46 protein-coding genes, 1 tRNA gene and 2 riboswitches are annotated in these 57,671 nt (G+C 38.5%); of the genes, 25 read left to right on the top strand and 22 right to left on the bottom strand.

Annotated features, from left to right (window positions below; all coding sequences use genetic code 11):
• Window positions 1-54: 54 nt before the first annotated feature.
• Window positions 55-2,055, bottom strand: coding sequence for a fibronectin type III domain-containing protein (locus SAY88_RS00230; protein ID WP_332628450.1), 2,001 nt, complete (start codon window positions 2,053-2,055; stop codon window positions 55-57).
• Between the two features lie 396 nt (window positions 2,056-2,451).
• On the opposite strand from SAY88_RS00230, the gene SAY88_RS00225 reads away from it, so the two are divergent.
• From SAY88_RS00225 to SAY88_RS00200, 6 genes are all read left to right on the top strand, one after another.
• Window positions 2,452-5,274 carry an NlpC/P60 family protein gene (locus tag SAY88_RS00225; RefSeq protein WP_332628449.1) on the top strand — a complete coding sequence of 941 codons (2,823 nt, stop codon included), beginning with the start codon at window positions 2,452-2,454 and terminating at the stop codon, window positions 5,272-5,274.
• 297 nt (window positions 5,275-5,571) lie between these two features.
• Window positions 5,572-7,308, top strand: a complete 1,737-nt coding sequence (locus SAY88_RS00220) for a tetratricopeptide repeat protein (RefSeq protein WP_332628448.1) — start codon at window positions 5,572-5,574, stop codon at window positions 7,306-7,308.
• A gap of 275 nt (window positions 7,309-7,583) precedes the next feature.
• Window positions 7,584-8,396, top strand: a complete 813-nt coding sequence (locus SAY88_RS00215; protein ID WP_332628447.1) for a TIM barrel protein — start codon at window positions 7,584-7,586, stop codon at window positions 8,394-8,396.
• Between the two features lie 415 nt (window positions 8,397-8,811).
• Window positions 8,812-10,071, top strand: coding sequence for a PucR family transcriptional regulator (locus SAY88_RS00210; RefSeq protein WP_332628446.1), 1,260 nt, complete (start codon window positions 8,812-8,814; stop codon window positions 10,069-10,071).
• A gap of 457 nt (window positions 10,072-10,528) precedes the next feature.
• Window positions 10,529-12,049: a sodium/proline symporter gene (locus tag SAY88_RS00205; protein WP_332628445.1), complete on the top strand. Its 1,521-nt coding sequence runs from the start codon at window positions 10,529-10,531 to the stop codon at window positions 12,047-12,049.
• A gap of 392 nt (window positions 12,050-12,441) precedes the next feature.
• Window positions 12,442-13,533 carry an acyltransferase family protein gene (locus SAY88_RS00200; protein WP_332628444.1) on the top strand — a complete coding sequence of 364 codons (1,092 nt, stop codon included), beginning with the start codon at window positions 12,442-12,444 and terminating at the stop codon, window positions 13,531-13,533.
• 260 nt (window positions 13,534-13,793) lie between these two features.
• On the opposite strand, the gene SAY88_RS00195 is transcribed toward SAY88_RS00200, so the two are convergent.
• Together SAY88_RS00195 and SAY88_RS25890 are read right to left on the bottom strand one after the other, a co-directional pair.
• Entirely contained in the window at window positions 13,794-13,928 is a 135-nt protein-coding gene (locus tag SAY88_RS00195; protein ID WP_332628443.1) for a hypothetical protein, read from the bottom strand.
• A gap of 37 nt (window positions 13,929-13,965) precedes the next feature.
• A riboswitch (cyclic di-GMP riboswitch) is annotated at window positions 13,966-14,053 on the bottom strand.
• Window positions 14,054-14,131: 78 nt separating this feature from the next.
• Window positions 14,132-14,401 carry a competence protein ComK gene (locus SAY88_RS25890; protein WP_431308823.1) on the bottom strand — a complete coding sequence of 90 codons (270 nt, stop codon included), beginning with the start codon at window positions 14,399-14,401 and terminating at the stop codon, window positions 14,132-14,134.
• Window positions 14,402-14,629: 228 nt separating this feature from the next.
• Here SAY88_RS25890 and SAY88_RS00190 point away from each other — a divergent pair, with 228 nt between their 5' ends.
• Together SAY88_RS00190 and SAY88_RS00185 are read left to right on the top strand one after the other, a co-directional pair.
• The gene (locus SAY88_RS00190) at window positions 14,630-14,782 is read left to right on the top strand and encodes a YwzD family small protein (RefSeq protein ID WP_332628442.1); all 153 of its coding nucleotides are present in this window, start codon (window positions 14,630-14,632) and stop codon (window positions 14,780-14,782) included.
• A gap of 223 nt (window positions 14,783-15,005) precedes the next feature.
• On the top strand, window positions 15,006-16,544 hold the full coding sequence (locus SAY88_RS00185) for a flotillin family protein (protein WP_332628648.1): 1,539 nt from the start codon (window positions 15,006-15,008) through the stop codon (window positions 16,542-16,544).
• Between the two features lie 257 nt (window positions 16,545-16,801).
• On the opposite strand, the gene SAY88_RS00180 is transcribed toward SAY88_RS00185, so the two are convergent.
• The 5 genes from SAY88_RS00180 to SAY88_RS00160 all read right to left on the bottom strand — a co-directional run bounded on the left by SAY88_RS00180 (window position 16,802) and on the right by SAY88_RS00160 (window position 22,646).
• Window positions 16,802-17,731, bottom strand: coding sequence for an LCP family glycopolymer transferase (locus SAY88_RS00180; RefSeq protein ID WP_332628441.1), 930 nt, complete (start codon window positions 17,729-17,731; stop codon window positions 16,802-16,804).
• 8 nt (window positions 17,732-17,739) lie between these two features.
• Window positions 17,740-19,119, bottom strand: a complete 1,380-nt coding sequence (locus SAY88_RS00175; RefSeq protein ID WP_332628440.1) for a glycosyltransferase family 2 protein — start codon at window positions 19,117-19,119, stop codon at window positions 17,740-17,742.
• Between the two features lie 273 nt (window positions 19,120-19,392).
• Window positions 19,393-20,526: a S1C family serine protease gene (locus SAY88_RS00170; protein WP_332628439.1), complete on the bottom strand. Its 1,134-nt coding sequence runs from the start codon at window positions 20,524-20,526 to the stop codon at window positions 19,393-19,395.
• 12 nt (window positions 20,527-20,538) lie between these two features.
• Window positions 20,539-21,819: an FxLYD domain-containing protein gene (locus SAY88_RS00165; RefSeq protein ID WP_332628438.1), complete on the bottom strand. Its 1,281-nt coding sequence runs from the start codon at window positions 21,817-21,819 to the stop codon at window positions 20,539-20,541.
• 281 nt (window positions 21,820-22,100) lie between these two features.
• Window positions 22,101-22,646 carry a CBO0543 family protein gene (locus SAY88_RS00160; protein WP_332628437.1) on the bottom strand — a complete coding sequence of 182 codons (546 nt, stop codon included), beginning with the start codon at window positions 22,644-22,646 and terminating at the stop codon, window positions 22,101-22,103.
• A 176-nt stretch (window positions 22,647-22,822) separates the two neighbouring features.
• Here SAY88_RS00160 and SAY88_RS00155 point away from each other — a divergent pair, with 176 nt between their 5' ends.
• Window positions 22,823-22,987 carry a YwzD family small protein gene (locus SAY88_RS00155; protein WP_332628436.1) on the top strand — a complete coding sequence of 55 codons (165 nt, stop codon included), beginning with the start codon at window positions 22,823-22,825 and terminating at the stop codon, window positions 22,985-22,987.
• Window positions 22,988-23,089: 102 nt separating this feature from the next.
• Entirely contained in the window at window positions 23,090-24,034 is a 945-nt protein-coding gene (locus SAY88_RS00150; protein ID WP_332628435.1) for a polysaccharide deacetylase family protein, read from the top strand.
• Window positions 24,035-24,093: 59 nt separating this feature from the next.
• On the opposite strand, the gene SAY88_RS00145 is transcribed toward SAY88_RS00150, so the two are convergent.
• Entirely contained in the window at window positions 24,094-25,479 is a 1,386-nt protein-coding gene (locus SAY88_RS00145; protein WP_332628434.1) for an APC family permease, read from the bottom strand.
• Between the two features lie 314 nt (window positions 25,480-25,793).
• A riboswitch (guanidine-I (ykkC/yxkD leader) is annotated at window positions 25,794-25,901 on the top strand.
• Window positions 25,902-25,958: 57 nt separating this feature from the next.
• On the opposite strand from SAY88_RS00145, the gene SAY88_RS00140 reads away from it, so the two are divergent.
• From SAY88_RS00140 to SAY88_RS00120, 5 genes are all read left to right on the top strand, one after another.
• Window positions 25,959-26,681 carry an urea amidolyase associated protein UAAP1 gene (locus tag SAY88_RS00140; protein ID WP_332628433.1) on the top strand — a complete coding sequence of 241 codons (723 nt, stop codon included), beginning with the start codon at window positions 25,959-25,961 and terminating at the stop codon, window positions 26,679-26,681.
• 28 nt (window positions 26,682-26,709) lie between these two features.
• Window positions 26,710-27,360 (top strand): urea amidolyase associated protein UAAP2, encoded by a 651-nt coding sequence (locus tag SAY88_RS00135; protein ID WP_332628432.1) that lies wholly within the window; start codon window positions 26,710-26,712, stop codon window positions 27,358-27,360.
• Between the two features lie 63 nt (window positions 27,361-27,423).
• Window positions 27,424-31,059: an urea carboxylase gene (gene uca, locus SAY88_RS00130; protein WP_332628431.1), complete on the top strand. Its 3,636-nt coding sequence runs from the start codon at window positions 27,424-27,426 to the stop codon at window positions 31,057-31,059.
• Window positions 31,059-32,825, top strand: a complete 1,767-nt coding sequence (gene atzF, locus SAY88_RS00125) for an allophanate hydrolase (protein WP_332628430.1) — start codon at window positions 31,059-31,061, stop codon at window positions 32,823-32,825. The genes uca and atzF overlap by 1 nt, the downstream gene beginning before the upstream one ends.
• 314 nt (window positions 32,826-33,139) lie before the next feature.
• Complete coding sequence (locus tag SAY88_RS00120) at window positions 33,140-33,250, top strand: putative holin-like toxin (RefSeq protein ID WP_332628429.1); 111 nt, start codon at window positions 33,140-33,142, stop codon at window positions 33,248-33,250.
• Window positions 33,251-33,725: 475 nt separating this feature from the next.
• Here the strand turns inward: SAY88_RS00120 and SAY88_RS00115 are convergent, their stop codons facing one another.
• From SAY88_RS00115 to SAY88_RS00075, 9 genes are all read right to left on the bottom strand, one after another.
• Window positions 33,726-34,919, bottom strand: coding sequence for an ABC transporter permease (locus SAY88_RS00115; RefSeq protein ID WP_332628428.1), 1,194 nt, complete (start codon window positions 34,917-34,919; stop codon window positions 33,726-33,728).
• Window positions 34,916-35,596, bottom strand: a complete 681-nt coding sequence (locus tag SAY88_RS00110) for an ABC transporter ATP-binding protein (protein ID WP_332628427.1) — start codon at window positions 35,594-35,596, stop codon at window positions 34,916-34,918. The genes SAY88_RS00115 and SAY88_RS00110 overlap by 4 nt, the downstream gene beginning before the upstream one ends.
• Complete coding sequence (locus SAY88_RS00105; protein WP_332628426.1) at window positions 35,589-36,677, bottom strand: efflux RND transporter periplasmic adaptor subunit; 1,089 nt, start codon at window positions 36,675-36,677, stop codon at window positions 35,589-35,591. Before SAY88_RS00105 ends, SAY88_RS00110 begins: the two co-directional genes overlap by 8 nt.
• Window positions 36,678-36,686: 9 nt before the next feature.
• Window positions 36,687-36,902 carry a hypothetical protein gene (locus tag SAY88_RS00100; protein WP_332628425.1) on the bottom strand — a complete coding sequence of 72 codons (216 nt, stop codon included), beginning with the start codon at window positions 36,900-36,902 and terminating at the stop codon, window positions 36,687-36,689.
• A gap of 521 nt (window positions 36,903-37,423) precedes the next feature.
• Complete coding sequence (locus tag SAY88_RS00095; RefSeq protein ID WP_332628424.1) at window positions 37,424-37,993, bottom strand: hypothetical protein; 570 nt, start codon at window positions 37,991-37,993, stop codon at window positions 37,424-37,426.
• Window positions 37,965-38,462: a stage II sporulation protein M gene (locus SAY88_RS00090; protein ID WP_332628423.1), complete on the bottom strand. Its 498-nt coding sequence runs from the start codon at window positions 38,460-38,462 to the stop codon at window positions 37,965-37,967. Before SAY88_RS00090 ends, SAY88_RS00095 begins: the two co-directional genes overlap by 29 nt.
• On the bottom strand, window positions 38,428-39,084 hold the full coding sequence (locus SAY88_RS00085) for an ABC transporter ATP-binding protein (RefSeq protein WP_332628422.1): 657 nt from the start codon (window positions 39,082-39,084) through the stop codon (window positions 38,428-38,430). Before SAY88_RS00085 ends, SAY88_RS00090 begins: the two co-directional genes overlap by 35 nt.
• Before the next feature lies 1 nt (window position 39,085).
• Window positions 39,086-40,477, bottom strand: coding sequence for a hypothetical protein (locus tag SAY88_RS00080; RefSeq protein ID WP_332628421.1), 1,392 nt, complete (start codon window positions 40,475-40,477; stop codon window positions 39,086-39,088).
• Between the two features lie 66 nt (window positions 40,478-40,543).
• The gene (locus tag SAY88_RS00075) at window positions 40,544-40,813 is read right to left on the bottom strand and encodes a hypothetical protein (protein ID WP_332628420.1); all 270 of its coding nucleotides are present in this window, start codon (window positions 40,811-40,813) and stop codon (window positions 40,544-40,546) included.
• Between the two features lie 273 nt (window positions 40,814-41,086).
• On the opposite strand from SAY88_RS00075, the gene SAY88_RS00070 reads away from it, so the two are divergent.
• The 8 genes from SAY88_RS00070 to SAY88_RS00035 all read left to right on the top strand — a co-directional run bounded on the left by SAY88_RS00070 (window position 41,087) and on the right by SAY88_RS00035 (window position 51,335).
• Window positions 41,087-41,698: a DUF6933 domain-containing protein gene (locus SAY88_RS00070; RefSeq protein ID WP_431308822.1), complete on the top strand. Its 612-nt coding sequence runs from the start codon at window positions 41,087-41,089 to the stop codon at window positions 41,696-41,698.
• 406 nt (window positions 41,699-42,104) lie between these two features.
• On the top strand, window positions 42,105-44,081 hold the full coding sequence (locus SAY88_RS00065; protein ID WP_332628418.1) for a transporter substrate-binding domain-containing protein: 1,977 nt from the start codon (window positions 42,105-42,107) through the stop codon (window positions 44,079-44,081).
• A gap of 4 nt (window positions 44,082-44,085) precedes the next feature.
• Window positions 44,086-45,438, top strand: coding sequence for a sigma-54-dependent transcriptional regulator (locus tag SAY88_RS00060; RefSeq protein ID WP_332628417.1), 1,353 nt, complete (start codon window positions 44,086-44,088; stop codon window positions 45,436-45,438).
• Between the two features lie 157 nt (window positions 45,439-45,595).
• Window positions 45,596-46,612 carry a TAXI family TRAP transporter solute-binding subunit gene (locus tag SAY88_RS00055; protein WP_332628416.1) on the top strand — a complete coding sequence of 339 codons (1,017 nt, stop codon included), beginning with the start codon at window positions 45,596-45,598 and terminating at the stop codon, window positions 46,610-46,612.
• Between the two features lie 77 nt (window positions 46,613-46,689).
• Window positions 46,690-47,139 carry a DUF1850 domain-containing protein gene (locus SAY88_RS00050; RefSeq protein WP_332628415.1) on the top strand — a complete coding sequence of 150 codons (450 nt, stop codon included), beginning with the start codon at window positions 46,690-46,692 and terminating at the stop codon, window positions 47,137-47,139.
• Window positions 47,140-47,145: 6 nt separating this feature from the next.
• Window positions 47,146-49,119, top strand: a complete 1,974-nt coding sequence (locus tag SAY88_RS00045; protein WP_332628414.1) for a TRAP transporter permease — start codon at window positions 47,146-47,148, stop codon at window positions 49,117-49,119.
• A 13-nt stretch (window positions 49,120-49,132) separates the two neighbouring features.
• Window positions 49,133-49,921, top strand: coding sequence for an SDR family oxidoreductase (locus SAY88_RS00040; protein ID WP_332628413.1), 789 nt, complete (start codon window positions 49,133-49,135; stop codon window positions 49,919-49,921).
• A gap of 391 nt (window positions 49,922-50,312) precedes the next feature.
• The gene (locus SAY88_RS00035) at window positions 50,313-51,335 is read left to right on the top strand and encodes a hypothetical protein (protein ID WP_332628412.1); all 1,023 of its coding nucleotides are present in this window, start codon (window positions 50,313-50,315) and stop codon (window positions 51,333-51,335) included.
• A 111-nt stretch (window positions 51,336-51,446) separates the two neighbouring features.
• Here the strand turns inward: SAY88_RS00035 and SAY88_RS00030 are convergent, their stop codons facing one another.
• The gene (locus SAY88_RS00030) at window positions 51,447-53,276 is read right to left on the bottom strand and encodes a GDSL-type esterase/lipase family protein (RefSeq protein WP_332628411.1); all 1,830 of its coding nucleotides are present in this window, start codon (window positions 53,274-53,276) and stop codon (window positions 51,447-51,449) included.
• Between the two features lie 597 nt (window positions 53,277-53,873).
• Between SAY88_RS00030 and SAY88_RS00025 the strand changes: the two genes are divergently transcribed.
• Window positions 53,874-54,023, top strand: a complete 150-nt coding sequence (locus tag SAY88_RS00025; RefSeq protein WP_332628410.1) for a hypothetical protein — start codon at window positions 53,874-53,876, stop codon at window positions 54,021-54,023.
• A 28-nt stretch (window positions 54,024-54,051) separates the two neighbouring features.
• Here SAY88_RS00025 and SAY88_RS00020 read toward each other — a convergent pair whose 3' ends face one another.
• The 3 genes from SAY88_RS00020 to SAY88_RS00010 form a co-directional block, all read right to left on the bottom strand.
• The gene (locus SAY88_RS00020) at window positions 54,052-54,408 is read right to left on the bottom strand and encodes a MerR family transcriptional regulator (RefSeq protein WP_332628409.1); all 357 of its coding nucleotides are present in this window, start codon (window positions 54,406-54,408) and stop codon (window positions 54,052-54,054) included.
• Window positions 54,409-54,473: 65 nt separating this feature from the next.
• On the bottom strand, window positions 54,474-55,529 hold the full coding sequence (locus SAY88_RS00015; protein ID WP_332628408.1) for a hypothetical protein: 1,056 nt from the start codon (window positions 55,527-55,529) through the stop codon (window positions 54,474-54,476).
• Between the two features lie 993 nt (window positions 55,530-56,522).
• The gene (locus SAY88_RS00010; protein WP_332628407.1) at window positions 56,523-57,173 is read right to left on the bottom strand and encodes a GGDEF domain-containing protein; all 651 of its coding nucleotides are present in this window, start codon (window positions 57,171-57,173) and stop codon (window positions 56,523-56,525) included.
• A 341-nt stretch (window positions 57,174-57,514) separates the two neighbouring features.
• Between SAY88_RS00010 and SAY88_RS00005 the strand changes: the two genes are divergently transcribed.
• Window positions 57,515-57,590 (top strand) — tRNA-Ala (locus SAY88_RS00005).
• Window positions 57,591-57,671 lie beyond the last annotated feature (81 nt).

The raw sequence follows: 57,671 nt of genomic DNA, 5'->3' as shown, positions 1-57,671 counted from the left end.
AATCGCAGACAAGGTTCCTGCCATTAACTATAAGTAATGACTTTTGGTAATAACTCAGAGTGTTTTAACAGAGATTCTAGGTACGTTTTTCGACCAATTCCCTGCTTTGTCCCCAGCTTCAATTCTGAATTGATAAGTTTGGGATGGCAAGAGGTCTCTAATGGCAAGAGAGGTTTTACTCCCAGAAACGGTAGTAAGTAAAGTATCACCTTGATAAATTCGGTAATGAGAAACAGCCGCATTATCCGTAGCCGGAGTCCAAGAAAGAGTCATGCTAGTTTGCTTTATGTTAGAAGCAGTGAGTTGACTGTCCTCAGGCCACTTAGGGCTAGAAGTATCTGTTGTATTAACAGAAAATCTTAGGCTCGTTGAAGACCAATTTCCTGCTTTATCTCCAGCTTCGACTCGGAAGCGGTAAGATTGAAAAGGAGCCAGGTCTTTGACTGTAAATGAATGTTTATTTCCTGAAACGGTAGTGAGTAATTCATCTCCCAAGTAAATCCGATAATGAGAAACAGCCGCATTATCCGTAGCAGGAGTCCAGTTTAGGGTCAAGCTTGTTTGTTTAATGTTAGGAGCTGTAAGCTGACTGCCTTCAGGCCACTTAGGTTTAGTAGTATCTGTAGTTTTAACAGAAAGTCTTAGGCTCGTTGAAGACCAATTTCCTGCTTTATCCCCAGCTTCGACTCGGAAGCGGTAAGATTGAAAAGGAGCCAGGTCTTTGACTGTAAATGAATGTTTACTTCCAGAAACGGTGGTGAGTAATTCGTCTCCTAGATAAATTCGATAATGGGATACAGCCGCATTATCAGTAGCTGGAGTCCAGTTCAGGGTCAAGCTTGTTTGTTTAATGTTAGAAGCTGTAAGCTGACTGCCTTCAGGCCACCTAGGTCTAGTAGTATCAGTAGTTTTGGCAGAAAGTCTTAGGCTCTTTGAAGACCAATTATCTGCATTATCTCCTGCTTCAATCCGAAAGCGGTACGTTTGGTAAGGAGATAAATTTTTTACTTGAAATCTATTTTGCTGGCCAGACACTATAGCAAGTAAGGTGTCATCTTTGTATAGTCGATAATGAGTAACAGCTACATTGTCGGTAGCTGGTGCCCATTCTAGAGTAAGACTCGTTTGCCCGATATTTGTGGCAGTAAGGTGACTCTCTTTTGGCCAATTTGGTGGCTTTAGATCAACGAAAGGAGTCAATTCATGTGGTTTACTTAATATAGGACTGTAATTAATATAATCAGCAGATGCTAGATCAGTTCTTTTGTCATAGATCATAGATTCGATGACCTTTGGATCTTTTGTATTCCAATAATTATTGGCAGCGGTCATCTTACTGTCGCTATAACCACTTGGTAGCCTAAGAGCAATCCGGTCAGTAGATAGAAAGCTATTGTACTCTACGATCGTTTCTGAATTGGAATAACTAGCCCAGTTCGTTACGGCGTATTGTTCGTAAGGTGAATTTTGTTGATAGAATACATTATTTCTAATAAACACTTTTACATCATTACTTGTACCTACACTAATTCCACCGGCATTCATAAAGATATTACGTTCTATGAATACATCTCTGATTGGGTACCATAAATAAAGGTATGATGTGTTTGTAAGTTTATTGTCTCTTAGAGTTAAAGATCCGTAGACTGCATGTCCAGTAGGAGGATAAATACTACCGCCAGAAACTTCAGAGAACTCTATATGAATAAGATAAGGAGTATCCTCTGTATTACTTCCTGGTACCACATTCACATCGTTTAAGGTAATCATTGATGAACTTGTGCCAATTGCCTCTAACGTTCCAAATGTTCGAATAGAATGGTTATTCCCTTCCACTACAACACCGGGTTCTATCACTAACGTACTTCCGTAACTAATTTGGACATCCTTTGTAAGTCGGTACGGTGATTGATCTTTCGTCCATACGGCATCGGAATGAATAATGCCCCCTACTTCTGTGTGTTGTTTTTCTGCATAAGTGGTATTTAATGAAATGACTTGAAGCAAAAGAATGGATAAAAAGATAAAGCCAATTCTCCCAAACACTTGTCTCATAAGTATTCCTCCAGCTATTCAATTTTTGAAAAACATGTTTTTATTTGAAGTTTATACCAGTCTATTTACCTTTGTCATTAACTATTTGGCATTGTCGAACGAAACTTTGTTAACGGTCTAAAAGTCACAATTGGACAAAGGAATAACTGATAAAAAGCCCTAAGCAACCAGTTCTGACTTTTTACTTAGGTCTTTTCTTATAATCTTTATTAAGATATTTTAAGAAGGGTGTACTCAAAAATTTGAAAAGAATCTAGCAAAAGTTAAGAGTTTTCATAGGAAATGGTATATAATTGGCAGTGGTAAACGTTGTCAGATAATGAAAAGGTTAGTCTTATAGATGGTCAACTAGGACTTTTTTTATACAGAAAATAAGTAATGCTAGGAGTTGGAGTTGTGGGACAGGTAAGGAAACTATCGGTTACGTTGTTAGTGTTGAGCGCCATATGGCTGTTCATTGGAAATGGAGCGGCGGCAAGTCAGAGTCATTCGATTGCTTTTGATGAAAAGAAAGAGATCGTTCTGAACGAAGATCTGGAAGTGAAGGTATCGAATTCACAGGAAACGTCGACCGTTACGATTGAAAATCAAACGGAGACACTATATGAAAATAGCATTGAGTTTGGCTTTATTGAGAGAGTTACAGAATTTACATATGAGGATAACGATTATCTAGTACTAGAGTATCGTTATCACGGTTCAGGACAGTATTTAGAGTTTCAAATAATAACGCTTGAGGCGGATGTAGACAAATTAGAGGTTGTTTATGATTCAGATAGTTATCAACAAGGGAAACTTATGGTCGAAGGAGAGGAGCTTCTCTTAACATATCCATTATATAAAGAAGGAGAAAGCTTAGATACCCCATCTGCTTTTCAAGAAAAAAGCTATTCTATGAAGGAAAACGGAGTAGTTGTGGAAGAGCGTGAAATCAAAGCGGAAGAGATTAGTAGAATCCGCGCTTCCACTCAAGGGCAATATGAAAATCCTCCTTATCATGAAATCGGTCAGCTCTTAACGGAAAAAGCACTTGAGAATGGGATTCCGCCAGAAATCCTTAAGGCGATTGCGTTAATGGAGTCTGGCTGGGTTCACTTTAAAGATGGCGGGCCTAATGTGAGCTTCGATAATGGAATCGGGCTAATGCAAGTAACAGATTTGCGATTTGATCAAGAAAAGCTTAAATATGATATTGAGTACAATATTGAAGCTGCCATTGATATTTTGCTTGAAAAATGGGACTGGGCAGGAACAATTATTCCAACCATAGGCGATCAAGATATGGACGTACTTGAAAGCTGGTACTTTGCTATTCTAGCTTATAATGGAATGGTTCAAGTAAATAGTCCGATTAAAATGGCTGATGGGTCAAGAAATGCGGCGGCCTATCAAGAAAAGGTTTATCAGCTCATCAGTGAATCAAATAATTATTTAAATATATCGAAGTTGCCTTTTACTACATCTGATTTTGAGTATCAGGAAGGTACGAGCAGATTACTTTTTACCAAAATGCATTATGATCTAAATGAACCTACTATTACTAGACATAAGTTTCAAGTAAATGAAAAAGTAGCTGTAAGTGAAAATGCAAGGGTCCGTTCAACCCCAACAACGGAAATACAGAATATGGTGGAAATTGTAAAAAGGAACCAAGTTGCTACGATTCTTGAGGGATATGTGTATGATGAATCTCATAAACATACGACGAACTCTTATTCTTTAAGGCAGAAGCATTACGTATGGTATAAGGTCGAGCTTGAAAATGGAACGACGGGGTATATCGCATCTGGTCTCCTTTCTCCTATTGAGGTAGAGGATCTAGGAAGTCCTGTTGCCAAGCTTGCTTTGGAAATGGAAGGAGAAAATACGAACAACTTTATTACATCCGAATTTGTTCAGCATGTGTTTAAAGAAGCAGAAGGAATTGAGCTTCCGAGATTAGCAACTGAACAATATGAGCTTGGAGATGATGTAGCTAAGAACGACTTACAAGCAGGAGATGTCGTGTTCTTTCAGGGGACGCGTTTAGTTTCAGGTATTTATCTTGAAGATGGGAACTTCCTGATTGTGTTAAGCACGGGAATTGAAATGCGTAATATAGAGTCAGAGTATTATTCAACCCGCTTTGTTGGTGCAAAGCGTTATACGAAAGAGAACACAACGGTGCCTGAAGAAGATACAAGAAGACCAGTAGTACAATTAGCAGCAGGAATGCTAGGGCAAAGTACGAACTTTATCACATCAGAGTTTGTTCAGCATGTGTTTAAAGAAGCAGAGGAAATCGAGCTTCCGAGATTAGCGGTGGATCAGTATGCCTTAGGACAAGAGGTAGCGAAAAGTGATTTGCGGGCGGGAGATGTTGTCTTTTTCCAAGGAACACGTTTATCGTCAGGAATCTACCTTGGGGATGGAGATTTTCTCATTAATTTAAGTAGTGGTGTCGAGGTACGTGATCTTAACGCAGAGTATTATGCGACTCGTTATGAGGGTGCGAAGCGTTATACGAAAGAGAACACAACGGAGCCTAAAGAAGATACAAGAAGACCGGCAGTAAAATTAGCTGAAGGAATGGTTGGGAACAGTACGAACTTTATCACATCGGAGTTTGTGCAGCACGTTTATAAAGAAGCAGAGGGAATAGAGCTTCCGAGGTTAGCAGTGGATCAATATGCATTAGGACAAGAGGTAGCAAAAGGTGATTTGCAAGCTGGAGATGTTGTGTTTTTCCAAGGGACGCGCTTATCATCAGGAATCTACCTAGGAGATGGGGATTTTCTCATTAATTTAAGTAGTGGTGTCGAGGTACGTAATCTTAACTCAGAGTATTATGCTACGCGCTACGAAGGTGCAAAGCGTTATACGAAAGAGAATACAGCGGAGCCAGAGGAAGATGAAGGAAGACCAGCAGTAGTGTTAGCTGCAGGAATGATAGGGAAAAGTACGAACTTTATCACATCAGAATTTGTGCAATACGTGTATAAAGAAGCAGAGGGAATCGAGCTTCCGAGATTAGCAGGAGACCAATATGTGCTAGGCCAAGAAGTAGCAAAGAGCCAGTTACAAGCCGGAGATGTCGTGTTTTTCCAAGGGACGCGCTTGTCGTCAGGTATCTATCTAGGAGATGGGGAATTCCTTATTAATTTAAGTGCTGGTGTAGAGATACGTAATCTTAATGCAGAGTATTATGCAAGTCGATATGAAGGGGCAAAGCGATATTAAGTGCTTAACCCTACCTGAAGATCGACGAATTCCTTAGAGTTTATAAAGAGCTAGAGCCTATTGGCTTTAGCTCTTTTACTTTCTGTGGGATAAGAATGTGAAAGTAAGGCACCTCGACCACTAACTATGAGTTTTCATACTATTTCATAATTAACATAGCAATATACCAAATTCTTTCATTTTCTTACTTCTCTCTTAATGAGGGGGGTGTGATATAATAATGCCTTGTTGATATACTTTTTAAAATTTCTCTATATCTAGGCTTTACAACTTAATAAAGAGGCGGTGTTTCCTGTTGTGTTAAAAGATGTTCTAATTGATAAAACTACAATTACGACTTATATAAAAGAACAACAGTGGGATAAAGTAATAGATAATTTAAAACCTGGGATTGAATCTCATAACGAACCTTTGGATATAGATCCATACGTTTGGCTTGGGCTTGCTTATCGTAAGAAAGATGAATTGGATCAAGCACAGGCTGTATTGGAAAATGGAAGAGAGAAATTCCCAGAAGATAGCAGAATTTATTTTCAGTTGGCTGAACTAGCCATGTCGAAAAAGGATTGGAGTAAGGCAGTTTTCATGTGGGAAGAGGCAATGAATCTCACAAAAAATAAATCTGCCCGTTTGTATATCAGGTTAGGGGCTGCGTATCAATATTTGGGCCAGTTCAGCGAAAGTGAAAAGATTTTGGAAGAAGGGCTTTTGCTATACCCAGATAATAGAGATTTATTAATAAGTCTTGCTAAGGTATCAGAGGCGAAATTTGACTGGTTACAGGCGAAAGAGAGATGGGATAACGTATATCAAGGACAGGTTGGGGAGACCGACTTTGAAGTAGAGCTAGCCCTCTCTATCGTAAATCAGATTATTGGTGATTCTAAACAATCACAAAAGCATTTGCAAACTTGCCTAGAAAATCATTCTAAGGAGCTTGCAAAGAACTACAAGAGCGGGTATAAAAAAGTGGTCTTGTTCAACAATAACGAAACTCGTATAGAGTTTTATAAAAAGTTAAGCATTTGTGAAGATGTAGTAATCACGTTTGATTCTAGGCATATGCATTGGGCAGAACAGCCATTTGGCTATAGATTCTTAACTAAATATGATGTAGATATTATAGCCGTTAGAAAGAGAAATGCTAATTTAGTCCATCAGGATTTAACGATTGAAGAATTTGAGAATGTGGTTAAGGTGATTGTTGGTAACTATAAAAAAAGAATTGCATATGGATTCAGTTTAGGGGCGTATTCGGTATTGTATTATTGCTTAAATCTGCAATGCGAAATGCTTTCATTATCCCCTAGAAATAGGTTTCATCCAATTTTCGGAACAGATAATAAAAAGGGAACTATTGAGTTTCATCATAATCTTTTTTACTCTTATAATGAGAAATTATCGCCGATAATTGTGTACGACCCAAAAAACAATTACGATAAAAGGTATATAGAAACGGAACTTAAGGTGAAGTTTCCGAATGCGAGGCTGTTGAAAACTCCTTATTCTGGCCACGAAACAGCAAATTATTTACTTGAAGTTGGTGCACTAAAAGATTTGGTTACAAAAGTGTTAACTGGTCAAGAAGTATCGCTCAATTATGATAGGGATAAACGAAAGTTTTCTTTTCATTATTTAATGACTATTACGGAAATTTGTTTGGAACGTAACAAAAATAAATGGGCCTTAAAAATTAGTCAAGAAGCTGAAGGCATAGCTCCAAAAGCAACTAAAGGAGACAAGTTATCTCCAAAAGCTGCTAAGGTTAGAAGAATGAGGATTCAAGCACTTTGGAGATTAGGTGAGACTCAACAAGCGCATACACTAGCAGAGGATACATTGAAAAATGTTCCCAAGAAGAAACAAATTGAGGTTTATTTATTACTAATTGATCTTCATATGATGGACAAGAATCTACTCGAAGCTAATGAAATTGTTAAGAGTATTTCGCATTTGTACGAGGACTCCAATCGATTTTTGGATAAGAAAAAACAGATTGCAGATCTGTTACTAATGTCATCATATGCAGACTAAACTTATTACTCAAAGTTAGATTTTTTATGAGCTTTGCCCGTGTGTTTCAACAACACGCGGGCTTGTTGGTGTTTCACTTCTTTTTACTAATGACTAAGGATCACTGAATTTAGTCATATAAACTAGAAGTTGTCTTTACTGTAATGTATCATTAATTAAAAGCATAAACTTAAAAATGATCGGGTATAGTTCGACGACAAGCTGCTTTCCAACTTTATTTAACCTTATAAATAGAGATTTTTAAGTACTCATAATGATAAAAAGGGTGGGATACAATGAAATATCTATTAGGGATCACGAATAAATTTATTGATTTTGATCAAGAGCCAAAAGAGTGGATTAATAGTTGGAAAGAAGTTAATAGAGATAACTTAATTGATGGATTCGAAATATATATGAATATGAAAGATGAGAAAGAAAACGAGTATTATCTTGCGTTAGTAGAAGAACTAATAAAAGAAGATTGGATTGTTCAAGTACATGCACCTGATATTGATAAATGTTTAAATGATAGAATGATTACCTATCTAGTAAAACTAGCAAGTAGTTTAAACAACCCTTTAAAAGTGAATGTACATCCAGTCTCCTCAACTATTTCAATGGAACACAACAAAAAGTTGACCATTGAAGCAGCCAATCAACTAGAGGCTGCTATTAAGGGCAAAAATATATGTTTTGTTGTCGAAAATCTAAACAAAGTCCAAAATCCATTTCGGTTGTATAAAGATGACTTTCAGGAAATATTTCATAAGAATACTAAAATAGGATTTTGCTGGGATGTTGGACATGAGGTAGATGATGAAATATGTACATACTCCTTACCTGAGATTTTCGAGGAAAACCTTCAAAGCATTCATCTTCACGATGTTAACGAACTTTCTGACCACCAACCATTCTATTATGATAATACAAATTTAGGTAAGCTTACGGATTACTTAGAAAGTATAAACTATAAACGAGAAATCGTTTTTGAAATAGCATATGATTACCTAGAAGGAAATTCTTTGAGGAAAAAACAAATTGAATATCTGAGACAAGTTGAGAAGTTTCAGGGACATAGGGGACAGGTTCCTCGACCCACTTACTGATTATGGATTAGTGTAAAAATTAACTTTCAACAAACATTTTAAAAGGTGGATAACCCTCTATCTATACAGAGGGTTATCCACCTTTTCGGAATATACAAATAGAGTAAGACTATGTGTAGCGGTTCAACTGAACAGCAAGTAAATAATTTCAATAAAACATGAAAAATTTTCAGTGTGGCAGTCTTGTAAAGAGAGGAATACTTGGATTCTCTATAAGTTTAAGAAGCACAAGAGCTGTCCCGTTGATCGCCCCTCCTCCTTACTCCCCTCCCTTAAATGGATCATTTTGAAGGGATTTCTCAAAAAGTTGACGAATACTAATAATTACCTCTCTTCTATTTATATTCATATAATATTATGTCTCCATTCTGTTACATTCCTTACTTACTACTTACTAATAAAGGAGGGGAGATTGATGGGCTCGCTAGATACTAGTTTTATGCAAGAAGATATTCACGAAATCGCTGAATATATCAGCACTGTACTTAAAAAATCCGTAATTATCGAGAATGAAAAGTTCGAACTGATTGCATATGGTTCTCCAGCTGATTTTCATTTTGATTCGACACAGCAAACAACTATTCTATCAAAGAAATGTCCTCTGTTTATAATAGAACACTTGAAGAAGGAAGGAATTATTCAGCAGTTGGAATGGAAAAGGGAACCAATCCGAGTTGCCCAAATGGAAGAGATAGGATTGGATCAGCGTATTGTCATTAGCGTAAAACATAATGAACGAACAGTTGGCTACATATGGGTTCTTGAAGCGACTGCTCAGCTTACAGAATGGGAGCTTCAATTTTTAAAGGATATTTCATTGCGTGTCGGCAAACTGATGTATCAGCATAATGTGAAGAGTCATAAAAGTAAGAAGGATCATCGTCTGATTTGGAAGTTAATGAATAATGAGTATGTGAACGAACAACAGGTTTATCGTGAAGCAAGGCTTGCTTCCCTTTGGCTACCTGAGCGTTTTGTCGTAATGGTCGTTTCGTCAGTGGATTCTACTCATCTAACATTATTAGAAGAAACAGTAAGAAATCTAGAAAAGGTGAAAGCAGCTTCTTACATTGATGGCACGAAACTAGTTGTTGCCATTGGCGGTGTTCGTGAACAAGAAGATACTGCTTTAGTACAAGCAAGAAGCGTAACCGAAGAGCTAAAGAGCAAAAATAAAGCATGTTTTATTGGAATAGGAAATGAATATTGTAAACTCGGCAATATAAGAAAAAGCTATTTACAAGCACTTGAAGTAATAGAAATAGGTACTTTTGTAGGTCAAAACGCAAAGGTTCCTTTTGAATATGCAAAGTTAGGCATGTACCGATACTTGCCCTTGCTATTTGAAAAAAATACCTCTGAACAATTTATTAACTATGATCTTTTGGCCCTCCTTCAAAAGGATGAAGAGACCAAAAGCCGACTGCTCGAAACACTTGAAGTATTTTTAGAGAATCATTGCAAAGTAAAGAAGACGGCCTCCCAACTTTTTATTCATCCTAATACACTAAACTACCGCATCAAACAGATTCAGGAACTGACTCAAATTAATTTTGAGGATTTTAATATGAATAGCCATCTCTACTCGGAGCTCTTATTACTAAATCATATTGCTGCTTATTATCAAAGGTATCAAGAAGCCCTCCTGGAGGATACCGTGACAAAAAGCTCATAGCTCGTTCTAAACTGTTTTTGCAGTCGAGGTTGTTGTTCGTGAACAACAAAAACGTTGAGGGATTATTGTTTGCTCTATACATTGTAAGCATTTTAATTGGTAGTTATAATTTTCATAATAGATAAAAAATTTAGGTAAATAGGCTGTGTAGGAGAGTGGCAGAGAAAAAAATAGGAAAAAGAAAGGAGGAATAATAAGCTTACTCTCAAATAGGTTAAAACCAAGATTATACCATTACGAATCGGAAGTGAGTGATAACTGTGAATTTCGATATCTTTTTTGCCTTAATAGGGTTACCTGCTTTCATCCTTATAACGGCCGTTGCTTGCTATATCCATACAGGGATAAAAGAGCAAATTTCCTCTATCAAGAATGAGCTGGAAGACCTTTCAGATTTAAGAAACGAATTGAAAAAAAATAGAAAGTCATCTTAATATAGAAAAGAGGAACTTTTCAAATGACCGTTGAACCTATCTCGTTTTCGATTTTAATTCTTTATTTAATTGGCCTTCTTTTCATTGGATTAATCAGTCAAAGAAAAAGCTCTGGCGGAGTAACAGATTTCTTTCTTGCTGGCAGGAATTTAAACAAATGGACTGTTGCATTGTCAGCTGTCAGCTCAGGACGGAGCGCATGGTTAGTCCTCGGGGTAACTGGGACAGCCTACGCAACTGGTTTGAACGCCGTCTGGTCTGTGGCAGGATATATTACAGTAGAAGTGTTTATGTTTTTCTATGTCGCAAAGCGCTTCAGAACGTATAGTGAAAAAACAGGAAGTATTACAATACCCGATATTTTAGAATCTCGTTTTAACGATAAAAAGCATGTATTACGAATCGTGAGTGCTGCCATTATTATTTTCTTTATGATCGCCTATGTTGGCAGTCAGCTTGTCGCAGGGGGCGGGGCTTTTGCTACGAGTATGGGGGTACAACCCTCAACAGGCATGTGGTTAACAGCTATCATTTTATTAGCGTATACGATGTTGGGTGGGTTTCACGCAGTTAGTAAAACGGATGTCATCCAAGCAGGATTTATGTTTGCTTCACTCGTGCTTCTGCCTACGGTTGCTGTGATTGGGCTAGGTGGATTTGGACCGATCTTAGAAGCGATGCATACAGAAGGCGGCGGCTTCATTAGTCCGTTTGCATTTGCCTTTGGTGCTGTGATCGGTTTATTAGGTATTGGATTTGGAAGCCCTGGTAATCCTCATATTCTCGTAAGGTACATGTCTCTGAAGAATGTTAAAGAAATGAGGCAAGCGGCTCTCATTAGTTCAATATGGAATGTCCTTATGGGCTGGGGAGCTATTATGATTGGGCTAGCAGGTCGGGCTTATTTCCCGGATATCAGTATGCTGCCAAACGAAAACCGCGAGCAGGTTTTCCTTACTCTAGGTTCTGAAATTTTACACCCTGTATTCTTTGGTTTCTTATTGGTGGCCGTCCTTGCTGCGATTATGTCTAGTGCTGACAGTCAATTGCTAGTTGGTTCAAGTGCATTTATACGTGATATCTTCCAAAAAATTATTGGAAAAGATAAAGAAATTCCGCAAAAGCAACTGGTCTTCTTTAGTCGAATTACAACCGTTGTGTTCATGGGACTTTCCTTGCTCCTTGCCTTTACGGCCCAAGAATTTGTCTTCTGGATGGTATTATTTGCATTTGGTGGATTAGGAGCTTGTTTCGGTCCTGCGCTTCTTCTCTCCTTTTACTGGAAAGGTGTGAGCAAACAAGGAGTTCTATGGGGAATGATTACAGGATTAATCACTGTTATCCTTGTCAAACAGCAGCCTCAATGGACATATGCCTTTTTGCCTGACGTCAAAGAATTATTGAACACGTATTTCTTTGGCATTACGTATGAAGCCGTTCCGGGATTTATTGTTGCTACACTGGTGACTGTTGGAATAAGCCTCGTGACTAAGAAGCCGGAAAATGCAGCGGAGGTAGTTAAGAATTTGGATGAGAGTGCTTAGCGAAGCAGGAACATGGGGACAGGTACGTTGTCTCTTTGGGTGGATAACTTCCTCTTATATAAAGGGTTATCCACCTTTTTTGTGTTATACACAACGGTCTGCGGAATTTATCGATTTTTAAGATAGATATCCATAGTAAAGTCTTTGTGGGACGAGGAACCTGATCCTCTGACCCGTGCCCCTCTGTCCTAGTCTCTAAAATTAACAAAAACTCTCCTACAATAGTGGGGCTGAACCTTTTAAATTATATAAAATGCTAAAAGATTGTTTGAACAGCTTGTTCTGAAGCGATTAAATAGGTACTATGATTCAAATTACATCTATCATGATTAATCAGGGAGGGTTTGGACCAATCTTTTCATAAATGGTTAAATGAGAGGGGGGAGGTCCAATTGGGAGATAAATCAATCATAAAGGAAGCGTATTGGCTTAGATCAATCTCTTGCTTAGCAGTTGTTTTGACACATGCTGTTAACACGACATTAGCCAATTATGATCATTCGATTTCTCAATTTGATGAATATGTCTTAATTTTTATAAGGTTTATGGCGTTTTTTGGAACACCGACTTTTGTCTTTCTTTCTGAAATGCTACTTGCTCATGCCTATCCAAATGGAGTTCCTGAAAACTTTTTTCGGAAACGTGTGAAATATTTATTAGTACCATTTGCTTTTATGGCCGTGGTATTTGCAGCAATTGAAAGTAAGTCCCACTCCGAATTTCTCAAGCAAGTTGTCTTAAATGTATTTTTAGGAGGGTACACGGGCTACTTTATCTTAATTATCTTTCAATTTTACTTGTTACACGTACTCTTTCATAAATACTTAAAACAGTGGTCTCCTGCTAGAGTATTAAGCATAGCTTTTATCATAAATGCTAGCTATCTAATCTTCTTTAATTTTACAGAACCAGTTCAAACACCTGTAGGGGAGTATGTGTGGCAAAGAGGGTATTGGCTATTTTGTGTTGGATGGCTTTTTTACTTTGTTTTAGGCTATTATTGTGGGAAAAATTATGAGGCTTTTAAGAGAAAACTTCAAGAACATAAAACGGTGTTAACGATCACTCCTTTACTAGCACTCTGTTTAATTGTTTTCTTGGTAAGAAGCGACATATTACCAGAGGTTTCATCGAAAAGAGTAGACTATATTTTTTATACGGTGAGTGTTATATTGTTCATCATTACCTGGACTTCCAAACTAAAGAAGACACCAAAGACGATCTTGCTAATAAGTAAATATTCTTTTACGATTTACTTAATTCATAAAGTATTTCTTTATTATTTACCAACCATTGCTTTTCTTAGTCCACTAGGCTATTTTTTATTTTCTGCTGTTTTTTGTACGATTGGATCAATAGCAGTATCAAAAATGTTTTCCTATGTTCCGGTTAGTAAGTATTTGATAGGAAATCTCCTGACGATCCCAAAAGAGGGGAGGGTCAAGGGGACAGGTCCCTCGACCCACTACCAAAAAGGTGGATAACCCTTTATTTATACAGAGGGTTATCCACCTTTTTTGGGATATACACAGGGTTAAAGATGAGATTCTTGGTATTAATGTGAAATATCCACAGGACGAGGGATTTGTTCCTCAGTCCCGCTTTTTGTATTTTATATGTAAAAGCTTCTGTTGATGATGATATGCCTTCTTAAATAGCTTTCCTCTCTTAACTTGATTTTTTTCACTATAAGAGTTATACAAGAAAAGGTATATCTTTATCAAGATTTCATGCCAAATCGCCTTCATGCTTTGCTCTCTTGTATATTTCTTTGTTTTTCTCTTTGCTGTTCATACCACTTAACAATTTTCCGCTCTTTCGCTGTTAAATACCCATAACAGACTCTTCGTGAGTTCTTTCGCATATTTTTCTTATTCATGTCTACCTCCAAAGATGCGTAACCGTACGGAGGGCGTTTCGGCAACTGGCTAGCATGGTTAAGAGTTAACGTTAGCCCCTATAGTTTTGCGTCATCACCTTTCAGTGATTTTGCCCTTTCGTACGATTTAATTTATATGCTCTCTTTATTTATGGCATAATTATGAACGTTTTTAAATAGGATGTTTTTACTGAAAAGTTACGTTAGTTTTTTCTTAAGCAGCTTCCAGTAGTTGGTGATAGTCTTACACATAAAAAGCTATTGATTCTTACAATAAGTAAAAAAACAATACAGTACGATGTCTTGAGCATTTGATTTTTAAGAGAATGGTAAGAAATATTCACTGTGAGTTCCTTAAAATTTTTGAATACAATGATAGAATGCAATTTATTTTTGTGTTTAATGGATTTAATATGGTGAAAGAAGAACCGAAAAAGAAATTGGGACGCACTATAGTTTACAAAGTAGCATATATTGGTAATGATTAAATATTTTTTGTTTTTTTATATTGTTAAATTGGGCTAAGTAGGTAGATTCTAGTTAAAGATATGTTCCGAACTTTACTGGAATTCTTTCGAAATTTGTCGAAGGGTTAGTAGTAACTTTAGGAGATTAACATGTTAAAATATGTAGGTGTGATAGGAAAATGGTAATGGATTTTTGGGCTTAAATTGGAGGTTTTCGATAGGGGGGAGAAAAAAATGATAACGAAAGAAGCAGAAACATTAACACAACAACGCTTATTGGAAATATTAGAGAAAGCATATAGGCGAGGGGGTGAGGAAGCTGATACGAAGAAGCTAGTAGAAGAGATTGCTGCATCGTTAAAGCCTTATGTAAAGCCAAGTAAGTAGAATGGAGACCTAAGCAACCAACCTTGTAAGCAAGATTTGTTGCTTAGGTCTTTTGTGCAGTCCGGGGGCAGAGGGGAGAGTGAAAATGGGTCGAGGATCAGTCCCTCTGTTCTATATACATTTTTTACCTTAAAATGAAACTAATTCAATTGAAACTCGTATATAGTAGAAGAGTAGTTCAATAGATAAGGTGAAAATTTGAAAGTTGGAGTGATGCTTGATGATGGGTACGATTTGGCTATTTTTAACCACAATTTTCCTTTTTGTGTTATTGGTTTTGGCTGGGATTGTTTTTTTTATTTTTAAGAAGCGTTATAGAACGGCTAGTTCAAACCAAGCATTGATTATCACTGGACCGAAGCTTGGGAATCCGGAAGAAGATACACGGATCTTCTATGATGAAAATGGAAGAAGCTTGAAAATTATTCGTGGTGGTGGGATTCGTTTGAAGATGTTTCAAACGTGTACTCCTGTTGACTTGAATTCATTTCAAATCAAACTTACAACCCCTAAAGTTTATACATCTCAAGGGGTTCCGGTTGTAGCGGATGCTGTAACATCAGTGAAAATTGCCGATTCGTTAATCGGAATTGCTAACTATGCTGAACAGTTTTTAGGGAAGAAAGATAAAGAAATTGAAGAAGAGGTTTCAAAAGTACTTGGGACAAATCTACGTGCAATTTTATCGAAGATGACGGTCGAGGAGATCAATAATGACCGTGAATCGTTCAATCATCAAGTACAAGATATTGCCCAACAAGAATTAGACAATATGGGCTTTAAGATTACCTCGTTTGGTTTAGATGATCTTCGCGATGCGGATGAGGATAATGGCTATTTGGAAAATTTAGGACGTCCGCGTATTGCCGAAATTCGTAAAAAGGCTGAAATGGCGGAGTCGGATGCTGAAAAAGAAACAAGAATGTATAAAGCAAGAAACGATCAAGAAGCACAGGATGAGGAAAACAAACGACTAAGTGCGATTGCAGAGTCAAGAAAAGAAAAAGATATTAAAGCAGCTCAAATTAAAGAAGAAACTGAACGCGCACGTGCAAAGTCCGAGCAAGCCTATGAGCTCGAAAAAGCAAGACTTGCTCAACAAGTAAAAGAAGAAGAAATGAAAATTCAATACATCGAACGCCAAAGACAGGTAGAACTCGAGTTAGAAGAACAGAAACGACGTAAGGCGTTGGCTGATGCAGACGCGTACGACATTAGAGCAAGATCTGAAGCCGAGGCTGAAAAAGCAAGGATTGACGGGGAAACAAAGGCTACAATTGAAAAGCAAAAAGGTCTTGCCGAGGCTGAAGTTATTCGCGAACGAGGCCGTGCCGAGGCAGAGGCGAAAGAACTTATGGCAAAAGCCATGGAGAAATACGGAGAAGCCGCGATTCTGGAAATGTTTATCGAGATGCTTCCTAAATACGCTCGTGAAGTCGCACAGCCACTTTCTCAAATTGAAGAGATGAAGGTGATTGACCTCGGTGGATCAGATTCAAACGGCGGTGCCTCTAAAATAACAGGCAATGTCACAAAAACAATGATCGGCTTGCAGGAAAGCTTAAAAGAAAGCACAGGAATGGATTTAAAAGCGATGCTCGAAAGCTTTGTATCTAGAGGCCAAGCAGATCATTTTAAGACGTTTGCTTCAGAGGCTGCAGCTGGGGAAGAGAAAGAGGAATCAGGACCTTTGGTAAATGCTGAGGATGAGTTCACTCCTGGTGATAGTGAGTCAGATGGGAATGCGCCGCGAGATTTGTGACCCTTTCAGCATGTGTTTGGCTTGCAAATGAGTAAGTTTGGATTGAATAATGGGTGTTTTCGGCAACAAATTGAGAGTTTGGACAGAATATCATTGAAGTTGGACAGAATGCTTGGTTAGATGAGGACACGGGGCCAGAAGGACAGGTTATTATTTACAGTGGTTAGTCACTATTATCTTTCCTGACGACAGACCTGTCCCTTAGTCCATAATAAAAGACGCCCATGCTAAACCCTAGCATAGGCGTCCCTTTACCTTTATTCATTCAACTCCAAATGTTCCTTCAACACTTCAGAAAGATCCTGTACTTTCTCTTCATCAGGTAAATAATAGTACACTTTATCCATCTCTCCGTCTTCACCCGCGATTTCATGTTCTTCTATCGAATTAAGCGCATCTCGGTAATTGGATTGAATCGACCAGACTTCTCCTAGACTGAGGTTGGTTCGAATGTTGTCTTCAACGACACTCAATATCTCTTCAATTCTCGTAATGGAGGAGAAACTCTTTCCTTTATCGACCAATTCTTTAATGATTTGGCGCTGGCGCTCTTGACGCCCGAAGTCTCCGCGTGGATCATCTAGACGCATACGCGCAAATTTCCAAGCATCTTCTCCATTCAATTGAAGGGTCCCTTCCTCAAAGTCCTTTCCTTCAAATCTAAAATCAAACCCATTTTCTACTTCCACACCGCCAACGGCATCGACCATCCCTTTGAACCCGTTCATATCCATCCTTACAAAGTAATCGACTGGGACATCAAGGAAGTTTTCTACCGTGCGTATGGTCATTTCGGTTCCACCGAATGCATAAGAGTGATTTATTTTATCCTTTTTGTTGTATCCGACAAGATCGGTATATGTATCACGAGGAATACTTACCATCTGGGTGGAATTCTTCTCTGGATTTATGGTCACATATACGAGGGTATCGGAACGATGATAGAAATCACCCGCTTCTTTTTCAGGTTCATCAATTCCCATTAATAACAGAGAAAATGGGTCCCCTTCGTCAAAGTTAATGGACGCGAGACGTTTTTCTGCTTCTTGTCGTTCAATATTTTCTTGGATATTCATAAATGTAGATGTTACTAGATTCCAAGCATAGCTTCCTGCAGCTACCATCAAGACACCGAACACGGTCATCATGATGAGTAGTATTTTTTTCCATTTTATTTTCTTTTTCATAAGCTCACCTAAACTTCTCGTTTATACGCAGTTACCTGAGATACTGGATCCATCTCATATTTTCTGCCGGTACGCGATACTTTCTTCCAATCTCTGTTAAAGAAATAAGCGACACTGCCATACATGACAAAATACATGATGATAAAGCGGTGAATAAACACATCATAGAGGACTGTTTTGAACAGACGAAACGAGTCGCCTTTTTCAAATGTAAACCCATGACGTTTCACTAAACTAAGTGCCAATAAATTATAAATAAAATTAAACAAGTAAATATAGGATAAATACACAATAATGAATCCTATATAAATAAATTCGACGTTTAAGAACGCATTAGCAACAAAGAATCCTACTGTAAAATAGGCAGCCAAAATACCAACAAAAAACGATTCAAAAATGTAGAAAAAGGAAACAGCCTTTGTTATGAATGTTTTTCCAAAGAAGGAGCGGAAATGGACGAGGCAATCGACATAAGCCTTCTGCCAGCGAATCCGCTGCTTAAATAAATCTCTCCACGTTTCAGGTAACTCGGTATAACTAATGGCATCCAAAATTAACAGGATTTTTTTATTCTTTTGTTTTGCAATATACCGGTGGATCTTTAGTGTGATATCAATGTCTTCGCCGACAGAGGATCGGTAGCCACCGACATCGATCAGTACTTGTTTTGTGAAAATACCAAATGCCCCGGATATGATGGCCAAGGCCTGAAAGCGGGCAAGAGATAATTTTGTCACATAAAATGCTTTTAAGAATTCAAGCATTTGTACACGAATGAGCATGTTTGTCCCAGCTAATGACAGCTTTTTTAAAGGGTTTGATGTCTTCGTTTGTAATACGTGAATCATCCCACCTGCAGCAACAACGTTGGGATCAGCAAATTTTTCGTTTACGACGGTTAAAGACGAAGAAGTTAAAATCGTATCAGCATCCAATGTGACGACCAATTCTTTTCCCGCGTACTCAATTCCTGCATTTAACGCGTCGGCTTTTCCTCCGTTCTCTTTATTGACCACGTATATATTCGGATAAAGAGCAGATTGATAAACTCCCTCCACTTCCTCGTGAGACAATTTACCAAGCGGCGCTTTCCAGCTTTTCTTTAGATGTAAATGCTGGTGCAAAAGTTCAAAGGTTTCATCCGCTGAACCATCATTGATGTAGATGACTTCAAAATTTGTATAATCTAAAGACCTCATACTATGAACGGATGTTTCAATAATTCCGGCTTCATTATAGCAAGGTACTAAAATACTAACTCCCTTTTCTGTTTTAGGGTTATGTTTGACTAGCTCGTCTTCTTCACGAAACCAGGGCAAGCAGTGAAACAAATGAAGAATAGGGAAAAAGAGACACATGCAAAAAAAGATTAATAGAAACAGTTCCAATTAATAACACTCCCTTCCTGAAAGTTCTTCTTAACATGATTCAACAAATAACGACCTATTTCAAGGGAGTTTAAGAGAAAGGATGCTATTGAACTAGAAATCGGAATGTTAACGATTCACAATTTTTCATAAAGTGAATCGGATTTCCTAATGAATGTGTGAAAGTTGTCGACAATGTTTTAGGGACAGGGGGACAGGTACTTTGTCCCTGAAAGGGGGAAGATAGAGTATCATATGTAAGCAAAACAAAAGCAGTTGGGATTTCCCAACTGCTTAATTAATAACTTCTCCCTTACCAGATAAGATTTTCATTTGATCGTTTTCGTAGCCTACTATATACGTAACTTTATATTTGCTGTACACATAACTATTATTATTCCGTTCTTGGGCTGTAATTATTGCCGTGACTGTTATATCTCCGTCATCCTTAACCAGTAAATCATCGATCAGGACGGATTCGGTATTTAGATAGCCTTCACGAAATGATTCATATGATGTATCAGATTGCCATCTACTCCCTAGCAATGAATAGGCAGTAACATAATCTTTATAGTTTAAGCTTTCATAGAAATATCCTACTAAATAATGAGCTAGATCTTGATCTGAGAAAACTTGCTCTTCATAAGTATAGCCTGCTGTATTTTCTCCGATATTCGGTAAACTTGTCATCGGTGCCTTGGACCAGCCCTCAATTAATGCAATTACGTTAGGAATGGGGATGCTAAACCCAATTGAACCTTGGTCCGCTCCGGCAGAGTTGATACCTAGTACTTCTCCTGTTTGACTATGAATGAGAGGCCCTCCGCTATTTCCTGGTGCAATGGGTGCTGAGATCTGATAGACATCCTCATAGTAATAAGGTGGTAGTTCCAAATCGCGATTGACTCCACTAATTATGCCGGTTGTTACTGTATTTTGAAATCCTAGTGGGCTTCCTAATGCTAATACTTCATCGCCAATTTCTGCAAATGAATCTCGACTAATTTTTAGCGGTTCTGTCCCTTTTAACCCATCTACACGTACAACTGCAACATCGGTTTCTTCACTGATTCCGATCACCTTCCCAGTGAACTCTCGGTTGTCTGATGTTTTCACCTTCACATCACTTACGCCTGCAACGACGTGGGCATTCGTCACAACATCTCCTTGATCGTTGTATAGGAAACCAGACCCTAGAGAATGATTTTCTAGTTCAATATGCACAACTAGCTTTTGTGTTTCATAGATAATTTCTTTTACTTCTATAGGTTCATCTTCTATGGTTTCTTCTGGCGTTGTGCTAGCTAAAATGGTTGAAGGGGTATTCAATTGCTTTGGTATAGACTCCTTTATGTAAGAAAAAGCATACACTCCAGTTCCCCATATGATGATCGTAACAAGGCCACTAATAATCCACTGTTTATTCATGTCTGTCTCTCCTTACTCAACGTACCAGGTGATGTTATCGACACTTACGTTAACATCTTCAAAAAGATAATAAACAACATCGTCAAAAGAACCCTGTTCTCCAGGACTTAAAGAAAAGGGGAACACAGTCGTCCAACTATCATAAAGATAATAGCCTTCTAAATCATAGACGGTGTAATAAATGGTAATGGATGAAATGGTTTTTGTTGCTACATTGGTCACTTCACCGGACAAGTATAAATCACCATATTCGTCTACATGTGCTTCAAACCAGTTCATATCTACGGCCGCTTTTCGATTTTGCAAGTCTTCTTTGGCTGCAGCTTCCATTGCCTTCTCTAATCGCTCTACTTCTGCTCTTTCAAACGCATCTCGTTCTTGCTCGATTTTGTCTTTAAAAGAAGAAAGCTTTTCATTATTTGTTGCATATTCAAGTCCCCGGTTCACACTCGCTATCGCATCTGAAAACTGTTTATTCTGCAAGTAATGCTCTGCTTGCTCGCTTGTCAATTGGACAATTTTGGTGAGAATTTGGTCTTTAACAGCAGTTGCTTCTTCAGAGGATAGTGTCGAAATTGTATTCAGCTTATCAGCTAATTGATTCACTGTTGTTAATTCAGCAAGTTCTTGTTTGATTTTCCCGACCGTAACAGTGATCTCCTTCGCTGCGATTAATTCTGTAAATGGATCGAAAAGGGGATCAAATTCAGCTGTAATGTTTTCTTTTAAAGTAGAAAGATCAGCTTCTGCTTCTGTAAAGTTATTCTCTTTAATTTTGTCACTAATCGACGTTAGTTCAGTAGTATAATGATTCGCACGAGCAATCGTCTCTAAATTTTGTTCCAAAACAGCATAGTCAGGACGCATATTTTGTGCTCTTAGTAACTCTTTTTCGGCTTTTAAATATTCACCGTTTAGAGCAGCGTTCTCAGCGGAATGTTGCAAAGAAAGCACTTCTTTATTAATTGTTGTTTCATTCACATAATAGGCCGAGACTCCACCTCCGATTAAGAGGATGCTCATGAGAGGGATTAAAATTGGTAACTTTTTTATCATTCGTTTGCGAAGGGGCTGTTTAGGTTCTTTTTGTTGATCTTCACGTGATGTTTCTTCTTCTACATGCTGTTCAGGCGGTTCGATGGTAGCTGCGATATTTGGGTTTTCTCGATTTTCTTCTTGATTGGATTCATGTAACTCTGTTGTAGTTTCTTCACTTTGGAGTATTCTCTCTCCACAGTGAGAGCAAAAACGGGATGACGTAGCCAATCGTTCTCCGCATTGATGACAAAACATGATTGGAATCCCTCCTTAACACGATTATCTGATTCTATTAGACTTAATTATACATTAGATTACAGAATTTTTTATAGTGGATTAAGGGGATGAGGGACAGGTAGCTTATCCTTTTTGGGTACGGCCAGAGGGAGTGAAAAGACTAGTAAGCTAGTAGGGGAGATTGTCTCTCGTATGTTCAGACGGTGAAAAAGAAATTGAGGCCTAAGCAACGTTTAATGCTTAAGCCTTTACGTGAGCTAGTGAAAATGGTAGCTGATTTATGCTCTTTCTTATAGCTTTTAGGTGATCTTATCAAAATTATCCCTTTGAACTAAGAAATGAGCAATTAAGTAAATGATAATTAAAATGATGAAAGAGTAAAAATAGTTCCACTTAACTATGTGATAAATCCCGATAAAGCTAAGGAGCGGTAAGCCTATAAAACTCAATAGAGCAGAGAAAATAACTGATTTGATAAACGGATTAGCATTAGGTTTATATTGTAGAAAGAACATCACTATTACAGGTATCACAATTATACTCCAAGGCAAGTAGTTTGCGGTTAAAGGAAATACTTCATAATGATAATGGAAAAAACCAAGATTATGACCAAGTATGTCAAGTATGGATGCACATATCACAACGAAGAAACCTGAATATAAGAGTCGGTCAGTGCTATTTTTATTCCTGAATTTTAACCAAATAAGAATTGAGAGCAATAACACGATTACACCGAACCACCACTGCCAAGTAAAAAGGGAGTGTTCTAACCAAATTTGAATTTTTTCATTTTTTAATTGAATCTCTCTAGAGAAATGATCATCGAAAATTTGAGATTTATTCATAAACGTTCCCTTCAATCTTTTTTTAGCTGATTTATTTTAGTTTTTACTAAATAAACCATTTTTATGAACGTGATTTTACTAATACCGAATAATGATGTAAAAATGATGAGAATTACGTGATCGTCTTGAAAGGGTAGGAGAAAAAATGTAGGATTTTGACAGGTGGTGAGAGAAAAGTGACTACAGAGAAAAAAGCACAAAAGTTATCACAACAACAGCTAGTGAAAATCTTAGAGCATACATATAAAAAAGGATCAGAATCTCCTAATCTTAGTTCACAACAACTAATCGAGGAGATTGCTCAACTCTTAAAACCATATGTTCACTCGGACATCACGTAATGTCTCGTGCCTGACCCGGGTTAAGCAGAATGTCATTCGCACTTGTAGAAATAAATCCATGGGGAGAACAGGCGGATTTAAAAATAAGAATAAGGTGAAACCATGTTAAAAAAAGTTACTATTTTTATGGCAATTAGTGTTGTTTTTCTGCCTATGTTTCATAAATCGGTACTGGCTGAGACTTACATCGTCCAAACGGGGGATACTCTTACGAAAATTTCTGAGAAATATGGAATACCAGAGGATAAGATTGTGAACCAAAACAGATTGTTATCTACGATACTTGATCCAGGTCAGCAGTTAGTAATTCCGTATACGGACACAGTTAGTACGATGAGTACATTAGGATTTTCTATACCTACATTATTACAAGAACCCTCCATTATTAGTACTCTTCAATGGGTGTATTTTGAACAAAGAATCAATAATCCAATAAAAAACGAGATGATTTATATGGGGGATTCTAGTAAGAAACAAATCGCTCTTACGTTTGACGACGGTCCCGAGGAGACCTATACTCCGCAAATTCTAGAAATTTTAAGAGATAAAGGGGTCAAGGCAACCTTTTTTGTCGTAGGAAAGATGGCTGAGGAGTATCCAGAACAACTAGAACAAATTTACAAAGAGGGACATGTTATCGGGAACCATACTTGGGATCATCCATATATAACCGAGCTCACAGACGAACAATTGATCGAAAATGTCCATAAAACTAGCGAAGAAATTGAGAAGGTTACAGGATCCAAACCGACTTTATTCCGACCTCCATTTGGGGAAATGGAAGATCGACAAGCAGCACTGCTTCATCAACATGGCTACCGCACGATTATGTGGACCGCCGATACTAAGGACTGGAGTGGAGTGTCTGCAGAAAGAATTGTATCAACCGTGAAGCAAGAGGCTAGCCCTGGAGTGATCGTCCTTCAACATAACTACCATGTAGAGGGCGAATTTGGAACGGTCGAGGCATTGCCGGAAATTATTGATGAATTACAAGCGGAGGGGTATGAGTTTGTTACGATTCCGGAGCTTTTGAGGGGGACATAGGGGACGGGTACCTTGTCCCGCCGAGAAAATGGGACATGGAACCTGTCCCCTCGTCCCTCTTACACCACTTTTTTATCATCAGTACCAGTAGGTATAATAACATTTTCGCTTCCGTCTGATTCTGGTAAATGGCGTTGGAAGCCTTTTGTTAAGTAGCCTAGATAAAGCAATCCGACTGCGACCCATACGAATCCGCCGATGAGTGTGGGCAGGTCAAGTAAGAACAACAGCCAAGCGATAAACGCTGCCCCGATAAGTGGGTTAATAAGGTTCACTACCTTACTTTTTAACGTGCGTTCTTCTTCTTTTTGCTTGTTCGAGAAGTATAGCGTAATGACACAAAGATTGACAAAGAAGAAAGCTGTTAAGGCTCCGAAATTGACGAATCGTAACGCTGCGTCGATCGTAATAAAGATAGAAAGTAAGGCTACAACAGAAGAGAATAAGATGTTTAATACGGGAGTTTTATATTTCGGATGAACATAACCGAAAAACTTATTCGGTAAAATTGAGTCACGGCCCATGACGAATAATAGTCTTGAAACGGCTGTAACAGAAGCGAGACCTTGTGTAAAAATAGCAGCAATTAAGACTGTAATAAAGAAAGAACTTAACAAGCTTCCACCAACGACACTGACTAACTCAAGAGCTGCGGAATCAGGGTTTTGGAACGTAAAATTAGGAACGATTAATTGAATAAAATACGATGTTACCAAATGAAGGACACCGACGATCGCAATCATGATAAAAATGGCTTTAGGAATCGTTTTCTTCGGATTAATGGTTTCCTCAGATAATGTTGTCATCGTATCAAAGCCTAGGAAAGAGAAAATAACGATGGATGCTCCAGCTAAAACGATTGAAAGAGACATTTCTGATTCAAGGAATGGCTGCACCGAAAGGATTGTACCAGTACCGGCACCGTTGAGTAAACCGTGAATCATGAAGATCGAAAATACGATAATAAAGATGATTTGCAGCATAACAAAAATACTACTAATGTTTGCAGAGGAATTAACGCCTAAAATCGTAATAACAGCTAACATAACCGTTAATCCTATGATCCAGACATATGGCGGAATGGAAGGGAATTGGGCATGTAGGAAGATACCAAATGTAATACAAGCAATAATCGGTGCAAAAAGGTAGTTAAGAAGTAAGACCCAGCCAACGATGAAGCCGAGCTTCGGATTCATCGTTTTCTTGACAAATGTATAAGCAGAGCCGGATATTGGCAATTTTTTCGCCATTACCGCATAACTTGCTCCCGTAAATAAAACAGCAAGCACCGCTACCGCATACGCTGGTGTTAAAAAACCGCTAGATCCTTCATAGGCCACTCCAAATACAGAAAAATAGATCATTGGCGTGTTCCAAGCTAGACCTAACATGACGACTTGAAACAATGTTAACGTTCTTTTTAATTCGGTTCCTTCTTTCATCATAAAACAGCTCCTTTTGGTTTAGTGAATTTGATATTGTGAAATAATAAAAGGCGTTCCTGGCACGCTTGAAAATGATTATGTTGATAATTCTTGTTTGAAATGAAAGATAAATGCAATAACTGCGTCACAAAACCTCACAAGATTTTTTGGGGCTATTTAGATTTGTCAGATTTTTTTTAAAAGGGTTGTTAAGTAAGGTATTTTCAGAAAGTTTGTTAAGTTTTCTGACAATGTGGTTGAAAGGCTGTTGTGTAGGTTCTATACTTCGAACTAAGATCAATCGAATAAAGGTCCTTGCCAGAGAGGTCGGGACGAAAAATGCTTTCTAGGGTTCCGTTGATTCAATCAAGTCTGGTCCAAGAGAAGGCGGTATAGGTGCGAGAAGCACGTATGCTACACGGAAGGATAAAAGCCTGGGAGATTTCTCCCAGGCTTTTATCCTTTTTTACTTTTAAGGGACTAATAGGGAGGTCATACGTATGAGCAAACAGATTTGGAAAAAGGAAATTCCAGCAGGAGGAAAATGGTCAGGGGTCGTGAGCAAAGGGAAATTAGTTCGGTTTACTGCTCTTGAAGAAGGAGCCAACCTCTCATTGTTACTGTATAACCCGAATGATTTAACCGAGCGCTATAACATGCCGGACACATTAAAAGCGCAGCACACGTCGCATTTGACAACAGGTCATGTGTTAATGAGTGACAATGGACGCATCTTCGCGAGTTTGATTGAAGATACATTAGGTTGGCATGATACGATAAGCGGCTATACAACAAGAAAGCTAACGGACTCAAAGTATGGAAAAACGACCTATCAAGAAAAACGAAACGAATGGTACCGCAGCGGACAAGAAAATTTCACGGTTGAGCTAGTCAGAAACGGATTAGGGAAAAGAGATTTCGTCCCTGTTGTGAACTTGTTTTCAAAAGTATTCTGTGATGAAAGTGGCGATATGAACTTTGTCTTGGAACATTGTCCAAAGGGAGCAACGGTTACGCTTCGGACTGAAATGGATGTGCTTTTGGTTTTGTCGAATACACCGAATCCATTGGACCCAAGAGATTGGTATCCATCTGTTCCTGTTAGCATGGAAGTTCTTGCGGCCGAGCAAGTAGAAGAGGACGATTATTGCTTAAACCATAGACCTGAAAACCGTCGCGCATTTGAAAATACATGGGAGTATGAAGCGCTAGTAAAAGGATAAAACAATGAAATTAGGAGGAGGAGATCATATGGCAGTTTTTAATAGAGTTGAAAGTGAACGAAAAATCGAGGATGCAATATACGATGAAGTGATTTTAGCTGGAGATGGCTGGATGAGGGAACTAGAGCCTGGCCAAGTTCTTAGAATTGTCGATTTAGAAGGAAATCAAGCCGCAGATACATTGTTTTTCGATGCGGATAATCCAGATGACCATTATAGTGCTGTTGCAACGATTACTGGTCAAACCAATATTTATTTATCAACGGGATCTGTTTTACGAGCGGAGTCTGGTAAGGAGCTGCTGACGATCGTTGCCGATACATGCGGACGTCATGATACGTTAGGCGGAGCTTGTTCCGCACAAAGCAATACGGTGCGCTATTCACATGATACGCTGCCAATGCACAATTGCCGAGATACATTTATGTTACAGATGGCGAAATTCGATGGGAAGTATGAAAAGCGTGATCTAGCGCCGAATATTAACTTTTTTATGAACGTACCGGTCACACCAGATGGTGGATTAATGTTTGCAGATGGGGTTTCTGCACCAGGGCGTTACGTAGAAATGAAATCCATTTCTAAAACAGCTGCCTTAATTAGCAACTGTCCACAGTTGAACAATCCTTGTAATGCTTATAACCCGACACCTGTTCGTGTTCTGATTTGGGAAGAGTAGGAGGAGGCACAGGTCTCCGTTTTATATAGAGGAAACTAGTCAAAAAAGAGTGGAGGTTTTCATATGTTTAAGAAGGTCCTTATCGCCAATCGTGGTGCCATTGCCGTTAGAATAGAGCGAACATTAAAAAAAATGGGTATAGCGTCGGTAGCTGTCTACACGGAGGCTGATCAAGACAGTCTGCATGTTGATTGTGCGGATGAAGCGATTTTAATAGGAGAAGGTCCGGCAAAGGATAGCTATTTAAATAGTGAGTTAATTTTAAAAACAGCACTAGAAACGGGGGCGGAAGCGATTCATCCTGGTTACGGGTTCCTAAGTGAGAATGCCGATTTTGCTCGTGCATGCCGTGAACATGGAATAGCGTTTATTGGACCAACACCTGAACAAATGGAACTATTCGGATTGAAACACTCTGCTAGAGAAATTGCGGTCAAGGCTGACGTTCCGTTGCTTCCTGGAACGGATTTAATCTCAGAGCTTGAAGAAGCGTTAGTGGAAGCAAGATCAATTGGCTATCCAGTTATTTTAAAAAGTACGGCTGGCGGCGGCGGCATCGGCATGCGTGTTTGTAAGGATGACGAGGCACTGCGCCAAGCGTATGAGGGAGTTCGTCACCTTGCAGAAACAAATTTTAAAAATGGCGGACTTTTCTTAGAAAAATATATTGCAAAAGCGCGCCATGTAGAGGTGCAAATTTTCGGGAATGCTTTTGGGGAAGTTGTTACATTAGGCGAGCGTGATTGCTCGATTCAACGTCGTAATCAAAAGGTGATTGAGGAAAGTCCAGCGCCGAAACTATCAAATGACGTTCGTGAGCGTATGTTTCAAGCGTCAAAGCGTTTAGCTAAGGAGGTTGGCTATCGCAGTGCAGGAACGGTCGAGTTTCTCTATGACCCAGAAACGGCGGAATTCTACTTTTTAGAAGTGAATACAAGACTTCAAGTAGAGCACGGTGTAACGGAAGAAGTGTTAGAGGTTGATCTTGTTGAATGGATGGTGAAAGAAGCCGCTGATGAGCTACATGACTTACCTTCTTTCATTGAAAAACCTACAGGACATAGCATCCAAGCGCGAATTTATGCAGAAGACTGCTTACAAAATTTCCGTCCTAGTGCCGGTCAAATCGATAAGGTCATCCTTTCTGATCAGGCGAGAATCGAAACATGGTTACGAGACGGAATTACCGTTACGTCTCTTTATGATCCAATGCTTGCAAAAATTATTGTCCGTGGTGAAAGTCGAGAAGACGCGCTTGAGAAACTCATTCAAGCTTTGGAAGAAACACGTTTCTATGGAATCACAACGAATCTACAATACTTACAGGCATTATTAAAAGTAAAAGATTGCAAAGAAGGGAACGTTTGGACGCAGTTACTAAATGGATTTGAGCCTGCAGAGCATGCACTTGAAGTATTAGATGGCGGGGTTCAAACAACGGTTCAAGACTGGCCTGGCCGAGTCGGTCATTGGGATGTTGGAGTTCCACCGTGTGGACCAATGGATCCTTTGTCGTTTCGAGTTGGGAATAAATTACTTGGAAATGAAGACTCAGCATCAGGTTTAGAATTAACACTGAAAGGTGGAACGTACAAATTCCGCAATGATATTTGGTTTTGTATAACAGGAGCTGACATGCAAGCACAAATAGATGAAGAAACGGTTCCGTTATATAAGCCGGTTTTAGCGAAAAAAGGGCAAGTGTTAACGTTTGGTGAGGCGAAGGTAGGGATGCGTAGTTATCTGCTCGTAGCAGGTGGTTTTGATATGCCTCTTACTTTAGGAAGTGCAGCAACCTTTACACTTGGTGGCTTTGGAGGCCATGGCGGGCGCGCTCTTCGTCCTGGAGATGTCCTAAATGTTAATAAAGCAACAGAACCACGCGAGTTTGAAGAGTTAGATGTTTCCTCATGTCCTAACATGACGAATACATGGACAATTGGGGTCGTCCCGGGTCCGCACTGTACAGAGGAGTTTTTACAGCCGGATTATTTACCTCAATTAACCGAAACGAGCTGGGAAGTTCATTTTAATAGTTCCCGTACTGGAGTCAGGTTAGTAGGACCAGCTCCAAACTGGACGCGTGAAGATGGCGGCGATGCTGGATTGCACCCATCCAATATTCATGACAATGCTTATGCCGTTGGAACGCTTGATTTAACAGGGGATATGCCGATTTTGCTTGGACCAGATGGACCGAGCTTAGGTGGCTTCGTTTGTCCGGTCACAACAGCATCAGCAGAATTTTGGAAATTAGGACAATTGCATCCTGGCGACAAAATCCGATTTGAGCTCCTTACCCTAGAAGATGCAAACAAAATGCGTCAAAAACAAGAGGAGAACCTGACTGCTGTTGGAGCAGGAGAACGAAATAATGTTCGAGTGGAAAGCATCCTCCCTGCTAAAAGAGAGCTAACATTAGAATATCCGATTTTGGTTCATGAAGAAGAAAATAGAAGATTTCCGATGACAATTCGTTGCTGTGGAGATGAGTATTTACTCGTTGAGTACGGAGAGATGGAGCTCGATTTAAAGCTTAGATTTCAAGCACAAGTTTTGATGGATTCTATTAAAGAAACGGATCTAGTTCCCTATATTGAGATCACACCTGGAATACGCTCATTACAGGTGCACATTGATCCAACGAAGATTACTGTACAAGAGGCTTGCGAGAAAATTTTAGAGCTTGATAGTGCACTGCCCCCTCTTGAGGAGATTGAAGTGCCGTCTCGTATTGTAAAACTTCCGCTTTCATGGGATGATCCGTCAACTCAGTTAGCGACAGACCGCTACCAGCAAAATGTGAGACCAGATGCGCCTTGGTGCCCGAGTAACCTCGAGTTTATTAGACGAATTAACGGTCTGAACAATTTAGATGAAGTGAAGGATGTTGTTTTTAACGCAAACTATCTTGTTATGGGACTAGGCGATGTGTACTTAGGTGCACCGGTCGCAACACCGATGGATCCTCGCCACCGCTTAGTAACAACTAAGTACAATCCAGCTCGTACTTGGACGCCGGAAAATGCGGTTGGAATCGGCGGAGCTTATATGTGTGTCTACGGAATGGAAGGACCTGGAGGCTATCAGTTTGTTGGCCGTACGATTCAAATGTGGAATAAATTCCGTTCAACAGAAAGCTTTGAGGCAGGTAAACCATGGTTGCTTCGCTTCTTTGATCAAATTCAATTTTATCCAATTGGAGCAGATGAATTATTGCAGCTTCGTGAAGACTTCCCGCGTGGAAGGTTTGAAGCAGACATTACCGAAACGACTTTTAAACTTGGCGAGTACCTAGAATTTTTAGAGTCGATTCAAGATGAGACGGACATTTTCCGCAAAAAACAACAAAATGCATTCAAAGCAGAGCGCGAAAGCTGGAAGGCAATGGGCCTTGCTGAATATATTTCCGAACAAGAAACGGTTGTTGAAAGCGAAGAGGAGACCCTTCCAGAAGGTGTCGTAGGAGTGCGCTGTTCAATGCCGGGAAGTGTGTGGAAAGTACTCGTAGAACCAGGCCAATTTGTCAAAAAAGGCGAGACTCTTATTATCGAAGAAAGTATGAAAATGGAGTTCCCGCAATATGCCACGTGCGATGGATATGTAGATACAGTTTATGTAAAACCAGGTGAAGAGGTTCACTCAGGACAACTAATTGTTGGGATTAAGGAAGAAAAAGAAGAGGCGGTGTCTGTGTAATGAATGGAACCATCCCTGAAAAATTAACGATCAAATGGCTTCAAGAAAATTATCGAAACAAGAAACTTACACCTAAGGAGGTCATTGTAGAAATTATCAAGCGTGCAAACGATGACGCAAATATGAACATTTGGATTACTCCTCCATCACTGGAGTGGATCCAGCCTTACTTAGAAAAATTGAACTCTCTTCCTATTGAGAGTTCTCCTCTTTGGGGGGTTCCGTTTGCGATCAAAGACAATATTGATTTGGCAGGGATACCGACAACAGCTGGTTGTCCAGAGTACGCATATACCCCTAATGAGCATGCTTCTATTGTCAAACGACTGATTGAAGCTGGTGCGATTCCTGTTGGAAAAGCCAACTTGGACCAATTTGCTACTGGGCTTGTTGGAACAAGGAGTCCATATGGGGAAACGCAAAACTCATTGCGTCCAGAGCTTATCAGTGGGGGATCTAGTAGTGGATCGTCTGTTTCAGTAGCAAGAGGTCAAGCGGTATTTGGATTAGGAACGGATACGGCTGGTTCTGGGCGGATCCCAGCTCTATTAAACAATCTAGTCGGCTATAAGCCGAGTCTTGGTGCATGGTCAACAAAGGGAGTCGTTCCTGCTTGCGCGAGTCTTGATTGTGTAACGGTGTTTGCTCATTCTTTAGAAGAGGCAATGCTTGTAGATCAAAGTGCAAGGGGCGTAGAGGAAACGGACCCATGGTCAAGAAATATTCCTCAGCCAACATCAAGTCTCCCTGATAAAATCATTTTGCCTAAAGAGCCGCTCGATTTTTTTGGCCCATTTGCCACTGAATATAGTAACGCATGGGACCAGGTGGTAGAACAGTTGAAAAAGTTAGATATACCAATTGAGTATATTGATACGACGTTTTTATCTGATGCTGCTGCCATTTTATATGATGGTCCAATGGTTGCAGAGCGATGGGCTGCTGTTGGAAACTTTGTTGAAGAGAATCCAGGAGCAACCTTTCCAATAACGGAGGAAGTTCTTCGCTCAGGTTCTGCTAGTAAGTACGATGCTGCTACTGTTTTTAAAGCGAATCATAAGTTGAAAGCTTACAAACTTAAGGCTAAACAATTACTAACGAATGCTGTCCTTGTGATGCCAACTGCAGGGGGAACGTGGACGCGTGATCAAGTAAGGGAAAATCCAATTGCGACAAATAGCGATATGGGTCGTTACACAAATCATTGTAATTTATTAGATCTGTGTGCTGTTGCCGTTCCAGCAGGTGAAGCAGCTGAGCGTCTGCCTTTTGGAATTACATTATTTAGTCTAGCTGAAGATGAAGGGCTCATTTGTGGAACGGCAGAAGCCTTTGCCAAAAAGTCAGATGAACCAACGACTCTCATAGCGGTATGCGGATTACACATGCGAGGCCTCCCTTTAGAAACACAAATGAAGGAGTGTCGTGCGAGATTTATTCGTGAAGCCGTGACAGCTCCTAAATATCAAATGATCAAACTACCAACTGAACCGGCAAAGCCTGGTTTAATCAAACAAGCATCGGGTGGTGGAGCGATACAGTTAGAAATTTGGGAGATGCCTTTATCAACATTTGGAGGATTTGCCGCTTCCATCCCCGAACCACTTGGTATCGGTAAAGTAGAGTTAGAAGATGGTTCTGAAGTTCCTGGTTTTATTTGCCAAGCATACGCGGTAGAAGAGGCCGAAGATATCACCGCTTTAGGAGGATGGAGAAATGGGTCAGAGGGCCAGGTCCCACGATCCAATGTTCAACTCTCAAAATAACATTTTACTATCAAAAAGGTGGATACCCCTCTTATCTATACAGAGGGGTATCCACCTTTTGTGAGACATCAGATAAGCACGGTGATGGGATCTCGTGCTTATCTGACGCCTCATTCTATTCTTGTAAAAAATACTGTTACGTTTATATGTGTTTTATAAGAATACGTTCCTGCTACAGCACATAAAATGCCTTCTGTCGAACAATTTCTGTTGAGTTATTAGTAGATGGGAAAGGGTAGCTCTGCTAAACTAGTTATAACAACTACATAAGCTGATGGGCGGTTGGCACTCCCTTACGAAAGGGGGTGTTAAGAATGGTGACATATGAAACAATGAATACGCTATTTCAATTCGGTACATTGATCGTTACAATGTTTATCGCATTCGTAGCGATTATCGCACTAGTCACCAACAAAAAGAAGTAACCGCCCGTCATCCTACCAAGAGTTGGGTGGTTACTTCTTTTTTGGTACAAACTCAAAAAATGGTCAGTCGCTCTTCATGCGGCATGTAGTTGTGATGACCGGGTGTTAGCGCACTCGGTCTTTTTTATTCTAGGTTGATCTTGATTTCAGTATACATGATTAGTACTTGACTTTCAAGAAAGCACGGGGGGGGACTGATCTCGTTCTTCCCATTGAGCGTCACTTGTTTCTTGTGTTGGAGTAAGGTATACGATGCTGTAATATTGTTTAGATATATACGAAGGAAGTCTAAAAAACACGTTACAAAAAAGGTGGATAACCTCCTGTTTATACAGAGGGTTATCCACCTTTGATGAGATTTACACAGCTGGCGTATGAAATTATTACAGTCAATATGTAGATATCCACATCTAATTCATGTTCTACAGAAGAGAAATGGGACGAGGAACTGAACTGCCCCCCGTCGCTCCGTCCACTATTCATAACGTATTGCTTCAACCGGATTCAATCTTGCAGCTTTGTTTGCTGGAAGCAACCCAAAAAGCACCCCCAATACTATTGAAAATAGAACAGCACCGACGATAACTGGTATAGATAGAAGTGAAGGTAAGCCTGCGAAAAAGGAAATGAGCATCGAAATCCCTGCACCAAGAAAAATCCCAATCACTCCTCCTATTAATGTTAATATCACCGATTCAATTAAAAATTGTGTGAGAATTTGCTGCCGTGTCGCACCTAATGATTTACGAATCCCAATTTCCCTGGTTCGCTCGGTGACAGATACGAGCATAATATTCATAACACCAATTCCCCCAACAAATAGTGATATCCCTGCAATTAAGCCAATAATCATCGTCATAATCCTAGTAATTTGGCCGATTCCTTCAGCGATTTCCTCCATATTCATGACTTGATAGGCATTTTCTGTGTTGTGTTTTACATTTAATAAGCGCACGGCTTCCTCCCCAGCCTTTTGTAACTCTTCAAGGGAAGAAGACTGGATGCTTACTTGATTAAAATAACTCTTACTGTAAATACTTCTCCATGTTTCCCACGGGATATATACTTCTTGTATTCCTAACGTAAATAAGCCAGAAGGAGGTTCAAGCACACCAATAACCTCGATTGGCTGGGCATCAATACGGATAATTTCCCCGACAGCGGACTGTTCCGGAAAAAGTTCTTCGGCAAGAGAGTAAGAAAGTAAGGCAACCCTCCGACCTCCAATAAAATCAGTTGGTCTTAACGAGACACCTTCTGCGACTTGAAGACGGTGAACATCAATGTAGGATTCATTAATTCCATTTACAGACACCTCAAACGATTCTGTTTGGAAACGGACTGTGCTATATTCATAACTTGTTGCTACGACATTCTCAACCTGCTGTATCTGTTCTAGATTACGGATGTCCTCGATCGTAAACGCTGGCTCGTTCCATATATTTGGGTTGGATTGAATTTCCTTATCAGATGGCATATAAAAAATCTCAGACGTATTTCCTTCGCCTGCGATCGTTGATTTTAACATTTCCTCTCCACCCTGACCAATTGCCACGACAATAATAACGGCAGCTACCCCAATAATGATTCCGAGCATCGTAAGTGATGAGCGAATTTTATGAGCCTTAATTGAACTAATGGCCATGATAATATTTTCTTTTATACTCATAAAGTTGGCCCTTCCTCCTGAACCAATTTCCCGTCGCGAACAAAGATGATCCGTTTTGTATATTTGGCAACTTCCGTCTCATGAGTAACAAGAGCAATCGTTGTGCCGGATTCATTTAAATCAGTTAGTAATCCCATGATCATCTCACTTGTTTTTGTATCGAGAGCTCCAGTCGGTTCATCCGCTAGAATGATAGAAGGTTCATTAACGAGGGCACGGGCAATTGCTACACGTTGCTTCTGTCCACCAGACAACGAGTTTGGTAAATAGTCCATTCGTTCTTTCAAGCCAACTCGCTCTAATGCTAACTCTGCCCTTGCCTCACGCTCTTTAATCTGTATTCCTGCATAGATCATAGGCAATTCAACATTCTTTTTTGCCGTTAATCTAGGTAAGAGATGAAACTGTTGAAAGACAAAGCCGATTTGTCGATTTCTTACTTTCGCTAACCCTGGCTCATCGTAAGTGGACACATCTTCTCCATTTAAAAAATAACAGCCTGAGCTAGGATGATCTAAACAACCTATTATGTTCATTAACGTTGATTTTCCAGAACCAGAAGGCCCCATAATCGCTAGAAAATCGCCTTGGTTAATCACTAAATCAATATCTTTTAAAATGGTGACATCACTCGTTCCAACACGGTACGATTTACAAATGCCTTCTAGGTTAATCATTGATTATCACTTCCGTTCCATTTCGCAATCCACTAGGAATATCAGTGACAATTCGATCGGACTGTTGCAATCCCGAACGAATCTCAAAACGACCATCCGTCGCCACCCCAAGTTCTACTTCACGTTGAATGGCCACCCCATCTATTATTACAAAAACATAGGGCTCTTCATTTTCCTGAATAACTGAACTATACGGAATGGTTAAAGCCTGACGTTCCTGCGTTACGATGTTTAAAATGACTTGATACCCGGGACGCAGAACACTCAGATCTCCGTCATTTAGCCGAACGGTAAATGGATAGTTAATTCCTGATCCTGCAACTTCCGTTTCAGAAGGAAAATAATTAATACTCTCTACTTCTCCCTTCCATGAATGGTCAATAATAGCATCAGAAACAACGTCAACTTTCTGGCCAACCATTATTTCTAGCGAATCATATTCGGAAAGAAAGCCTTTCACGATAAAAGAAGTGGGATCAGCAATTGTAATGACACCATCCTGATCCTCTTTTATTACTATCACGGTTCCAGCTATGGTGCTCCTCTCAATTAAATCTTCCTCACGTTTTTCAAGCTGTTCTTTTTGGGCGAGGAGTTGCCTTAAATCTAAATTAGCTAATCTCTTCTCATATTGAAGTTGCTCTCGTTCCGCTCGAAAATGGTCTCTTGCTTCTTCTTTACCAATGTCTTTCTCTAATGTCTTTTGTTGTTCTTCTAAATGTTCTTCTTGCTTGTTGAGTTGATTTATGCGAAGATAACCCCCTTCAATTTGAATAGCAAGCTGTTCTTTTTGAAATACGAGATCAGCGCCATCATACTCGACGAGGGGAGTCCCTTCCTCAACCAAGTCCCCTTCTTCAACCAATACGGTATACGCCTCATTCGCCTGTAACATGACATGGTCAATGACAGCTAAATCCATTTCACCTGGTACCATAATCTCGTCATTAATCATCCCCATTTGTGGTTGCACAACATCGACTACCATCGTTTGATTAGATTGAGACAGGATGATACTAATTGTTGAAAATAGAATAATAGGTACGATAATGGCTACCCCAATCCAGACTTTCTTATTCATTACGTTCACCTACATCCCTGTAGAAGCAGAAACAAATCCAATTGCCGCTCCTCCATTAAAAATGACAAGGGTGACGACCGATGCTGTAGCTGGTTTTAGTAAAGCTACGATACGTAAACCAAGAGCAGTAAGAATCATAGACCAAGGGTTCTTACTCATTTTAAAAATGAATGGTTTTTTCTTCCTAGGGCTTGTTTCATGACGTTCTTGTAGTACTTCAGACATTTCAACTTCCTCCTAATAAGTAATGTATGATTTCTGTTCGATTTGATAAAGTTCGATAATATTATTGACAATACATTGAAATAAGAGGGGGGTGTCTAAAAAGGTCTATTTTTGACCTTTTGAGACACCCCCGAATTCTTTAATCAATGTAGATCCATTGCGTTATGTTTCAGAAGCATACAAATAGATAAACATGCTATCGTTTCTCTAAAAGGTAATAGTAATATATTTACAATACCCTAGTTTACTGCTTTTCTACCTTTTTGCTAAGTATTAGATTGCTAATTGCTAGTACTAGCATTATGGTTAATAGATAAGGAAAAATACCAGTTCTATTTGTAAACCCCGCCCAAATCAAAAGACAAAAAGATACTAATGTTAAAAAAAATAAAAGCAATTTCAGAAAATTCATTATGAACTAGCCTCCAAAATATTAATTTATATTGACCTATTCACGCAACTTTAAAACTCCAGGTATATCTAGAATCTAGAAAATAAATTCCGTGGCTATTAAAACTATCTTAACTTAAAGAAAATGGAGAAATAATAATTCCAATTGCAATAAGAAAAACGTTAAATACAATAATTATCATTCCAATTATTGCTGCATGTTTTGATGGGAGATTTAACTCGAATTTAACAAGCATGATGTATATTATATTAGTTATGAAAATATTTACGAATATAAAAATAATATTTGTCATAACTAATAATAAATCATCATTCATGGCTATATACAGAAATAACGATGTCATAATAAAAGGTAGAGACGCTATTAATAAAAATTTGAAGTTTTTTGTAAACGTTATTGATCGCTCCAATTGAAAAAAAGTTAAGAAGACTTTATACAAACATGATTGAAAAAAAACACCCAAAGCGGATATAGCCACTGCAAATATACTAATAATAAAATTAAACCTATCAGGGTTTGCTATTATTATTTCTTCCTCAAAATCTTTCATGCTTTCAAATAGTGCTGCTTGTATCACTATAAAACTACCGATACAGTATAATAAAACCAAGCTCATTGTACTCAATATTACCGTTTTTTTCTTTTCTATATTAAACACCCCTTGATATAATTGATTCAATTACAGCCCCAACTAAATATAAAAGAATGGTAACAGAAACTAATGTTCTACTAGGAAATTTGCTATTCTTATCAAGAATTCGCTTTGTTATTTTCATACTTATTTGTAAAGTTAACAACCATCCTACTATTTCTATAGGACCATGAAACCCTAGTAAAACAAATAATTCTTGGATAGAATAAATATTGGTTGCTGTTTGGATGGCCATTCCAAGAATTATTCCATTTACTAACAATATGAAATACCCAAAAATAATAGTTCCAACTATGCTGAAAAATGAAATTTTAATATTATTATAAAAAATTCCTAATATACTCAACTCTTCCTGATTTACTATCTCTTCGCCATTAGCTATTATCAAAGTACCTGATAACAAATATCCAGCCACGATCAATAAAGTTAAAAGGGATATATCAAAGAACAGTTGTTTATGATTAACCCCTAAATAATTGTATAAATTCATTATCATCCTTTAAATCACCATTTTCTTTTGTTAACTGCTTTTTTATCGCCCCATTTTGTATGTAAATTATTTTATCGCAAACTTCTGACAAACCATCTAACTCATGAGTTGAAAAGAATATACTAAATTTTTCTTTAAACAGACTGAAAATTTTAATTGCCTGATGATATGCATTAATATCTAACGCATTAAATGGCTCATCGAATAATAGAATATCGGGTTTAGATAATACACCAACTAATAACATTAACTTTTGTTTCTGGCCTAATGATAAAAATTCAATGCGTGTATCCCAAAAGTCATTTATATGCAGTGATTCAAAAATGCTAAATGACTCTTCATATTCGGCTTTTTCTACATTATTTAAATTAATGATCATATCTATGTATTCTTTAGCAGTTAAAAAGTTAAGTATTAGCATGTCAGGATTAATATAAACAACTCTATACTTCCTAGTAGTTCCAGTTAATTTCCCTTTTACACCTGCCATTACTTCAATTAAAGTCGTTTTGCCAGCACCGTTTGGACCGACTATACTTGTTATCGAGTTTTCCTTTAATTCGAAATTGATATTTTTTAAGATTAATTTGTTATTCGCTTTATAAGATAAATTTTCAACTACAAACAATTTACTCCCTCTCTTCGACTTTGAAATTATCCATTGAAAGTTTCTCCAAAAAACCATTACTCCAAATAAATATTAAATACACTGATATTAAAACAGTGAATAGCAAAAAACCTATTATTAAGTACAATAATGTCATTTGCATAGAAGTACTAATTTCTAAATTAAATAACAAATTAATACCCCCATAATTGTGTATGATTTTTTGAATAATAAACGTTATTACTATACCAACAATTAATGAAGTTGATTTATGAATATAAGAATTTTGAACTAATTTAATCTTATCTTTAATAAGCATGTTCGTTGGATAAATTAAAGTTAGCAATAAACCAACAATCACATCAAAAATAATGACCGCTATAAATAATGAGATAACCGTAAACTTATCAGTTAAGATAAAATAGGTTATGCACACTATGAAATGAGGAGAGATTATAAATAAAAACATTCTTATATTACCAAGCAATAGGCTCTTAAAATTATAATTAATATTTTTTAAATAGAACAAAAACTGGCGTAAACTTTCAAAACTAAAATAAATAAATACTCTATGCTTCAGAGCAAATAGATTTAGGAAGAAAATAAGAAAAACCAATTCAACATGAATCATTTGTAAAAATTCATTATCTTTTAATAACAACAATAGTGATAAACAAATAAGCAATAAATATGAATGAGGTAATACTAATAATTTATTTTTGATTAATATATGTATATTCTTTTCTCTTTGTTTTCTGTAAATAGATTTACATAACTCCATAAAGAGACACACTGTAAAAAGTATAGAAATATTTATAAGAGCTTCTTTAAAAGACTGTAATTCAATAGCAAATAAATGATTATCAATTGCTAGTATTAACAAGACTATTAATGAAAGTATGCTATTAATAACGATCATTTGCCTTTTAAAATTTTGTAATTTATTTACATAATCAAGATAATAAACTAACACAGTTATAAGTAATCCGCTTATAATTGTAGGCAAAAAAAAGGGACTATTGAACATAATTTTCATAAATAATATCTGGATCATTAAAAGAGCGTAGATCGCTAACCTATTAGAAATAATCAAATGAAAATTATATAAAACGTAATGGTATGTTTTATATGCAAGACTAGTATTATTAAATATATTATTTACCAATATATTAGTAGAGATAAGATAAATTATATATAATGGTAAATAACCTAAGTTATGTATAAAAGGAATTTTGCTAAGATCAATATTGATTAGGAAGAAAAGAAAAATAAAATTAAAGCCTGCAATAGAAATAATGAAAAAGTTTGTGAATTTACACAAACTAGGAGAGAACCTACTGATATTATATTTTAAATTTTCATTGCTCTGTCTATAATCGTTCATAATTACATAGAGTAGGGATATGATTTTCATTCGTTTTGTCACCTTATAATACTAACCACCATAAAAATGGCGGTTAGTAAATTTTAGCAAATATTATTACCAATTTACAAATCCTTTAAAGCCATAACGACCGAAAGCACGAATAGCTGCCCCGGCAGCAACAGTACCAATACCAAAACTTGATACAATTGCAGCTACTGATAGAGCAACTGTACCACCCCATAATGCCCAGTATAAAACTGTTGCGACACTACTAGTAAGACCTAGTACTTTAATTGCTTGGAATGCACCTAATCCAAATAATAGAATAGTAGCACTAAATAATGAAAAAACAATCAAGCTTTTACGTAAATTTAAATTGTTCATTAGTTACCACCTCCTTTTTAGCATATTGAATTTTATACCATACTCTTTATAGGTTTTATACTTTTTTTGCCATATTTGGACATATAATACTATTACGTTCAATAGATGATACATATAATTAATTATTTATACCTAAATAACTTCATTAGCAGCTTCTACGTTTTTAGGTAATATATACCATTTATAAATAGAGCTTAGATACTAAATTCTCATACAAAAGGTAACTAACCTTTTGATATGTAGCATTCTTAAAAAGAGTTAATAGTTTGATTAATAGAGCGTCAATGTACAAAGAAGCTATTCAATGAGTTGAAAATCAAGCCAGCTCCACCTACAGAGGAACAGCCGTTGTTCTCTTGGCATGCCAATCTATTAACCGTTGCTCGGAGAAAGACCCTTGTACTCATGAATGATAGTAGCCGGTATGTCATCATCCTTCATGGGTTAAAAACAAAGGATTTTAAAAAGATTAATGAAGTGATGTTGCAGGCTATTCGTGACACGCTACGCGAAGAGAATATTAGAAAAGAGGTAATTGAGGAGTTTGTTTCTCAGGCAAAAGAATTCACCTTTACTTCGACAAAGGATCGGACGTCTGTTGTTAGATTAAATAAAGCTTGCGACCATGCCTATTTTTATGAAAGATTCCTAGATACTGAGACTCTTTCGCAACCTGCTGTCAGCAAGGATGCTAGCCGTTTCATCGTTGGCAAGGGGAAAAATGAATATATTCGACCGAACGAAGCGTTGTATCGTGATTTGGAAGAATGGATTGGTGAGGCAATCTTTCAGAAGGATGCAGTGGTTCTCCATGTCCGATTGGAATTGGAAAACCATGAAGTGTGGCGTAGAATCGCCGTTCCAAAACAAATAACATTTCCCTAACTGCATGAGGCGCTTCTATGTAAGGTGGGTACCTTGGATGCGGAGGGACGGGGGAGGTTTGAACTGAACCGAAAAAATTAGACACAACTAACAACTGGGACGCTGAACCTGTCCCTACGTCCCAGTGGTGAAAAAGGGGTTATTGGGAAAAGTCCCTCGATTTAAAAATAACATTTTACTACCAAAAAGGTGGATAACTCTCTATTTATACAGAGGGTTATCCACCTTTTATGAGATATACACAACTGGCCGATGAGATTATTCGTGTTAATATGTAGATATCCACATCTAATTCATGTTTGATAGAAGGGACATGGGACGAGGAACCTGTCCGAGGACACTGAAAAAGGTCGATTTTTACCTTTTTCAATGCCCTCTGTCCCCCCGTCCCTTAAGGGGATACACTATGAAGAAATTATTTGTTCTTGCAATGTTTATTTTATTAGCTCTTCAAGGAACCATTGTGCAAGCTGAGGAAGAAACTATTTTTGTTGTTGGTTATGATCCTAACTTTCCTCCTCTCCATTTTAGTCAAGATGGAGAGCCTGTTGGGTTTGCGGTCGACCTCATGGAAGAGGTTGCGTTACGAATAGGAGCGGAGATTACCTATGTTCCGGTCCCGCAAAAAGAAGCGATTGTGAAGCTTCAAGATCAGCAGATTGATATTTTATTAAGTGCCTACTTTAGTGAAAAGCATGCTAACATCATGGATTTTTCTGATTCGATTTTAGGGACATCGATTGGATTAGTTGTTCGTGAAGAAGATAAAGACATTGAAGGGTTAGCTCAGTTACCAAATGCTGTGATTGCTCTTCAAAGCGATACGCTTGAGTATGAGTTTCTACGTAATATTCGTAATGTTCAGTATCATGTCGCAAGCAATCAGGTTACAGCACTCGAATTACTATTTAATGGTCGGGCCAATGCCTTTGTAGGAAATGTGACCACAGCTCAATATGTATTAGAGGAAACTGGGAGAGAGGATGATTATAAAATTGTCGGTAGTTATTTACTCCCTATTGATTATACAATGGCTGTTCAAAAAGAGAATTATCCACTACTCAGTCAATTAAATAGTGCGATTCGTGAGATGAAAAGTGATGGTACCTACAGTACGTTATATGAGAAATGGTTTGAAAATAGGAATGATTTAACGGACCGCCTCTGGATGGTTATTCAAATCATAGGGTCTTTGCTTTTGTTAGCTATTGTCGTTTTCTTTATTGGGATTCGTTGGAACAGGCAATTACAAGGGGAAGTAGCAAAGAAAACAGATGTCTTAAACCAAATGAATAGCAAGCTTCAAGAAAAAATAGAACAAATGAAAAACAGTGATGAATTCCAGAAACAAATATTAAATAGCAGTCCACGTGGGATTGCTACGGTCAATCAAGATGGGATGATCACGTCCTTTAATACGAAAGCTGTAGAAATATCAGGCGAATTAGGGCAAGTGGTCGGTCTCCATTACGAACAAGTCCTGTTGTTGAAAAAACTGTTACAGGACCGTTTTATTCAAGTGTTTCAAACGAAAAATTCATTCTTAGGTGAAGAAGCCGTCTGGGAGCGAGATGAACACTCTACTTATTATTTACGTTACTATGTTTATCCTTTATATGATTTTGAAAAGCGCTTGAATGGACTCATTGTTACATTTGAAGATATAACAGAAGAAAGAAAGCTTCGTCTGCAAATTTTTGAACAGGAAAAAAACCAGGCTCTAAGTAGAGTGGTTGCTGGAATTGCGCACGAAATTCGAAATCCACTCACATCGATTAAGACATTTGCGGAACTAATCCCACGCAAATATAACAATGAACGTTTTCAAAAAGAAATTTCGACCTATGTTCCGCAGGAGATTGAACGAGTTAATCAATTGATTGAAGGGTTAATTGATTATGCGAAGCCTAAACAATTGAATAAAGAATTGATCGATATTTCTTTAATTTTGAAAGAATGTACGATTTTATTTGAGCGTACGGCTTTAAATAAGGGGATCTCACTACAGTGTGAGACAGAAGACGAGCTCTGGATTGAAGCCGATTCCAATCAATTGAAGCAAGTGATTATTAACCTCATTATTAATAGCTTAGACGCAATGAGTACTGAAGCTGAATTGAGAGATGTGGTGTTAAACTTACACGCATTCTCAAAGGGAGAACATATTGTCATTAACGTTTCAGACAAAGGGGAAGGAATGACGGAAACCGAGCAATTACAAGCCATAGAGCCCTTCTATACAACAAAAGAAAAAGGGACCGGTCTAGGCTTAGCAATAGCAAACCAATATGTCCATGAAAATGACGGAAAGTTAGAAATTAATAGTAAAAAAGGGAAAGGTACGACGATTACGTTAACATTTTCAAAAAAGAATGGAGGGTGAGAGGATGAAACGGATTATCGTGATTGATGATGAGGCTTCAATCTGTTCTTCTTTGGAATTTGCTTTGGAGGACCACTATGATGTAGTGACAACAACCAAACCACATGAAGGATTAAAGTGGATAGAAGAAGAAAAACCTGATTTATGTTTGTTAGATTTGAAAATTGGACAAGTAGATGGTCTTGAAATCTTAAAGAAAATTAAACAAGTCAGTCAAAAGACAGAAGTTATTATGATTACGGCTTACGGAACGATTGCTACTTCAGTTAGAGCGCTTCAAGAAGGAGCCTATTCTTATTTAACAAAGCCTATTAATATTGAAGAGCTTTACTCCATCATCCAACAAGCGCTGCATTATCAGCGCTTAAATGATCAAGTCGATTTCTTAAGCCAAGAATTAGAGAAGAAATATAGCTTTGAAGGGATTATTGGTAAAAGTGAATCGATGGCAACTGTTTTTAATTTGATTAGCAAAGTAAAAGAAGTGGATTCCAATGTGCTAATCGTCGGTGAAAGTGGGACGGGTAAAGAACTAGTTGCTAGAGCACTTCATTTCTCGGGAAAACGCAAGAAATCACATTTTGAAGTCGTTAATTGTGCTGCAATTCCCGATCAGCTCCTTGAAAGTGAATTATTTGGTTATGATAAAGGGGCTTTTACTGGAGCGGTTTCAAGTAAAGAGGGGAAATTTCAACTTGCAAATGGGGGTACTATTTTTCTAGATGAAATTGGAGATATGCCTCTATCTTTACAAGCAAAATTGCTGCGAGTTCTACAAGAAAAAGTCGTAACAAAGCTTGGGTCAAATAAAGAGGTAAACTTAGATGTGCGTGTAATTGCTGCCACAAACAAAAATCTTGAAGAAGCGGTAAGAAACGGTGAATTTCGTGAGGATTTATATTTTCGCTTAGATGTCATTAAAGTACCATTGCCCCCTTTAAGAGAAAGAAAGGAAGACATTCCTTTTTTAATTCAACATTTTATAAAGCAATTTAATATCGAGATGAACAAAGAGGTACAAGGCTTAACGAAGGAAGCCAATCGTATTCTACTGAACTATGATTACCCAGGCAACATTCGTGAACTATCAAATATTATTGAATCATCGATGGTGCTTGCAGATGATGAATTCATTGAAGTATTAGATCTTCCTCCACAAGTAAGATCAAACCATTCCGCTCGGAGAAAAGATGGAGGTAAGATTCTAGATTTTGTTGGAATTCCCTTAAAAGAAATGGAAAAACAATTCATTTTAGCAACGCTTGAAGAAAATAATGGTCATCGGAAAAATACAGCTCTGATGCTTGGAATAAGTGAGCGAGGATTAAGAGATAAGTTAAAGCAATATGAACAATAAAAAGCGGCAAAATTTGCAGGGCGGCAATTTCTGCCGCTTTTAATGCGGCAGAAATGTATCTGTTTCTTTGAAAACGGATACATTTCTGCGTTTTAAAAGTTGGCATGACATTTGCATTAAACAAGATGAACAATAAAAAGGATTAGGGGGAAGGGTCATGAAAAAGGTTTACACATTGTTTGTTGCGTCAATGCTTGTTTTCTTAACGGCATGTGGCGAAGAGACTGCAAGTCCTGAAGCTGAGGGGACAGAAGGCACTGAGGTTGAAAGTGAAGCGGGTGAAATGGAGTTAGAAGATTTATTCGTAACGGTAGCGACTGGAGGTACATCTGGAGTCTACTATCCTATCGGTGGAGCCGTTTCAAATATTATTGAAAACGAACTTGGAATTGATTCGTCCGTTCAAGCAACGGGTGCATCTGTTGAAAATATTAACCTTATCAATACAGGTAGAGCAGAACTTGCCATTACTATGGCGGATGCTGTATTACAAGCTTATGAAGGAAGCGGTGCTTTTGAGGGAGAACAGCCTATCGACTCTTTAAGAGGATTAACGAGTCTGTATCCAAACTTTGTTCAAGTCGTTACAACGGAGCAATCAGGTATTGAGAGTATTGCTGATTTAGCTGGAAAAAGCGTTGGTGTTGGTGCGGCTAACTCTGGAGTAGAGTTAAACGCACGTATGGTTCTTGAAGCTCATGGGATGACTTATGATGATATTGATGAAGATTACTTATCTTACAGTGAAGCGATTGATCAAATCAAAAACGGGATGATCGATGCAGCGTTTGTAACAAGTGGTGTTCCAAATGCTACAGTCATTGACCTAGATACAACACATACAGCTAAAATCCTTCCAATTGAAGGAGAAGCGATGGATTACTTGATCGAAAATTACCCGTTTTTCTCTAGTGAACTAATTCCTGCAGGAGCTTACGGAAATGAAGAGGACATTCCAACAGCTGCGATTACAAATTTATTATTACTTTCAAATGATGTCTCTGAAGAGGCTGGTTATGAAATTACGAAGACATTGTTTGAAAACCTTGAGCAAATTCAAGGATCTCATAATGCGGCAAAAGATATTGCCTTAGAAACTGTTGACGTAGGTATGCCTGTTCCATTCCATCCAGGGGCAGAACGTTACTTTAAAGAAGTTGGAGCATTAGACTAATAAATACAAGAAACTGACTCATGATCGTTTGTTACCATGAGTCAGTCTCTATTTCATATGAACGGGGGTTTTGAGAGATGAGAAGCTGGTTCATTTTGATCGTTTTGATGTTATCGGCTTGTGGGAATTCAGATCAACTGACCCTTATTGTTCAGAGCCAAGAAGATGGAACCGTCTATAACAAAGTGGAGCATTTGAATGCTCGTGATACATTCACAATTAAATGGATTCATTCTGTAGAAAAAACACCTTGGCGTGAAACCTATCAACTGACCGATGAAGGAGAGCTTTTATTAATAGAAACGGCCTTTCAATCATTTGGTGCAGGTGTTCCTCATCAAAAAGGAACCATGACCGTAGAAGATGGTGAAGTGGTCATTCGAGATATTAACGAGCAATTATCTGTGTTTCGATGGATTCATTCACAAAATGTTAATTTTGAGCTTGAGATTAATGATGCAATCGTCTTTGATGCGGAAGACCTGCCCCACCATGAACGAATGGAAATATTTGTAGAGAAGAGGTGACCTGTCATGGAAAAGCGTTCAACTTTGGATGAACCACAAATGACAAAGGAACAAAAAGAACTGTTAGAAAAGTACGATGCAGAATCACGCTTTCGAAGTTTTTCTAACAAGACGGTTGCAATCATCGTATCCATTATTGCGATCTCTTTATCGCTTTATCATATGTATACGTCTTACTTTGGTACACCAGCAACGTTGCAGCACCGTTCCTTGCATGTTGCAGCCATTTTAGCATTAATTTTCTTATTATATCCGCCGTTTAAAAAGGCCAGTCGAACGAAACTTCCTTGGTATGACGTTATTTTTGCGCTAATGGCTGTTTCAACATCTGTTTATATTTTTGTTGATTACTTGGGGATTGTAAATCGTGGCGGCTTACCGAATCATTTCGATTTATTATTTGGGGCGATGTTAGTTGTGCTTGTCCTCGAGGCGTCTCGACGTGTAACAGGCTGGGGTCTGCCAACGATGGCTGTTCTATTCTTTTTATATGGATTATATGGTCGTGAGTTATCAGGGATTTTCCGGCATCGTGGCTATACATGGGATGAACTTGTCAATTTCATGTATGTAACGACAGAAGGGGTGTACGGAACAGCCATCGGAGTCTCAGCAACCTACATTTTCCTCTTTATTTTATTTGGTGCATTTTTATCAAAGTCAGGAATGGGACAATTCTTTAATGATATGGCACTTGCCATTGCGGGACAAACGCGTGGTGGTCCTGCTAAAGTATCTGTTATTGCAAGCGGTTTCCTTGGGAGCATTAACGGTGCCGCTGTTGCCAATGTAGTAACAACGGGTTCTTTTACCATTCCATTGATGAAAAAAATTGGCTACAGTCGGAACTTTGCTGGGGCCGTAGAGGCTGCTGCCTCTGTAGGGGGACAAATTCTCCCACCAATTATGGGGGCAGCTGCTTTCATTATGGCAGAAACATTAGGGATTCCATACAGTCAAATCGCCCTCGCAGCTTTGTTACCGGCGTTGCTTTTCTATTTAGGGATTATTGTTCAGATTCATCTACGTGCGACAAAGGAAGGGCTAAAAGGGATTTCTAAAGATAACCTTCCAAGAGTGATGGAAGTGTTAAAAGAGCGCGGACATCTACTTATCCCGCTTATGTTCCTAATGTATATGCTTTTCTTTAGTGGACGAACGATTATTTATTCAGCATTACTGACGATTATTATTACCGTTGTTGTGGCCATGTTAAGAAAAACTACAAGAATGTCCTTACGAGATATTATTAATGCACTAGAACAAGGGGCAAGGACATCTGTAGGGGTAGCGATCGCCTGTGCGTGTGTTGGGATTGTTGTTGGTGTGGCTACGATGACTGGGTTTGGCTTGAAGCTAGCAAATGGAATTGTCACGCTTGGTGGAGAAAGCTTATTCTTAACCCTTGTGTTTACTATGATTGCCTGTATCGTTCTCGGGATGGGCTTACCGAGTATTCCAACTTATATTATTACGGCGACGATGGCTGCACCGGCGCTAATCACACTGGGAATTGAACCACTCGTTGCACATTTATTTGTTTTCTACTTTGGTTTATTTGCAAACATTACACCACCCGTTGCCTTAGCCGCATTTGCAGCTGCAGGGATATCAGGTGGAGATCAAATGAAGACCGGTTTCTTATCAATGAAACTAGCGATTGCAGGGTTTATTGTACCGTATATGTTCGTTTACAATAACTCTCTTCTCTTGATCGATACTACCTTGGTAGAAGGGGGATTAGTTGTCATAACGGCAGTTACGGGTGTTGTCATGTTAGGAACAGCAGCAGAAGGGTATCTTTTTACTACTATGAATTGGTTGTTACGTCTTTTATTATTTGGAGGATCCTTGTTATTCATGAATCCAAATCTACTATTAGATCTGGCAGGCTTTGCAATTATAGCGGTTGTTGTATTGGTTCAGTGGCAAAAAGGAAAGAAAAAGAAACCGATAGAATCAGATTCAATACAGATGTAATGGAGGTAGAATAATGGAATTAGGGTTAAAAGATAAATCAGTTCTTGTGATAGCTTCGAGTAAAGGGTTAGGTAAAGCAAGTGCTCTAGAATTTGCGAAAGAAGGAGCAAAAGTGATGCTTGCTAGCCGAAACTTAGACGAACTAACCTTAGCCGCAAATGAGATTGAAAGAGAAACAGGGAACAAGCCTAATGTCCAAGTTTGTGATGTGACGAATGCAGAGGATATAAAAAATCTTGTGAAGGAAACAGCCGTTTTACACGGGTCTGTTGATGTCCTGGTCAACAATGCAGGTGGCCCGCCTGCTGGTAGCTTTGATGTGTTTGATGATGACAAGTGGCAATATGCATTCGAGCTCAACTTACTTAGTTTTGTTCGTGCTATTCGAGAAGTGCTTCCGTATATGCGTAAACAAGGAGGAGGGCGAATTGTGAACATTGCCTCTTCTTCTATTAAAGAACCAGTAGATGGATTGATTTTATCGAATACGTTTAGAACAGGAATTGTCGGATTATCAAAATCACTATCCAAAGAACTTGCTTCGGATCAAATATTAATTAACACGGTTGGACCTGGTCGAATTGCAACTGATCGAGTGGCAGAGCTAGATCAACTTCGCGCAGAACAGTTGAATTTGAGTTATGAAGAAGGTAAGAAGCAAATGGAGCAGGTGATTCCAATTGGCCGTTACGGGACGCCATCAGAATTTGCTAAGGTAATCGTCTTTCTAGGTTCATTTACGAATACGTACGTAACAGGTCAGGCACTTGTTGTCGATGGCGGAGCAACTAAGGCTTTTTAATAGCGGGGCAAGGGACATAGGGGGACGGAGGTGAAAAAGGTAGACATGAATTATTAAGCAACTTCCTGGGCATGAGTTCGATATTGATTCGGATTCATGCCTTTTTAGTTACGCCTTAATTTTATTTGTGAGAGTAATAAATATACTCCTCTAATTTGTCAAATTACTGGGTACAATCTTTCTTACTTTTCCATAGTCTGTCCGAGGTTCTAGAGAAATAAAATGCAGGAAGCGCATACATTCTTATAGAATATTATAACTATTGAAAATAAAATGATAATTTTACCAGTCGTGAATATGTTAGATTGTATGATTTAAAGTTTAGGTCTTTGACACTGTGAATTAGTTTTTACAAACTTGTATGAACATGGCGCAGGAGGTGGAGGGCATTATGATCAAGAGGTTACATAATAGCTGGGTACATGTTATTTTTGTTTTGATTTTTATACTTGTAGGGTGTAACGCTACGGAAGAGATCGTGTTTGTTGGAAATGTTGAGGCTGTTGTGAAAGAGAAAATGGAAGAAATTGAAATCGGAGAAGTGAGTGAAGAGGAAGTGGACCTTGTGATTACGGAGGGGGTGCAGGACGAGGATAAGATAGAGGAAGTGGAGCAACTTGAAGACATTGAGGAAGAGCTTCCTACACATTATTTTCAAGAGGGAGAGTGGTCATCAGAATTTGGTACATTGGTAATATCAAAGGTATCAAATGAAACGTTGGAATTTGACCTTTTTGTAAGTTCTGGTGGCCATGTCGGAGAAAAAAATGGGGTGGCCAGAATTGATAATGACACTGCGAAATATGTGAACGATGAGTATGCTGATTGGTATGATGGGGAGAGTTGTGTGCTTACTTTTACGGCAAAGGGCGATGCGATTCACGTTGAACAAACCTTTGGGTGTTTAGCGTTCCATGGGATGGCAGTCTCATTTGAAGGAGTATACGAAAAAGGTTCGGACATTCAAAGAGAAGAGCCTGGGGATATAGATGAGACTGAATTGGTTGAGGGCGAGTCTTCAACAGAGGCTGACTTTTTAGTTGCTACCTCTAGTGGCGTTATGACTGGCTGCGAGTATAGCTTGCAGTCAGGAGTGACAGGAAGCGATATTATCGCGGCAAAAGGAACGCCTGAATGGGAAGGGTTCTATGATGGTGGGTATGGAATTAAGTACGGTCCCTGTATCTACTTTGTTCCTAGCGAACTAGAGCAAGAAATAGGGGCGATTGAAATGGCTGGGGATGCCTTACATATGGCTCCAGCTCAAGTAAGGGAAACATTTGGTCCGTCAGCTTATGAAGGGGACGATGAATATAGTGGTGGTTACTTGATGGTTTATTACACTGGTGATTATACGCTGTTTTTGCTTTTTGAGAGTAGTGAGTCAATTGTAGAGTCGTTGAGACTAAAGTAGGTTGGGATTAGATTCCAATGACTCTCACTTCATGTAAAGAATGAGAAAACCACCTTTTGCTGTTAGAAAAGGTGGTTTTTGTAGGATAGGTCGGTCGGAACTATCTCATTATTAAACGATATTCTCAGCTACTTTTTGACGACGGTGGGCAACAAAAAGGAGAGTTACTCCTAAAATGAATAATGCGGCACCAATTGCTAGATAGTTATACATAGAAGTAGCTGTCTGAGGGAGTTTCTTCCCTATAGGATCGGATTCTTGTTTTTTCTCAGTTACTGGCTTTTGTACCGAGTCTTTTTTAACTGGATCCTTCTTGACTGGATCTTTTTTAATTGGAGTTACTGGTACTGGATTTTCTTTTTCGGGCTCCTCGGTAACAGGTTTTTCCTTAATAGGTTCTTCGTCTACGGGTTCTTCCGTGACAGGCTCTTCAATTGGTTCCACACCCCGTAAGGCAGCATCTCCAGCTACGGCTAGTGCTTCATGTCCTAGTGCATTTGGGTGCACAAAGTCATGTGTAATGTAGGTCGATTGCTTACCTGCAAAAGCTGTATAAGCATCTGCCACAAAAGCACCTGCCTGAAGTGCAACTGGGGTAATAATCTGGTTGTTCACTGCTGGTATGATTTGTTCCCCGAGTAAATGTAGGGAGTGAGCAAATTCATCTTCACTTTCCCCAAATGGATTATAAAGGTTGTACAAAATGATAGGTGCGTCTGTTTGTTGACGTAAAATCTCCATGATCGCATGCAAGTTATGAGCCATTTGAACAGAAGCTTCGTCTAGCTTTTGTTGAAGTTCTTCTGTTGGGACAATTGGTTGACCGGCTTGAATCGCCTCCGCAATTCCTGCAGCTTTCAATAAATCGTTATTACCGATATTGATTGTGATGAGTTCAGTATTTTCTAATGCAACAGTATAGTCAGGATTTGACTTTAGTAATTCTAGCAGTTGACTAGACGTTAATCCAGGAACACCTAGATTGATTACTTCATGTTTTCCTTTTCCTATTAAGTTAGGGAAAGCGAGGGTAGAAGGCTTCGTCACATCGAATTCAAGGTAAAGACCATATGTAATCGAATCACCAAGTGCTACAAGGATCGGTTTTTCTACGCTAGGTTCATCAACAGGTGGCTCTTCAATAGGCTTTTCGTCTACGGGTTCTTCCGCAACGGGTTCCTCTTCTTCCTCTGGTGGAGCAGGTGGAGTAAGAAGATCAGCTAATAATTGATCGGCTAGTGAAGCAAGGGTTTGATGACCGCTAGCATTTGGATGAATACGATCAGATGCCATTAGTGCAGATTGATTGTTTGCAAAGCTAGCGTACGCGTTAGCTACAAGTGAACCAGACGGCCCGCTAACAGCTTGTATTCCGCTATTCATTGACGTAACGATTTGTTCGGCTAGAATGTGGAGGTTTTGAGCAAATGGGTCTTCACTAGGACCAAATGGGTTATAAATCGTATACAACACAATTGGAGCCGTTGTATGTTGTCGGATCCCTGCTACAATCGTTTGTAAATTTTGAGTATACGTTGTAACAATGTTGTGTACTTCCGCATAAAGTTGTTCTTCAGGGACTTGGATTTCTTGGGTTTGTAAAATTGTTGCAATCATCTCATTTTGTAATAAATCATTTCCGCCAATTGTTAATGTAACAACATCGGCATTCAGTAAGGATTCGGAAGCGGCTCCTAAACTTTTTACTAGGTCAGAAGAGGTTGCACCTGGAACACCCAAGTTTGTTACTTCGAGGTTTCCATCTCCTATTAAACTAGGAAATGGTTTCGCCCCTTGTTCTAGACCAGACCCGAATGTGATCGAATCACCAAGTGCAACTAGCTTGAGGGCATCACTGTTTTTTTCATCTGCAAGAACAAAAGATGAGAGAAAGGTACTGACTAAAAGCATGACAATTAACAATGAAGAAAGCTTTTTCAACTTACATCCAATCCTCTCTAAACATATTTAATTTTTACTATAACCTAGAATAGTATAATCGAAGCAGACAGAATTATCTATTAGTAATATTGTCAGAATTTGTTTGTTTTTGAAATTTTAGTTGGAAGATTTCGAGAATTTGTCGGTTTGGGGTGAGGAGATGAAGACTGGAATCGTCTGAGGAGGAGGAGGAAAGGTCGTTCATAGAGGAGATGAAGACTGGAATGGCTTGAGAAGAGAGGGGGAAGGGCATTCACACTATTAAGTTTTTTATTTGGCTGGTCTACTTATTACAGAAGCCCCTTAAAAACCATCTGCACATTGCTGGCACCTACTTTCGACGTAGACAGCTACTAACTCTATTAATCAGACAAAACTTAGATGTTTGCTGTCGGAAAGTTACGATAAAAAGTCTTGATATCGCAAAGGTTTTATATCCCAATATATGGAATTTATTAATTGAGTAGGAGGACTTTAGAAGGGGTGTTTTTTTGAAAAACGTATTGTTCATAGGATTTATTTGTGTGAGTTTCTTTGGAATTATTTTTGGTCATGTTCAGTACAAAGACAAGTTAGAGGCGATTGCAGTAGCAGCGAATGTTTGATTACGCGGACCATTGGACAAATTGGCCTTCTCCGGATAATAAAAAGGAGTTAAAGAAGTATGTAGAGGATAGAAGGCTGAGTGAAGTTGGACATGAGGTGTGGGCAGAATTTGTTGTAGGGTATTTGACTAAGCAAGATTAGGGGGGACAGGGGTTTGAACCTGTCCCTCTTAATTCCGTATTTTAAACGCAGCATTGATCTGACCACGAAGCATGCGATTTCTTGTTTCTTTTTTGCTTTGTTTCTTTTTCTCGGCCTTGCGTATTTCAAAGGTCCCTACGCCGTCCTCTATCTTGTTAGCAATGTCTACTAATCTCTCAACATCACGAAATGAATACTTACGAGTTTTACCAGCCGTTCGAACAGGGAAAATTAATTGTCTTTCTTCGTAATAGCGTATTTGCCTTTCTGATAACCCCGTTAATTCACTGACAATCCCGATTGTGATGACTTTTTGATCTTTGTATGATGACACCTGCTTCACCCCTTTTATTAAGTCAGAAGCATCATATATTGTACTGATCATTATTCTAACACACTATATTTAGTAGGTGGAGAAAAGAAATAGGGAGTGGAGGGAAGATATTCCTGCTAGATTTTACGTAAGATTTCTATCTTATTTTGTGCTAGGTGAATTTGATAAATTTGTTCCTTTAACAAAGGCAATTTTAGTTCGACTTGTTTTTTTATCGTGTCATCTAGTGGTAAGTTATTGATGCTTTCATAGCTAAAATAAAGCGGTTTATGAATTTGATCTAGCAAGGCGGCTTGTGTTTCTTTTCCGAAAGAAAGGATGAATTCTTGTTGTTCTGGTGTTAAGGCGTGTAAGGCGGCCTCTCTTTTCTTTGTGAGTCTCCATTCTTCTATTGTCTGCTTCTGCCTTTCGAGTAGAGGGAGGTTTAGTTGGATTTGTCGTTGTAAGGTTTCGTTGAATTCTGATAGATCTTCTATATACAAGAAGCTTTCTGCAAACCCGTCCTGAGTGGAGAGAAGTAATTCTCTTCGGTCTTCCTGGTTTAGCTTTGATACAAATTGTTGTTGATCGATCGTTAGCCGTTGAAATAGTGAGGCTAATTTCTTTTCTTCCTCGTATCTTGTGCTGATCCGTTCGACTAGGTGAATCTGGTTATCAGATAGCGGAAGACCTAGTTCATATTGATCGATTAGATTTTGAGGAAGAGGCAAATGCATGTACTTTTCTAAAGGATAAAATAAATTCTTCTTGTATTTAACGAGTATTTCATCTCTTTCAAGATCAATCGAATACAGGCCTTTTTTGACATCTTTAATGACAGAAGATGGGAGGGAGAGGTAGTTTTCAAAACAATTTTCTCCTAAATAGCGCACCGTGGCTTGGGCTTTATTTCGAATGATGTATTGGAAGCGAAGTGCTTGTCCGCAATCACATTTATGAGGTCGCTTTTGATATCCTCCATCTTTGATATCGACTAAGATCCAATCATCGAGTTTCTCCTCAATCTCTTGGTCACTCATTTTTTCGTTGATGTCGATGCCTTTGTAATTTGCTAGAGTTTGCAGCCAGCGACTCTTCTTTTTTTGCTTTGTTCGATGTTGTAGGAAGTAGATTTGCTCTTCGTTTAATGTGCTCATCACCGTTTCTATTTCTTTTTTTGAGAGCAGGACCATGAATGAAGCACCTCCACGTATTCTATTATTTTAGTAATAGATATGCTGGAGGGGAGAAGGATATGATAGAGGATTTGGGAATCTCTATGGTGAGGGGACGTTTTGTGGATTAGTTGAAAATTCAGGTTGGAAAAACGGAACAATTTTTGAGAAAAAGTGGATAACTATGACTTTATCCAGTGGGTTTTCCACATTACGGTAGATATCCACATCAGAAGCTAAGAGATGATCGGTCAAGATATTAGATATCCACAGTTAAATTTCGGTTTTTTTAAGAATAGAAAATATGTAGTTAAGTAAACTAAAGCAGTTGGGGTGCCCCAACTGCTTACTTAATGAGTTCTCCATTACCAAACTAGCAAAACTTAATGCTTTAGTCTTTTATGATTTAAAGGTTCGAAATCAAAATCAAATTTTTGAACATAGTTGCAATGTGAACAAGCTCTGCCTAATTGTTTATTCGTATCAGGGTCTTTATAATAAACCTCTTCAAGACTGCATACAGGACACTCAATAATATGTAGGATTTCTCTTTTGCCTAAAACAACATCGAGTAAAAGATTAAAGTGCATCATGTACACCCTTTCTGTGTTTTTTGTAACTGTAACAGATAGAGGAAGAGAATGAACTCGAAGTGTGTTGTAGAGAAGTGTTTTTTGTGCGACATAAAGTGAGGGGGAGTAAGGAGTTTAGGGGGATTTCACCTTTATCAGCATCTCTATCTGTGGTTAAAAAGCTTTAGAGATACCAGTTTGATAAGGGCAAAAGAACCAAATGGCAACAAATAATTAACGGGGATTGGCGTTGAACATTGTTTAAATTCGACTAGTTTTGTCGGGGTGGTAGAAATGTACTATACATTATATATTTTTCACCAGTCGATGCTAGGCAGGTAGAAGCCCCTGCAGTTGTTGAATTTTCGAGGGAGGGGCTGCTGTTCTTGTGATTAGAATAATAGATTGGGGTGTGTATCCATGACATAGGTTTGTTTTTTTATTTAGTGTGTTGTTTCAAATGCAACTTCATTTCGTACATATTTTTGTCGGCTTCTTTCACTAACTCATCAAGGCTTTCCCCAAGGTTTGGATAAATGGCACTCCCGATCGAAACGCTGAGATCTAACTGAGAATTAGAAACCTTTTTTAGGTTCTTTTGTATCCTAGCTTTTATTTCTTCCACGTTTTTTATTTCTTTAATATCGGTGGTTAATATAATAAATTCATCTCCACCCCAGCGAGCAACGATGTCAGTTTCTCTTACACTTTTCTTTAATTGTCGAGAAAGAATCTTTAAAACGTCATCCCCTTTTTTATGGCCAAGATGATCATTGATTGTTTTGAAGTTATTAACATCTAACACTAACACGGCAAGCTTTTGACCATTTCGATCAGTCATAGCTTTAATTTTAGGAAAGAAAGCTTCAGCATATCTCCGATTATATATTTCAGTAAGGGGATCTTTTTCCGATAAAAATTTCGCTCGGTCATATTGTTTTCCGAAGTGCCAAGCAAGGAGAAGTATGAGAGGCAGCCCAATATACTCAATTGGACTTATAAAACCGTCTCTTAAAAAGTAATAAAGCATATAGACTACGTTAACTAGTAAGACAGTGATAGTTGTTATAATCCTACCGAAAAATTTCATAGATAAACCGTCCCTTTAAGCAATTCTAATATATATAATAAATGGGAAGTATACTAAGTGTAGTTGTTATCCCTATTTATAATTAAGTCTATTAGAGTAGTTATATTTACTGCTATGTTATATTATCACAATTATACAAAGATTATGGGTGTTTGTATTGGGGAAGTTAGTCGATAGAGTGTTATTCTTCGTTGTTTCCAACCTTTGGGGCCAGTAGGTGATTAGGAAAAGAGGAATAGTAGCCTGAAGATAAAAAAATAGATTTGTGTTAATAGATTTTAAAAAAGTACTTGTTTTAATTAAAATACTATGATAATTTTATATACCTAAGCGAAAAAAATGGGGCCTTAGCTCAGCTGGGAGAGCGCCTGCCTTGCACGCAGGAGGTCAGCGGTTCGATCCCGCTAGGCTCCACCAAATATGCGGAGGAATACCCAAGTCCGGCTGAAGGGATCGGTCTTGAAAACCGACAGGCGGGTTAAACCGCGCGGGGGTTCG

Source organism: Halalkalibacter flavus, assembly GCF_036663575.1.
In the GTDB taxonomy this organism is placed as follows: domain Bacteria; phylum Bacillota; class Bacilli; order Bacillales; family Bacillaceae_D; genus Halalkalibacter; species Halalkalibacter flavus.
The sequence above is the reverse complement of the archived record's forward strand: the minus strand, read 5'-3'. Positions and strand labels throughout refer to the sequence as shown.

Coding starts and splice junctions, on each gene's coding strand:
- SAY88_RS00230 (WP_332628450.1), bottom strand. CDS start 2,055: ATGAGACAAGTGTTTGGGAGAATTGGCTTTATCTTTTTATCCATTCTT.
- SAY88_RS00215 (WP_332628447.1), top strand. CDS start 7,584: ATGAAATATCTATTAGGGATCACGAATAAATTTATTGATTTTGATCAA.
- SAY88_RS00210 (WP_332628446.1), top strand. CDS start 8,812: ATGGGCTCGCTAGATACTAGTTTTATGCAAGAAGATATTCACGAAATC.
- SAY88_RS00205 (WP_332628445.1), top strand. CDS start 10,529: ATGACCGTTGAACCTATCTCGTTTTCGATTTTAATTCTTTATTTAATT.
- SAY88_RS00195 (WP_332628443.1), bottom strand. CDS start 13,928: ATGAATAAGAAAAATATGCGAAAGAACTCACGAAGAGTCTGTTATGGG.
- SAY88_RS00190 (WP_332628442.1), top strand. CDS start 14,630: ATGATAACGAAAGAAGCAGAAACATTAACACAACAACGCTTATTGGAA.
- SAY88_RS00185 (WP_332628648.1), top strand. CDS start 15,006: ATGGGTACGATTTGGCTATTTTTAACCACAATTTTCCTTTTTGTGTTA.
- SAY88_RS00180 (WP_332628441.1), bottom strand. CDS start 17,731: ATGAAAAAGAAAATAAAATGGAAAAAAATACTACTCATCATGATGACC.
- SAY88_RS00170 (WP_332628439.1), bottom strand. CDS start 20,526: ATGAATAAACAGTGGATTATTAGTGGCCTTGTTACGATCATCATATGG.
- SAY88_RS00165 (WP_332628438.1), bottom strand. CDS start 21,819: ATGTTTTGTCATCAATGCGGAGAACGATTGGCTACGTCATCCCGTTTT.
- SAY88_RS00160 (WP_332628437.1), bottom strand. CDS start 22,646: ATGAATAAATCTCAAATTTTCGATGATCATTTCTCTAGAGAGATTCAA.
- SAY88_RS00150 (WP_332628435.1), top strand. CDS start 23,090: ATGTTAAAAAAAGTTACTATTTTTATGGCAATTAGTGTTGTTTTTCTG.
- SAY88_RS00145 (WP_332628434.1), bottom strand. CDS start 25,479: ATGATGAAAGAAGGAACCGAATTAAAAAGAACGTTAACATTGTTTCAA.
- SAY88_RS00140 (WP_332628433.1), top strand. CDS start 25,959: ATGAGCAAACAGATTTGGAAAAAGGAAATTCCAGCAGGAGGAAAATGG.
- SAY88_RS00135 (WP_332628432.1), top strand. CDS start 26,710: ATGGCAGTTTTTAATAGAGTTGAAAGTGAACGAAAAATCGAGGATGCA.
- uca (WP_332628431.1), top strand. CDS start 27,424: ATGTTTAAGAAGGTCCTTATCGCCAATCGTGGTGCCATTGCCGTTAGA.
- atzF (WP_332628430.1), top strand. CDS start 31,059: ATGAATGGAACCATCCCTGAAAAATTAACGATCAAATGGCTTCAAGAA.
- SAY88_RS00120 (WP_332628429.1), top strand. CDS start 33,140: ATGGTGACATATGAAACAATGAATACGCTATTTCAATTCGGTACATTG.
- SAY88_RS00115 (WP_332628428.1), bottom strand. CDS start 34,919: ATGAGTATAAAAGAAAATATTATCATGGCCATTAGTTCAATTAAGGCT.
- SAY88_RS00110 (WP_332628427.1), bottom strand. CDS start 35,596: ATGATTAACCTAGAAGGCATTTGTAAATCGTACCGTGTTGGAACGAGT.
- SAY88_RS00105 (WP_332628426.1), bottom strand. CDS start 36,677: ATGAATAAGAAAGTCTGGATTGGGGTAGCCATTATCGTACCTATTATT.
- SAY88_RS00100 (WP_332628425.1), bottom strand. CDS start 36,902: ATGTCTGAAGTACTACAAGAACGTCATGAAACAAGCCCTAGGAAGAAA.
- SAY88_RS00090 (WP_332628423.1), bottom strand. CDS start 38,462: ATGATAATGAATTTATACAATTATTTAGGGGTTAATCATAAACAACTG.
- SAY88_RS00080 (WP_332628421.1), bottom strand. CDS start 40,477: ATGAAAATCATATCCCTACTCTATGTAATTATGAACGATTATAGACAG.
- SAY88_RS00075 (WP_332628420.1), bottom strand. CDS start 40,813: ATGAACAATTTAAATTTACGTAAAAGCTTGATTGTTTTTTCATTATTT.
- SAY88_RS00065 (WP_332628418.1), top strand. CDS start 42,105: ATGAAGAAATTATTTGTTCTTGCAATGTTTATTTTATTAGCTCTTCAA.
- SAY88_RS00060 (WP_332628417.1), top strand. CDS start 44,086: ATGAAACGGATTATCGTGATTGATGATGAGGCTTCAATCTGTTCTTCT.
- SAY88_RS00055 (WP_332628416.1), top strand. CDS start 45,596: ATGAAAAAGGTTTACACATTGTTTGTTGCGTCAATGCTTGTTTTCTTA.
- SAY88_RS00050 (WP_332628415.1), top strand. CDS start 46,690: ATGAGAAGCTGGTTCATTTTGATCGTTTTGATGTTATCGGCTTGTGGG.
- SAY88_RS00045 (WP_332628414.1), top strand. CDS start 47,146: ATGGAAAAGCGTTCAACTTTGGATGAACCACAAATGACAAAGGAACAA.
- SAY88_RS00040 (WP_332628413.1), top strand. CDS start 49,133: ATGGAATTAGGGTTAAAAGATAAATCAGTTCTTGTGATAGCTTCGAGT.
- SAY88_RS00035 (WP_332628412.1), top strand. CDS start 50,313: ATGATCAAGAGGTTACATAATAGCTGGGTACATGTTATTTTTGTTTTG.
- SAY88_RS00025 (WP_332628410.1), top strand. CDS start 53,874: ATGTTTGATTACGCGGACCATTGGACAAATTGGCCTTCTCCGGATAAT.
- SAY88_RS00020 (WP_332628409.1), bottom strand. CDS start 54,408: ATGATCAGTACAATATATGATGCTTCTGACTTAATAAAAGGGGTGAAG.
- SAY88_RS00015 (WP_332628408.1), bottom strand. CDS start 55,529: ATGGTCCTGCTCTCAAAAAAAGAAATAGAAACGGTGATGAGCACATTA.
- SAY88_RS00010 (WP_332628407.1), bottom strand. CDS start 57,173: ATGAAATTTTTCGGTAGGATTATAACAACTATCACTGTCTTACTAGTT.